At 59.0% G+C, this 57,671-nt stretch carries 41 protein-coding genes (1 of these 41 running past the window's edge); 18 read left to right on the top strand and 23 right to left on the bottom strand.

All coding sequences use genetic code 11. From position 1 onward, the window contains the following. Positions 1-274: the 5' portion of a P-II family nitrogen regulator gene (locus tag CKO25_RS17665; RefSeq protein WP_200389271.1), read on the bottom strand. Its footprint begins 50 nt before the window's first position; 274 of the gene's 324 nt are visible here — the first part of the coding sequence; the start codon lies at positions 272-274; its stop codon lies beyond the left edge, outside the window. Positions 275-350: 76 nt separating this feature from the next. Further along, complete coding sequence (locus CKO25_RS17660; RefSeq protein ID WP_200389270.1) at positions 351-1,361, bottom strand: sodium-dependent bicarbonate transport family permease; 1,011 nt, start codon at positions 1,359-1,361, stop codon at positions 351-353. Positions 1,362-2,065: 704 nt separating this feature from the next. On the opposite strand from CKO25_RS17660, the gene CKO25_RS17655 reads away from it, so the two are divergent. Together CKO25_RS17655 and CKO25_RS17650 are read left to right on the top strand one after the other, a co-directional pair. Then, positions 2,066-2,635 (top strand): Uma2 family endonuclease, encoded by a 570-nt coding sequence (locus tag CKO25_RS17655; RefSeq protein ID WP_338115167.1) that lies wholly within the window; start codon positions 2,066-2,068, stop codon positions 2,633-2,635. 102 nt (positions 2,636-2,737) lie between these two features. Beyond that, on the top strand, positions 2,738-5,188 hold the full coding sequence (locus tag CKO25_RS17650) for a thioredoxin domain-containing protein (RefSeq protein WP_200389269.1): 2,451 nt from the start codon (positions 2,738-2,740) through the stop codon (positions 5,186-5,188). A gap of 269 nt (positions 5,189-5,457) precedes the next feature. Here CKO25_RS17650 and CKO25_RS17645 read toward each other — a convergent pair whose 3' ends face one another. Together CKO25_RS17645 and CKO25_RS17640 are read right to left on the bottom strand one after the other, a co-directional pair. Then, on the bottom strand, positions 5,458-8,154 hold the full coding sequence (locus CKO25_RS17645) for a type IA DNA topoisomerase (protein ID WP_200389268.1): 2,697 nt from the start codon (positions 8,152-8,154) through the stop codon (positions 5,458-5,460). Positions 8,155-8,391: 237 nt separating this feature from the next. Beyond that, complete coding sequence (locus CKO25_RS17640; protein ID WP_200389267.1) at positions 8,392-8,961, bottom strand: lipocalin family protein; 570 nt, start codon at positions 8,959-8,961, stop codon at positions 8,392-8,394. Positions 8,962-9,291: 330 nt separating this feature from the next. Here CKO25_RS17640 and CKO25_RS17635 point away from each other — a divergent pair, with 330 nt between their 5' ends. Both CKO25_RS17635 and CKO25_RS17630 read left to right on the top strand, forming a co-directional pair. Beyond that, positions 9,292-11,475, top strand: a complete 2,184-nt coding sequence (locus CKO25_RS17635) for a dihydrolipoyl dehydrogenase family protein (protein WP_200389266.1) — start codon at positions 9,292-9,294, stop codon at positions 11,473-11,475. Between the two features lie 203 nt (positions 11,476-11,678). Beyond that, the gene (locus tag CKO25_RS17630) at positions 11,679-12,194 is read left to right on the top strand and encodes an MOSC domain-containing protein (RefSeq protein ID WP_338115166.1); all 516 of its coding nucleotides are present in this window, start codon (positions 11,679-11,681) and stop codon (positions 12,192-12,194) included. Between the two features lie 217 nt (positions 12,195-12,411). Here the strand turns inward: CKO25_RS17630 and CKO25_RS17625 are convergent, their stop codons facing one another. From CKO25_RS17625 to CKO25_RS17540, 18 genes are all read right to left on the bottom strand, one after another. Further along, positions 12,412-13,350, bottom strand: coding sequence for an NAD(P)/FAD-dependent oxidoreductase (locus CKO25_RS17625; protein ID WP_200389265.1), 939 nt, complete (start codon positions 13,348-13,350; stop codon positions 12,412-12,414). Positions 13,351-13,475: 125 nt separating this feature from the next. Then, positions 13,476-16,106 carry an MGH1-like glycoside hydrolase domain-containing protein gene (locus CKO25_RS17620; protein ID WP_200389264.1) on the bottom strand — a complete coding sequence of 877 codons (2,631 nt, stop codon included), beginning with the start codon at positions 16,104-16,106 and terminating at the stop codon, positions 13,476-13,478. A gap of 55 nt (positions 16,107-16,161) precedes the next feature. Continuing rightward, the gene (locus tag CKO25_RS17615) at positions 16,162-16,650 is read right to left on the bottom strand and encodes a DUF1269 domain-containing protein (RefSeq protein ID WP_200389263.1); all 489 of its coding nucleotides are present in this window, start codon (positions 16,648-16,650) and stop codon (positions 16,162-16,164) included. Positions 16,651-17,001: 351 nt separating this feature from the next. Beyond that, positions 17,002-18,633: a benzoylformate decarboxylase gene (gene mdlC, locus CKO25_RS17610; RefSeq protein WP_200389262.1), complete on the bottom strand. Its 1,632-nt coding sequence runs from the start codon at positions 18,631-18,633 to the stop codon at positions 17,002-17,004. A 24-nt stretch (positions 18,634-18,657) separates the two neighbouring features. Beyond that, complete coding sequence (gene poxB, locus CKO25_RS17605; RefSeq protein ID WP_338115165.1) at positions 18,658-20,376, bottom strand: ubiquinone-dependent pyruvate dehydrogenase; 1,719 nt, start codon at positions 20,374-20,376, stop codon at positions 18,658-18,660. A 168-nt stretch (positions 20,377-20,544) separates the two neighbouring features. Next, positions 20,545-21,141: a LutC/YkgG family protein gene (locus CKO25_RS17600; RefSeq protein WP_200389260.1), complete on the bottom strand. Its 597-nt coding sequence runs from the start codon at positions 21,139-21,141 to the stop codon at positions 20,545-20,547. After that, positions 21,138-22,733: a lactate utilization protein B gene (locus CKO25_RS17595; RefSeq protein ID WP_200389259.1), complete on the bottom strand. Its 1,596-nt coding sequence runs from the start codon at positions 22,731-22,733 to the stop codon at positions 21,138-21,140. Before CKO25_RS17595 ends, CKO25_RS17600 begins: the two co-directional genes overlap by 4 nt. Then, positions 22,730-23,473, bottom strand: a complete 744-nt coding sequence (locus CKO25_RS17590) for a heterodisulfide reductase-related iron-sulfur binding cluster (RefSeq protein WP_200389258.1) — start codon at positions 23,471-23,473, stop codon at positions 22,730-22,732. Before CKO25_RS17590 ends, CKO25_RS17595 begins: the two co-directional genes overlap by 4 nt. A gap of 121 nt (positions 23,474-23,594) precedes the next feature. Next, entirely contained in the window at positions 23,595-25,388 is a 1,794-nt protein-coding gene (locus CKO25_RS17585) for an NAD-dependent malic enzyme (RefSeq protein WP_242467707.1), read from the bottom strand. Between the two features lie 116 nt (positions 25,389-25,504). Next, complete coding sequence (fumC, locus tag CKO25_RS17580; RefSeq protein WP_242467706.1) at positions 25,505-26,962, bottom strand: class II fumarate hydratase; 1,458 nt, start codon at positions 26,960-26,962, stop codon at positions 25,505-25,507. 284 nt (positions 26,963-27,246) lie between these two features. Continuing rightward, positions 27,247-28,632, bottom strand: a complete 1,386-nt coding sequence (zwf, locus tag CKO25_RS17575; protein WP_200389257.1) for a glucose-6-phosphate dehydrogenase — start codon at positions 28,630-28,632, stop codon at positions 27,247-27,249. Next, the gene (gene gnd / locus CKO25_RS17570) at positions 28,629-29,633 is read right to left on the bottom strand and encodes a phosphogluconate dehydrogenase (NAD(+)-dependent, decarboxylating) (protein WP_338115168.1); all 1,005 of its coding nucleotides are present in this window, start codon (positions 29,631-29,633) and stop codon (positions 28,629-28,631) included. The genes zwf and gnd overlap by 4 nt, the downstream gene beginning before the upstream one ends. A 186-nt stretch (positions 29,634-29,819) precedes the next feature. Further along, entirely contained in the window at positions 29,820-30,725 is a 906-nt protein-coding gene (locus CKO25_RS17565; protein ID WP_200389255.1) for a fructose bisphosphate aldolase, read from the bottom strand. Further along, a complete protein-coding gene (gene pgi, locus CKO25_RS17560) occupies positions 30,722-32,362 on the bottom strand; it encodes a glucose-6-phosphate isomerase (protein WP_200389254.1) in 1,641 nt (546 codons plus the stop codon). Before pgi ends, CKO25_RS17565 begins: the two co-directional genes overlap by 4 nt. A 54-nt stretch (positions 32,363-32,416) precedes the next feature. Next, a complete protein-coding gene (locus CKO25_RS17555; protein ID WP_200389253.1) occupies positions 32,417-33,103 on the bottom strand; it encodes an ROK family protein in 687 nt (228 codons plus the stop codon). A 54-nt stretch (positions 33,104-33,157) separates the two neighbouring features. Beyond that, a complete protein-coding gene (gene tal / locus CKO25_RS17550; RefSeq protein ID WP_200389252.1) occupies positions 33,158-34,240 on the bottom strand; it encodes a transaldolase in 1,083 nt (360 codons plus the stop codon). A 44-nt stretch (positions 34,241-34,284) separates the two neighbouring features. After that, positions 34,285-34,899 (bottom strand): histidine phosphatase family protein, encoded by a 615-nt coding sequence (locus tag CKO25_RS17545; RefSeq protein WP_200389251.1) that lies wholly within the window; start codon positions 34,897-34,899, stop codon positions 34,285-34,287. Between the two features lie 430 nt (positions 34,900-35,329). Continuing rightward, complete coding sequence (locus CKO25_RS17540; protein ID WP_242467705.1) at positions 35,330-36,673, bottom strand: alanine/glycine:cation symporter family protein; 1,344 nt, start codon at positions 36,671-36,673, stop codon at positions 35,330-35,332. 1,739 nt (positions 36,674-38,412) lie between these two features. Here CKO25_RS17540 and CKO25_RS17535 point away from each other — a divergent pair. The 4 genes from CKO25_RS17535 to CKO25_RS17520 all read left to right on the top strand — a co-directional run bounded on the left by CKO25_RS17535 (position 38,413) and on the right by CKO25_RS17520 (position 43,399). Further along, positions 38,413-38,649, top strand: a complete 237-nt coding sequence (locus CKO25_RS17535) for a WGR domain-containing protein (protein WP_338115164.1) — start codon at positions 38,413-38,415, stop codon at positions 38,647-38,649. Positions 38,650-39,046: 397 nt separating this feature from the next. Further along, positions 39,047-40,453 (top strand): replication initiation protein, encoded by a 1,407-nt coding sequence (locus CKO25_RS17530; RefSeq protein WP_200389248.1) that lies wholly within the window; start codon positions 39,047-39,049, stop codon positions 40,451-40,453. A 1,339-nt stretch (positions 40,454-41,792) separates the two neighbouring features. Then, entirely contained in the window at positions 41,793-42,596 is an 804-nt protein-coding gene (locus CKO25_RS17525; RefSeq protein ID WP_200389247.1) for a transglutaminase-like domain-containing protein, read from the top strand. A gap of 23 nt (positions 42,597-42,619) precedes the next feature. After that, entirely contained in the window at positions 42,620-43,399 is a 780-nt protein-coding gene (locus tag CKO25_RS17520; RefSeq protein ID WP_200389246.1) for an N-formylglutamate amidohydrolase, read from the top strand. A gap of 131 nt (positions 43,400-43,530) precedes the next feature. On the opposite strand, the gene CKO25_RS17515 is transcribed toward CKO25_RS17520, so the two are convergent. After that, the gene (locus tag CKO25_RS17515; protein WP_242467704.1) at positions 43,531-44,001 is read right to left on the bottom strand and encodes a P-II family nitrogen regulator; all 471 of its coding nucleotides are present in this window, start codon (positions 43,999-44,001) and stop codon (positions 43,531-43,533) included. Between the two features lie 223 nt (positions 44,002-44,224). Here CKO25_RS17515 and CKO25_RS17510 point away from each other — a divergent pair, with 223 nt between their 5' ends. From CKO25_RS17510 to CKO25_RS17465, 10 genes are all read left to right on the top strand, one after another. Further along, the gene (locus CKO25_RS17510) at positions 44,225-45,976 is read left to right on the top strand and encodes a potassium/proton antiporter (RefSeq protein ID WP_200389245.1); all 1,752 of its coding nucleotides are present in this window, start codon (positions 44,225-44,227) and stop codon (positions 45,974-45,976) included. A gap of 335 nt (positions 45,977-46,311) precedes the next feature. After that, positions 46,312-47,361 (top strand): diguanylate cyclase, encoded by a 1,050-nt coding sequence (locus CKO25_RS17505; protein WP_338115163.1) that lies wholly within the window; start codon positions 46,312-46,314, stop codon positions 47,359-47,361. Positions 47,362-47,849: 488 nt separating this feature from the next. Then, positions 47,850-49,043 (top strand): glycoside hydrolase family 16 protein, encoded by a 1,194-nt coding sequence (locus CKO25_RS17500; RefSeq protein WP_200389244.1) that lies wholly within the window; start codon positions 47,850-47,852, stop codon positions 49,041-49,043. Positions 49,044-49,342: 299 nt separating this feature from the next. Then, a complete protein-coding gene (locus CKO25_RS17495) occupies positions 49,343-50,227 on the top strand; it encodes a PilZ domain-containing protein (protein ID WP_200389243.1) in 885 nt (294 codons plus the stop codon). Beyond that, complete coding sequence (locus CKO25_RS17490) at positions 50,217-50,558, top strand: STAS domain-containing protein (protein WP_200389242.1); 342 nt, start codon at positions 50,217-50,219, stop codon at positions 50,556-50,558. Before CKO25_RS17495 ends, CKO25_RS17490 begins: the two co-directional genes overlap by 11 nt. A gap of 44 nt (positions 50,559-50,602) precedes the next feature. Further along, positions 50,603-51,325 (top strand): tetratricopeptide repeat protein, encoded by a 723-nt coding sequence (locus CKO25_RS17485; protein ID WP_200389241.1) that lies wholly within the window; start codon positions 50,603-50,605, stop codon positions 51,323-51,325. 71 nt (positions 51,326-51,396) lie between these two features. Beyond that, positions 51,397-52,068 carry a tetratricopeptide repeat protein gene (locus tag CKO25_RS17480; RefSeq protein ID WP_200389240.1) on the top strand — a complete coding sequence of 224 codons (672 nt, stop codon included), beginning with the start codon at positions 51,397-51,399 and terminating at the stop codon, positions 52,066-52,068. A gap of 18 nt (positions 52,069-52,086) precedes the next feature. Next, a complete protein-coding gene (locus tag CKO25_RS17475; protein ID WP_200389239.1) occupies positions 52,087-54,813 on the top strand; it encodes a tetratricopeptide repeat protein in 2,727 nt (908 codons plus the stop codon). Between the two features lie 18 nt (positions 54,814-54,831). Further along, the gene (locus CKO25_RS17470; protein WP_200389238.1) at positions 54,832-56,475 is read left to right on the top strand and encodes a glycosyltransferase family 2 protein; all 1,644 of its coding nucleotides are present in this window, start codon (positions 54,832-54,834) and stop codon (positions 56,473-56,475) included. Next, positions 56,475-57,278, top strand: coding sequence for a glycoside hydrolase family 26 protein (locus CKO25_RS17465; RefSeq protein ID WP_200389237.1), 804 nt, complete (start codon positions 56,475-56,477; stop codon positions 57,276-57,278). The genes CKO25_RS17470 and CKO25_RS17465 overlap by 1 nt, the downstream gene beginning before the upstream one ends. Positions 57,279-57,671: the final 393 nt, after the last annotated feature.

Genomic DNA, 57,671 nt, shown 5'->3' with positions numbered 1-57,671 from the left:
CGGTCACATACACGGTTAGGTGGTAACCCTTTCGATTCAGTATCTCGAGATCATCCAGCAACCCGGATACCCGCTCCGGAGGGAGGATGAGCTTCAGCATCAGGTTGGTGTCGGCATCCAGGTTGCCGGACTGGAGTCCATCCGAACCGGCACCACGGGCGCGCACCAGAGTGTAGCCGCTCGCGCCGCGGTTGCGCACCGTGGCGATCAAGCGATCCTCGAGCACATCGGAGGCGATGACGGTGACGAGCTTTTGCGGAACGAGTTGGTGCATCTAGTTTCAGCTCCTCGAGCGCGCGCTTTGAAAGGATGATCGGCCGCACGGCGGTGGTCGAGCCCCTCGCCGTCGCTTAGGTCCAGCCGGCCAACAGCACGGCGAGATGGTGATAGATTGGGATCCCAAAGACGACATTGAAGGGAAAAGTCACACCCAGCGACAGCGTGAGATAGAGAGAGGGATTGGCCTCGGGGATCGCAAGGCGCATCGCCGGCGGGACCGCGATGTAGGAGGCGCTCGCACCGAGCACGGCGACCAAGGTCGTACCGCCCACGCTGAAGCCGAGCATGAAGTGGCCGACGAGCAGCCCGATCACGCCCCCAATGAGTGGCATCACCACCCCGAACCCACCCAGGATCAGACCGACCCGGCGGAAGTCACCGAACCGGCGTCCAGCCTCCAGGCCCATCTCAAGCAGGAACAGGCAGAGCATCCCCATGAAGATGTCGGCGGTGAAGGGATCAAGCGCCTCCAGCGCGTTCGGGTTGGCGATCGCACCGATCAGCATCGAGCCAACCAGGAGTACGACGCTTCCATTCGTGAAGGCCTCGCGCAAGATCTCGCCGAGCCCCCCATTTCCTGGTTCACCTTCATCGGCAGGCCGTAACGAGCCACCTGCAACGGCCCGACGCCGGGTCCAACTGGCAAGCAAGAGACCAACCACGATCGCTGGCGACTCCATGACCGCGAGCATGATCAGTGGGTAACGCTCATATTCAACGCCCTGGGTACCCAGAAAGGCAATGGCGGTCAGAAAGGTGCCGGCACTGACTGATCCGTAATGCGCAGCGATGGCGGCGGCATCGAGAGGCGCGACGCGCCGGGTCGCGATCAGCAATGCATAACCGATGACCGGGAGCAGGAGCCCGAGCACGAGTGCCCAGATGACCGCAACGAGAGCCTCCCCAAGGTTCGCATTCGCGAGTTCCATGCCGCCGTGCAATCCGATCGAGACCAGCAGGTAGATCGAGAGGATCTTTGCAAGGTCAGGCGGAAAGCGCAGATCGGACTTGATCAGACGAGCGAAGAACCCGAGTGCAAAGAAGAGTACTGCCGGGATCAACAGATTGGAGAACGCTGACATCGGACCTCCAGGTCCTCAACGATGGCTTGAGCAAGCGGGTTCGGAACGGCAGGATTTCGCTCGCCTATCAGCGTTGTAAACCGATGTGCCGCAAATTCATACCGCCGGACTGCCCGGGAACCGATCGTCCCGTCCCGCCAAGTCTGGGCGGCAGTTTAACACCTCATTTCTAACGCCTCATATTTCATTGCCCGAAACTGAAGTCGGGCGGTTGCTCCAGCAGCCGGGTCCGTGTCGGCGCCGGCATTGCGCACTCGCAGACGCCCGAGAGCTGCATGCCGTCCTTCAACTCCAGCAGCAGATGAAACAGCTTCAGGCCGAGGAGCAGGGTCTCGTCGCCGCCATCCGGTTAGCGGTAGGCAGGTTGCAGCCGAAGTTGGAGTTGGTCTCGTCGTCCTCGATCGAGTGATGCACTCGGTCTGTGCCGAGCCGCAGGGCCCGGCCTTTGAACCGCTGCGTGCTAAGCTGGATACTGTTTCTAAACCGGGCCCACAATGAAATGCGTCCTTTTTATTTTGTGTCGGGATCAAGGATTGCATCAACCTTGTTTGGAGACGCGGTTTAAAATTTATTATTTTTTAATACTTTATACTGCGCCAACTCCGACGGTTGTCGGAGCTGGCACGGCCCATTTCATCCAACAAACGACGCATACCGCAACGGGCGCGGCTTAAAACCATCACCCACTGACTTGCGAGCAAGAGATGATGGAAGCACAACGATTTTTCACCATCGACGACCTGCTGACCTGGCCCGGCGACGAGCGCGTCGAGCTAATTGATGGCGAGATCGTGCAGCGGCCGATGAGTCGTTTCGAGCATGGCCAGGCACAGACCGCGCTGATCGGCCAGGCATTCCCGCTTGTCATGCAACGGCAGCCCGGCGGTTGGTGGATCGTCCCCGAGATCAGTGTCCGTTACAACGAACACCACTGTCCCAGCCACGACCTGGCCGGCTGGCGCAAGGAGCGGCTGCCGGAGCGCCCATCCGGCGTCATGACCCTGCTTCCGGACTGGGTCTGCGAGATCCTCTCCCCGGGCCACGAGCGCAAGGACACGGTCACGCACTTCCTGCGCCTGCAGCGCGCCGGGGTTCTCTTCTATTGGATTGTCTCACCCGAGGACCGGGCGCTGATCGCCTATGCCCTGGATGCCGGCGGATACCGTACCGTGTTCACGGCCGAAGGCCCGGACGAGACGTCGGCCAAGGTACGCATCCCACCGTTCGAAGCGATCGAGATCGACTTAAACCTCCTGTTCGGCGACCTGGAATGAAGAGCAGCGACCAGGATCCGTCGGAATCCATCCCGTTGCGCGTCGTCGAGGCCGAGCTGTCGCTGGCCGAGGTCTACGATAAGATGGAGCTGTCGAGGTAGTATGAACCGCCGACGCGTCGCTCTTTGCCTGCTGCTCTGTCTGACCATCGCGCAGGGCGGCGGCGTCGGTGCCGAGGACCGCGACGACGCGCAGGCGGCAGCTGACGTCTCGCCAACCGACCCGCCCGAGCTGCAATACCGTCTGGCGGCGGCGCTCGCGGCCATGGGACCGGATTACCGCCCGCGCACCGAGCACCTGCTCCCCGATGGCCGGCCTCGCTACACCAACCGCCTGATCCTGGAAGAGTCGCCCTACCTGCTCCAGCATGCGCACAATCCGGTCGACTGGTATGCCTGGGGGCCGGAGGCGTTCGAGCACGCCCGCCGCGAGAACAAGCCGGTGTTCCTCTCCATCGGTTACTCGACCTGCCACTGGTGTCATGTGATGGAGCGCGAGAGCTTCGAGGACAGCGCCATCGCGGAGCTGCTGAACACCCATTTCGTGGCGATCAAGGTCGATCGGGAAGTCCGCCCCGATATCGATCATCTGTATCAGAATGCGGTGCGGCTGCTCACCGGCAGCGGCGGTTGGCCCCTGTCGAACATCCTCACGCCACAGGGCGAAACCATCGTCGCCGGAACCTACTTTCCCCCAGACGATTTCAGCGCGCTGCTGGAACAGGTCAAGACCCTGTGGCAAGAGCAGCCAGAACAGCTCCGCATCCGGGTCTCCGAGATCGCCGCGGCCCTCGCCGACAAGCTTGCCATTGACGCACAAGCCGCTGAGCTCGGAGATGGGATCGTCGATCAGGCCGTCACAAATCTGCTCGAGCAGCATGACGAGCTGCAGGGCGGGTTCGGCAACGCCCCGAAGTTTCCGCATCAGCCGCGGCTCGCGCTGTTGCTCGATCACGCGCTGCGCCGCGACGATCACGCCGCGCTGACGGCGGCCGTCTTCACCTTGCAGAGCATGGCGCGCGGCGGAATTCATGATCAAGTTGGCGGCGGCTTTCATCGCTACGCGATCGATAACGACTGGCTGGTGCCCCACTTCGAGAAGATGCTCTACGACCAGGCGCAGCTCGCGCGCCTGTACCTGGCCGGCTGGCGTCTGACTGGCGACCCCGAACTGGCACGCGTAGCCCGGCGCACGCTGGATTTCGTGCTGCGTGATCTGACCTCCCCGGCGGGCGGCTTCTACTCCGCCACCGATGCCGACAGCGAGGGCGAGGAAGGTCTGTTCTTCCTCTGGACACCGGACGAGCTGAGGTCCGTGCTCTCGCCCGTGGACGCGGAACTCGTCATCGCCCTCTACGGGGTGACCGAAGCGGGTAACTTCGAGGGGCGAAACATCCTGCATCTACCGATTGCGCCGGAGTCGTTTGCCGCCGCCCACGGCCTGTCCCCGATCGAGCTGTGGCAGCGCCTAGACGCCATCAATGAGCGCCTCTATCGGCACCGCGAGGGGCGCCCGCATCCGCATCGCGACGAGAAGATCCTCACCGCCTGGAACGGCATGATGATCATCGCACTCGCCGAGGCCACCGAGACCTTGCACGAGCCCCGTTACCTGAGCGCTGCTGAACGCGCCGCGGAGCTACTCTGGACAGAGCAGCGTCCGGCACCGGGTCGGATCAACCGCGTTTATCTCAACGGACGCACGGCACAACCGGGACTGCTCGAAGACTACGCCTTTCTCGGGCAGGCCATGATTGCGCTCTATGACGTCACCGGTGAGCAACGCTGGTTAACGCGGGCCCGCGAGATGGCCGATGCGCTGTGGGAGCGCTTTACCGATGAGAACACCGGCGCTCTGTTCATGGGCGAGGCTACCGCAGAGATACCACTGATTGCACGCCCGCAGGACATCACCGATGGGGTCATGCCGTCCGCCACCTCAGCGACCCTGCAACTGCTCGCGACGCTGACCCGGCGCACCGATGAGTTGGAGTACGAGCGGCGCGCGAACTCCCTGTTGGCGAGCACATCAAGCCGGGTCGCACAGGTGCCGAGCACGTTCCCATCGTTGCTGACGGCGCTGAATCTGATGCGCCACGGCGATACCGGACAGGTGCAATACGCGGCACGAGGGGCCGTGCGCGCCGTTACCCGCATCAGCGCCCGAAACAGCGACCAGAGCAGCCCCGGTGACGACGCTGGCGCGAACCTGGTGATCGATCTGACCCTGCGATCGGGCTGGCACATCAATGCCCATCGACCGCTGCAGGATGCACTCATTGGAACGACCCTGCGCATGCCCGGAGACCGCATGGACTGGCGGATGGCCGCACCCACCTATCCGCCCCCGGAGCTCCTCCGACTCGGCTTCCAACGTGAGCCGCTCGCGGTCTATCAGGGCCGGGTTCGGATCGACGCGACGCTTCAGCCAACCTCAAAGCACCGGGCTGCGGGCGCCTGGCTACCCTTCGAGCTGCGTCTGCAGGCCTGCAGCGACGCCATCTGCCTCGCCCCGGAGACGCTGGTCCTACAGGTTCCGATGCCTACCCGATGAGATTGCTGCTGTTCAACAGGTCGCCGATCGGATGATCGGTCACCGCGATGCGTTCTGCTCGCAAGCTACCTCAAACAGCGCGATGCACTGGAGCCGATCCCGACGGACGAGCTGGTAACGGTCATCGACGTTTGTCCGCCGCAGGAGTTTGCCCAAGGGCATCTGGTGGGTACACTGAACGTCCCGCTTGATCAGTTGGAGAGCCGACTGGCGACGGGCCGGATGACCAGTTGACCGGGGCTGAGAGCCCATCGGCGTCATGGCAATGCTCAAGGCGCGTCAGAAGCATCCTCGGTCGAATCGACCACGACCAGATACCCGCTATCGAGCCACAGTCGCAAGGGACCCTTCGCACCCCCATAAGTGGCAATCAGCCGAGTCCTCCCGTGCTCAATCAGCTCGCGGATGTCGGCCTCCTCCAGTTCCAGACCCTTGTAGGTTTTCCAGACCACGAAGTCGCAGCCCTCACGAAATCGGTTGCAACCGAAACCGCGTCGGCCTTCGATGATCTTGCCTTGGCCGCATTTCGGGCAAACGGGGGGTTGGTCGCGAATGGAGGGGGGCGGCGCACGGCGGCCTTTCGCTTGCTCCGGTGTGACCGAGGCCATCGATCTGCCACGACGAGATCCAGTAGCCTTGCGAGCCCCCTGCCCGCCCTCACTGGTTGACTCCGCCGACCCGGCATCGGTTGGCGTGGCCTCGAAATCGAAGACCACTTTCCCGGCTGCATCCAGTCGCAGCCCGGCGGCGAAGGGCTTACCCGCCTTCGAGGTGAAGCCCTCCAGACGCGGCAGGTGACCCTGCGCAATCAGTCGGCTGACCTGATCTTGCGTCAGCGTCAAACCGGCGACCCGCTTCCAGATGGTAAAGCCGCAGCCCTCGCGATAGCGGCTGCATCCGTAGGCGCGAGCGTTCTCGGTCACCTCACCCTCGTGACAGATCGGACAGGCGCCGAGACTGGCTGCCTGGGATGCGTTCGATTCTGCCGCGTCGCTGACCCGGCTCGTCCGCCTGGCCTTGCGCGTGCCCCCTGCCCTCCCGGTTGTCCCGCCCTTTCGCACCGGGCGCTCGGCGCGCTCGACCACCACCTGCTCGGGCGACATCGCCGGGCCTTGAGCGATCCGCGGCACCAGCTCGCGCAGGAAGGCGACGATCTCGCGATCGAAGACCTCGACCGGCAGCTCGCCATGCTCGATGTCTTTCAGCCTTTGCTCCCACCCGGCCGTCAGCTCCGGGCTGCGCAGCGCCGGGGCGACCAGACCGATCAGGGCGATCCCTTTCGTGGTCGCGAGCAACTGCTTGCGCCGGCGTTCGACATAACGGGTGCGGATCAGTTTTTCGATGATCTCGGCGCGCGTGGCCGGTGTGCCCAGACCAGATTGCTTCATCGCGGCCGCGAGGGCATCATCCTCAATCTCGCGACCGGCGTTCTTCATAGCAGCCAGGAGGGTCGAATCATCATAGTGACGTGGCGGTTGTGTCTCCTTTTCCTGCACCTCCAGGCTGTCGACGGCCAGCTCCTGTCCCTGCACTAGGGGCGGCAGGACGCCTGAATCGCTGGTCGCATCGGCGGTATCGCCCTGATCGGGCTCGGGAGCTGCGGCGGTTTCCGGCTCGCCTTGGCGCTGCGCACGTCCCGCGGCTTCCGCCCGCTTCCAGCCGGGCTCAAGCACCACCGCGCCACGCGCGAGGAAGGTCGCATCCCCAATCGTGATCTCCACGCGCGTCTCCTCGATGCGCTGGTCGGGCAGAAATACGGCGACGAAGCGCGTGACCACCAAGTCGTAGATCTTCCTTAGCGCTGGCGGCAGATCGAGAGAGGGGGTCTTGCCGGTCGGCAGGATGGCATGATGGTCCGTCAGCTTCGTGCGGTCCACGTACGCCTTGCCCAGCCGGTGACCGCCCTGGAGCCGGTCCAACGCCTCGGCGGCGAGCGGATGTTGCAGACCCTTCAAGATACCCGGCAGCTCGGGCAGCATGTCCTCGGCGATGTGGCGGCTCTCGGTGCGCGGATAGCTGATGAGCTTGTGGGTCTCGTAGAGCGCCTGGGCGTGCTCCAACACCTGCGCTGCGGTAAAACCAAACCGCCGATTGGCATCGCGCTGCAGATTGGTGAGGTCGTAGAGTGGCGGTGGGCGGACGGTGCGGATCTTCTTCTCGACCTTCGCGACCCGCCCCGTGCGATGGGAGCTCAGCTCGCGGTGCAGCCGTTCGGCCTCCTCCTTCTTCTCGATGCGGGTCTCGCCGTCGTGGAGATAACGGGCGTCGAAGCGCGCCGCATCCGATGTGCGCAGATGCGCGACCAACTCGTAGAACAATGCTTTGGTGAAGCTCGCGATCGCCTGATCGCGAGCAACGATCATCGCCAGGGTTGGGGTCTGCACCCGTCCGATCGTGCACAGCACCCGATTGTGTAGCGTGTAGGCACGGGTCAGGTTCATACCGATCAGCCAATCGGCCTGGGCACGGGCACGCGCCGCATCGGCGAGATGATCGTAGGCGCGGCCCGGGCGCAGCGCGCGAAAGCCCTCGCGAATCGCCTCGTCGGTCAGGCTGGAGATCCAGAGTCGGTCGAACGGCTTGTTGCAACGGGCGTGTTGGTAGATGAGTCGAAAGATGTGCTCACCCTCACGGCCAGCGTCCGTCGCGCAGACCACACGTTCGGTATCGGGCGCCGTGATCAGCGCCTTGACGACCTTAAACTGACTGGCGGTCTGCTGCGTCGTTTTGAGCTTCCAGGCGTCCGGAATCATCGGTAGTTGACCGAGGACCCACCGCCCTGCCCAATTCACGCCCGCAACCGCGCCGTACTCATCGGGCTCGGCATAATGGACCAGGTGCCCAATCGCCCACGTCACCCGATAGCCATTGCCTTCCAAGAACCCGTCAGCCTTACGACGCGCTCCCAGTACCCGAGCCAAGTCGCGCGCGACACTCGGTTTCTCTGCAACGACGGTAATGGCCATCCGAGTGTCGGTATCCTGATGCCCTGTCTCGATCGGGGTTCACACGACTTTAGCAGAATCCCAACGCATTGCTCCGATGTCCCTTCAGCACACCGCCGTGATCAACAGGGCAACGTTCGAGAGACGAGCCGGGAACCACTCGCACACCCTCGTGTTTGGAGCTCATGAGTGTCCGAAAGGACTGTTGCAGGTTCCCAGACACGACAGCGTTCCAAACATGTCTCCTCGGATCCACCGTCATGTCTCATCCCGAGTTGCTATAGACTGCTCCGGTGCAACGCTCGGTGGCGGAAAGATGAGATCATCCGTCGCGAAGCCGGCTGCCCGTGCTTGCTCGATCAGATCCCCTAAAAGTTCAGAAGGCAATTGCGGTTGCCGGGCCAGAATCCAGAAATAGTTTCGGGTCGGCCCCGAGATCATCGCCCAACGGTATTCGGGATCCAGCGCAAAGATGTGGTAGCCACCGTAGAAGGGACCAAAAAAACTCACCTTGAGGCTCGCGATGTCCGGTGAGGAGCGAAAGTAGGCACGCCCCTCGGCGCTCTTCCAAACCTCTTGAGCAGGATCAAAACCCCGGTTGAGAACCGTGATTCCAGCATCTTCACGCGGGCTGTAGGTCGCGGTCACCTGCTCCAGTCCACGTTCGAAGCGGTGATCCAGACGAGCGATCTCGTGCCAGGTTCCGAGGTAGCGCTCCACATCGAAGCCCCGCACCGGCTCGATGCTCTCCGGCACCCCAGTGCAGCCGCTGCTCAGGAGCAGCAGGAGCAACGTCCATAGGAGGGGCAGTGATGGGGGATGCCTCATCGCTGAGATCGGCTCCATTGTAGGCAGGAGTCGTTCGCCGCTGTGCATGATATCAACCTCGATCTCCCCGGTTTCGCAACACAAACTCACGATCATCGTGATCACTATTCGGCAGGGTATGATCCTGAGTCAAGTGGTCCCGCCCCGGTCAGCTCAGTCGAGCCGCATGACCAAACTGGCGTCGCCAACGCCTGCTGACCCACTCAATATGCAGCTGCGGCAAACCCCTGGTTCCGAGCGGGGCTGGGCAATCGGGTCACCATGTCCGCGCGAAGCCAGCCTCAGCACGACTCACGTCCCCACACCGCAACCTCCATTCAAGGAACAACCATGAAACAACTCGCCCTGCTTGTCCTGATCCTGGTTGCCGTCGGGGCTTTTTTTGCCTTTGATCTAGATCAGTCCTTGACACTCGATGCACTGAAGGCAAGCCAGGCGACGTTTGACGCCTGGTACGCCGCGCGTCCCGCACTGGTGATCGGCGTCTTCTTCGTCGGCTATGTCGCGGTCACTGCATTGTCGCTGCCCGGGGCCACCATCATGACGCTTGCCGCCGGCGCCCTCTTCGGGTTGGGCGTCGGCACCCTGGTCGTGTCATTTGCCTCCAGCATCGGCGCGACCCTAGCGTTTCTGGTCTCGCGCTTTTTGCTACGCGATGCGGTGCAACGACGCTTCAGCGCACGTCTGGCCACGCTCAACCAGGGCATCGAGAAGGACGGAGCCTTCTACCTCTTCACCCTGCGACTGGTGCCGATCTTTCCCTTTTTCGTGATTAACCTGTTGATGGGTTTGACCCCGATCAAGACGTTCACCTTTTACTGGGTGAGCCAGATCGGTATGCTCGCCGCCACTCTCGTGTTCGTGAACGCGGGCACCCAATTGGCAAGGCTCGATAGCCTATCGAGCATTCTCTCCCCCGCCCTGCTCGGTTCGTTTGCCCTGCTTGGCGTCTTTCCGCTATTGGCCAAATGGGTGGTCAACCGGATCAAGGCGCGCCGGGTTTATGCCGACTGGCCGAGACCCCGTCGCTTCGATCGCAACCTGGTGGTGATCGGTGCCGGCTCGGGTGGTCTGGTGAGTGCCTATCTCGCCGCGGCGGTGAAGGCGAAAGTCACGCTGATCGAGGGCCAGCGGATGGGCGGGGACTGTCTCAACACCGGCTGCGTCCCCTCCAAGGCGCTGATCCGCAGCGCGCGCTTCCTCCGCCAAGTCCGTCGGGCCGAGCGCCTGGGCGTCGTCGGTGCGAGCGCCGAGGTCGACTTCGCGCGGATCATGGGGCGGGTGCATCGGGTCATCGCCGAGGTGGAGCCCCACGATTCGGTGGAGCGCTACACCGCACTGGGCGTCGAGGTCATCCAGGGTCAGGCCCGGCTCGTCTCGCCCTGGAGCGTCGCGATCGATACGCCGACGGGTGCGCGGACGCTGACCAGTCGCGCCATCGTGATCGCTACCGGTGCCGCGCCGATTGTCCCCGACATCCCCGGGCTCGATCGGGTGCGCCACGTCACCTCCGAGGATCTCTGGTCGATCACCGAGAAGCCGGAGCGGCTCCTCGTCCTCGGTGGCGGGCCGATCGGTTGCGAGCTCGCTCAGGCGTTCGCCGGGATCGGCTGCCGGGTGACCCAGGTCGCGCGCTCCGGCATCCTGCCCAAGGAAGACGCCGACACCATCGCGCTGATCGAGGCGGCCTTGCGCGAGGAGGGCGTGCGCCTGCTGACCCATACCCGGACCCTGCGCTGCGAGGTCGTGGACGGGGAGCAGCGCCTGGTGGTCACCTCCTGGCCGAGCGTGCATCCGTTGGGCGCGCAGCTGGATGAGCGCACCAACGGCGCCGAGGACGCGCTCCCCTTCGATCTGCTGCTCTGCGCGATCGGGCGACGCGCGCGGGTGACCGGCTTCGGGCTGGAGGCGCTGGGCATCCCGCTGACCGCCGCCGGCACGATCGAGACCAACGCCTATTTGCAGACCCGCTATCCCAACATCCTGGCCTGCGGCGACGTGGTCGGCCCTCATCAGTTCACTCATGTGGCCGCGCATCAAGCCTGGTCCGCCGCTGTCAATGGCCTGTTCCTTGGGATCAAGCGCTTCAAGGTCGACAATCGCGTGATCCCGCGTGTCACCTTCACCGACCCGGAGGTCGCTCAGGTCGGCTTGACCGAGCGTCAGGCCCAGGCCCGAGGCATCGCCTACGAGGTCACTCGTTACGAGCTTCACGACCTCGACCGCGCCATCACCGAGAGTGCTGGCCACGGCTTCGTGAAGGTGCTCACTCCACCCGGCAAGGACCGCATCCTTGGTGCCTGCATCGTCGGCGAGCATGCCGGCGAGCTGCTGGCCGAGTTCACCCTGGCCATGAAGCACGGACTCGGACTCGAACGCATCCTCGGCACCGTCCATCCCTACCCGACCTGGAGCGAAGCGGCCAAATACGCCGCCGGGAACTGGAAACGCGCCCATGCGCCGCAAACTGCCTTGGTCTGGCTGGGACGTTTTCATGCCTGGCGACGCGGATGAATGAACCGAATTCAGCGCCTGGCACACGCCAGGAACCGACACACGCACCGGAGGGTGCTTTAGCGAAGCGACAAGGCCGACGCTCGCATTGCTAGCCTGCCTGCCCCAACATTGCTTCGCCTGGCATCCAGTCTGCGACTGGCAACCTCGTCGACGAGAAAATGTTCCCCATGGTCGCGAACAAAACACTATTGATGTTCAATTTGTTGAGAAACAGATGGCGGCAGTTCAGCGCGCGTCTGCGCCACGAGCGTGATCCGGAACGGACAGGCCGACTCACCGGGATCTTCGTCGCGACGGCAGCAGGCGCACCAATGCACTCACTTGAATGCACCCAGGCACTCGTCGATCAGGGGTTGGCCGATGATCGATATGCTCTGGGCCGTGGCTTCTGGCGACTCACCGACGGGTGTCAGGTCACCCTGATCCTAGCGGAGAACCTACAAGCTATCGAACGTCAGCATGGTCTGCCGCTCGGTGCAGGTCAGCATCGGCGAAACCTGGTGATCTCCGGACTGGTCGGCGTCGAGCTGCGACATCGACAATTGCGCATTGGCGAGGCGCTATTGGCTTGGCATCGGTTACGGCCGCCCTGCGGGTATCTGGATCGGGTCTCTGGTTCGGGCATGGCCAAGGCATTAGGCCGTCATGGCGGACACTGCCTGCGTGTTCGTGAGGGCGGTTTGATCCAAGTCGGGGACCGGGTGACCCTGGTCTGAAACCGGACCGATCATCCAGGCATCCCCACCACCGTCGCTGACATCCCCACCGGGATCCCCGTCAGTTGGGCGTCCAACTTTGATTTCAGTGCATCCAATCCGCTGGTGCAAGACAGGTTCGGATCCCTTCTGCGCTTTATCGTGTACGGGCCACGCCGCGGTCAAACTGTCCGACATGGAATGTTGGCAGAGAAAGGACCAACTCAGTCTACGGAATTCAGCCCTCGATGATCGAACGTGCGATGGCCTCTCCGCTAGTCCAGGCGGCCTCGACCCGGGCTCCAAGACACCAATCGCCGCCGGCGTAAAGCGTTCCGGAAGGGTCGCGCACGAAGGGGCGCCCGAGCGGCACGGTGACTCGCGCGTAACGCCAGCGATGCGCGGCGGCATGGCGGACAGCATCCATTCCTGTGCTAAGACGCGCGCACAGCAGGGGCAGCATGCGCGCGACAATGGCATCCGGGTCGCACTCCAGATGCGCGGCGCTCCAAGACGCACTTGCCTGTGCAACCCAGCAGTTGAGTTCCGCTCGCCCTGGTTTGCTGCTGTCATGCGCGATCCAGGCTAACGGGGCCTCTGAATCCACTTCGCTGATGAAGGGCGATTTGAAGTCGGGAGCCAAGACGGCCATGAGAGTCAGACAAGGGACGAGCCGCACCTCAGCGACCGCTTGAGTGATCGGGTGAGTAGGGCCGAGCAAGCCCGAGAGCTGAGGCGCAGGCACCGTGACCACGACACGATCGAACAGCGTTGCACCCTCAGGTAGACTCAAAGCCCAACCCCGCGCCGTGGCCTGCAGCGCGGCGACTTCGACTCCTTGGCGAATCTCGATCCCACGGCTCAGATAGGACGCCAGCCCCGACATACCCGGAACGCCAACGATATGCTGCCGATCTCCCCCGTCTGCCCATTCGGCGGCAGCCCCATCGCTCATAGCCTGTTCCAGCAGGGTCTGAAAGACTGGGGACGAGGCGGTCATGTATTGCGCGCCATGATCAAACTGCCAGCCATCACGGGTCCGCCGCGTCGACAGGCGCCCGCCGACCCCGCGACCCTTGTCGATGACGACCGTCTTATAGCCTGCGTCAGTCAGTTTCCGCGCACAGGCGAGCCCGGTCATCCCGGAACCAATGATCGCGATTCGCTCTGTGTTCATCCTCTCTGCACCCATCGAGCCTCACCTTCCAAGGGAAGATCCGACGCTTGTATCCCGCATGGCGTCCCCATGGCCTTGTCGATCTCCGCAACCCCAGTCAGTTGGCCATGATCTCGGGGCCCGGATCAAGAGCGTGCTTTGCGACCCACAATATTGGCTGCGATCAATGACGTCCAACCGCACTGATGCGACGCGCCAAGCCCTGCTCCGGTTTCGCCATGAAAATATTCGTAGAACAAGATCCGGTCACTCCAGTTGGGGTCACCGAGAAACGGTTTCCGTGCTCCGAATACCGGTCGCTCGCCATTGGCATCGCGTAGAAAAATGCTCAGTAGGCGGCGTTCGATCTCGTCTGCCACCTCACCGAGATGGGCCATCCGGCCTGAACCGGTTGGCAGCTCGACCCGGAAACGTTCCCCGAGGCTTTGATGCAGATGTCGCAGTGATTCAATCGCAAGAAAATTCAGCGGGAACCAAATGGGACCGCGCCAATTGGAATTGCCTCCAAACAGCGTCGTTTGGGATTCACCAGGCTCATAGTCGAGGCGGAGCTCCGACCCATCCATCTGTAGGATAAGCGGGTGTTCATGGTGGAAGCGCGACAGTGAGCGCAACCCATAGGGTGAAAGAAACTCGGTCTCGTCAAGCATGCGCGCCAGGACCCGCTGCAGTCTCGTTTCGTCGACCAAACAGATGACTTCGGGAAAGCGACCGGTCTTGTAAAAATGCAAAAAAGCGGTCAGCTCGGGATGGTGATCGATGAACCAACGTGCGCGCTTGCGAAAATTCGGGAGGCGTTGCCACAGCGCGGCAGGCAGTTCGACTGCTGCAAAGATCGGCAGCAAGCCCACCATCGAGCGTGAGCGGATCGTTTTAATCGTGCCGTCAGGATGACGGAGGCGGTCGTAGAAAAACCCATCCTGCTCATCCCAGAGCCGCCCCATCGCCTCTGCGATCGCCGCGAAATGCTCGAAAAACTTCAGCGCGATATCCTCATAGGATGCATCGTGATTGGCGAGGCGCAGTGCCATCTCGAGCATGTTAAGGCAATATTTCGCCATCCAGGCCGTGCCGTCCGATTGTTCCAGCAGAGCGCCATCCGACAAGGTCGCGGAGCGGTCGAATGGCTCGATGTTATCGAGGCCGAGGAATCCACCCTCGAACACGTTATCCCCGCTCGCATCCTTGCGATTGACCCACCAGGTGAAGTTCAACAGAAGCTTGTGGAACATACGCCCGAGGAAGTTGAAATCCTGGCTGCCATCGATGCGAAACACCGCCAGCGCCGCCCAGGCCTGAACTGGGGGGTTTACGTCGCCAAAGGCCCACTCATAGGCTGGGAGTTGGCCATTGGGATGCATGTACCAAGCACGCCCGAGCAGCAACAATTGGTGCTTGGACGCTGCCGGATCGATATGCGCAAGCACGACGCAATGAAACGCCAAATCCCAGGCCGCAAACCAGGGGTATTCCCATTTGTCCGGCATCGCGATGACATCATGGGCGTCGAGGTGCTGCCAACCCGCATTACGACCACTGTGTCGTGTCGCCGGCGGCGGCGGTTGCGAAGGATCACCCGCGAGCCAGCGCGCCACATCGAAGTGGTAGAACTGCTGACTCCAGACCATCCCTGCGAAGGCCTCGCGCATCACGGCGGCCTCCTCCGCGCTCGCGTCCTCAGGCCTGAGTGTCTCGTAGAATTCATCGGCCTCGCGCCGACGCGCCGCCATCGTGCCCGTGAACCCAGTTCCGAGATCGACAGACCCTTCTGCTGAGTCGCGAGAGAGTCGTAATCGCAGTTCAACCGACTCCCCAGCGCCGATCTGCAGCCGGTAGCGAAAGGCCATTTTGCTCCCGCGTTGCTCCGGGTTGACGGTCGCTGCGCCCGCAACGATATGATCGTTGATGCCGTCCTTGGGATAGAGCGGACTATTGGTGCTGCCGAAGAGTCGAGCGGTATTGGTTTCGTTCTCGCAAAAGAGCGGCTCGGGTAGCGTGCCATCGGGGCTCGCGCCTGCCGTCAGAATCCATCGCCCGCCGTGTGGGTCATCCGCCATCACCTGTAGAGAAGCGTCCGCGACAGGTCCGGCGACGATGACGGGGCGCTGCTCATTTTCACCCCAGGACCAACGGTTGCGGAACCAGAGCGTTGGTAGAACCTCCAGCGTAGCCGCATCAGGTCCGGCATTGTGAACCTCGATGCGCACACAGAGATCGAACGGGCTTGCTTTTGCGTATTCAGCGATGATCTGCCAGTAACGCCCTTCATCGAAGATTCCCGTATCACCCAACTCAAACTCGGGATCATGGCGACCGCGGCACGCGGCTTCGTCCCGTAGGCGCTGATACGGAAACGCTGCTTGCGGATAATGATAGCGCCAGGCGAGCCAGGACGCCGTCGGGGTCCCATCCGTGTACCACCAATACTCCTTCACGTCCTCACCATGATTCCCCTCGGGCCCACTCAAGCCGAACAATCGCTCCTTGAGAAACGCGTCTTGATGGTTCCAGAAGGCCAACGCGAAGCACAGGTACTGATCTCGATCACAGATTCCAGCGAGTCCGTCCTCACTCCAGCGATAGGCTCGGGAGCGGGCCTGGTCGTGGGGAAAATAAGCCCAGGCATTGCCGCCGGCGCTGTAGTCCTCGCGCACCGTCCCCCAAGCGCGTTCGCTGAGGTACGGACCGATGATCTTCCAGTCACTCGGATGGTCCGGGGTCTCGTCGGCGAGTCGAGCGTGCTCCGCGTTGTTCATTTTTAGCTCCAAATGAGCGGTCTACGGTCCAAGGTCCGTATGCGCAGGACTGCACCTAATCCTCACCAAATCCCTCTCGCAACTTGGCCTCTTGCTCGTTGGTCAGGTTCGATTTGATCAGCGTGCCGATGTGGCCCTTGAGCTCGTCCTCGACCTTGTCCAGGGTCACTTGTCCGGTGAGCAAAAACAGGCCCGATGTGCCTTCCGTGATCTGATCACGAACGGACTTGATGAAATCATCGTCGATGCCGTAATCGCTGAAATGGCCAGCCAAAGCCCCCATCGCCGCACCGACCGCTAAACCAAAGAACGGAACGAAGAACAGCAACCCGAACAGCATGCCCCAGAAGGCGCCGTTGAGTGCTCCTGCCCCGGTCAGGTTCATCACTTGCCTCGTCTTGGGCTTTTTCTTGCCTTGCGGCCATTCAACAATTGCGGCATCGGAGACCTCAATCAGATGCTGCTTTTGCAGGCTCTGCAGCTTGACTAACGCATCATTCGCACCAGTAACGGAATCAAATTTCCAAACGGTCAGAGTTGCCATAAAGTTTCCTCGCTAAAATGGATCGTCATGAGTGGTTTGCGGCGCCAAGGAATGGCCCAGCCTTGACCTATCCGCTATCGTCGGCAGACCTGAGGTGGTATCGCTCAACCCCGTAGTCACGCTGAGTGGGCCGCTTAAGTCTTGCAGGTCAATACTTCACATATGGCTATTGCATTTTCTCTTTACCCAAGTGATAAATGAAAGGTATTGCTTGGAGATTCCCTCCTCAAACCACGTATTCACAGCCTCCTGCAGCCACAAGTAGAGATAATGGATACGGATAGGTCACCACAATCTGTTATGGCCACTGCCAAGGATGATGGCCGTGTGCATGGAAAATCCAAGTTCGGCTCAAATCAGCGGCGGGATCGAAGGCTGAATCGGGACCTCCAGCACCGTCGGTCCCTGCCGTCGCCAGGCTTCGGCGCAGGCGGCCTGAATCTCCTCGCGGTTCGACGCGCGCACACCGTGCGCGCCGTACCCCTGCGCCAGCGCGACGACATCTAAGCCGGGGATATCCAGCCCCGGCACGCCAGGCGTGTCCTCGAGCTGGGCGAACGATTTTAGGATTCCGTACTGGCCGTTGCGCGGCACCACGAACAGGATCGGCAGCGCCTGCTGCACCGCGCTCCACAGGCCCTGGATCGAATACTGGAACGAACCGTCGCCGATCACCGCTAGCACCGGACGATGCCGGCCGCTGTCGCGCTCGGCCAGCGCCAGGCCCACGCTGGCGGGCAGGTTCCAGCCCAGGCTGCCGCTGGCGAAGGTATAGAACGAATCCGGCTGCTCGACCGGCCAGGCGGTATGTAGGTCGCCGAGATTCGAGGGCGACTCCTCGACCAGCACCGTATCGGCGGGCGCGGCCGCGCGCAGCGTCTGGAACAGGGCCAGCGCCGACAACGGCTGGTCGTCGGTGGCGTCGCTGCTGGCCGGATGCGGCGCCATCCCGTGCGCCGGACGCGTCACCGGCTGTACCGGCGCCGAACGCGGCCGCACCCGCACGGCCAGCGCCTCGAGGCTCAGCACCGCATCGCCCAGCAGGCTGTCGCCGACCGGTGCGCGTCCGGCCTCGGACGGGTCGTCGGTGATGTGCAGCAGTGCCAGGCCGTCCGGCAGATAGGGGCCGGCGACATAGGGGTAGTAGCGGAACACCGGCGCGCCGATGACGATAGCAACATCGTGGCCGGCCAGCTTCTCCGCCAGCGGCCCCATTGCGAAGGGCAAGCCGCCGGCATACAGCGGATGCGTTTCGGGAAACGGCGGGCGCTCCGAGGCCGGCGCGGCGAACACTGGCGCCTGCAGCGCCTCGGCCAGCGCGATCGCCTGGGGCCAGCCCTGGCCGCGCGCGATCGCCGCGCCATAAATCAGCGCTGGATGACGGGCGGCCGACAGCCGCTCGGCGAACTCACCGATGCGAGCCGGGTCCGGCGCGATCCGCGTCGCCACCGAACGCACGCAGGTGTTTACGCCGACGGCGGGCTGATCCCAATCGTCCAATGGGATCGACAGAAACACCGGACCGGCCGGGGGCTGCATCGCCATCGCCCAGGCGCGCATCAACGCGGCCGGAACATCGGTGGCCCGCACCGGCTCGTAACTCCATTTGACCCAAGGGCGCGGCAGCATCGACGGCTCGACATTCGTCAGCCAGGGCTCCAGCAGCAGCATGTCGCGCGTCTGATTACCAGCGGTGATGATCAGTGGCGTGCGGTTCTGATGAGCGGTGAGGATGTTGCTCATCGCGTTAGCGAGTCCTGCTGAAGTGTGTACGTTGACGATCGCCGGCCGGCGGGTGGCCTGCGCATAGCCGTCGGCCGCGCCGACGGCGGTGGCTTCATGCAGCGTCAGCACGTAGCGGAAGTCCGCCGGAAAATCCTTAAGGAAGGTTTCCTCGGTCGAGCCCGGATTGCCGAAGATCGTGGTCAGGCCCAACTCGCGCAGCAGCTGGTACGTCACATCGCGGATCGTTAGTGTGAGCATGCGTGAACCTGAAGATCTTTGCTCTCAGCGGAAGAGGTTGGATCGGCTGAGTGCAATCAATTCGTCGCCCCGGCCGTTCAGGATCGCGTCGAGGCTGTAGAGGGCGAAGCCCTTCGCCTGCTCGATCCCGATCGCGGGCGGCATCGACAGCTCCTGGCGGTTTGAGACGACGTCCACCAGTGCCGGGCCGTCATGGGCGAAGGCCTGTCGCAGCGCGCCTTCCAGGTCCTCGGAGCTGTCGACCCGGATTCCCATCAGGCCGATGGCCGTGGCAACTCGGGCGAAGTCCGGGTTCTCGAGGCTGACATTTTCGGGCAGATAGCCCGCGGCCTTCTGCTCCATCTCCACGAAACCCAACGTGCCATTGTTCAGCAACACGATCTTGATCGGCAGTTTCAGCTGCACCGCCGTGATGAGATCACCGAACAGCATCGACAGCCCGCCGTCACCGGACATGGAAATCACCTGCCGGCCGGGATAGGCCGCCTGGGCGCCGAGGGCCTGGGGCATGGCATTGGCCATGGAGCCGTGGTTGAACGACCCCAGCAGCCGCCGCTTGCCGTTGGTCTTCAGATAGCGTGCGGCCCAGATCGTGGGGGTGCCCACATCGACGGTGAAGATGGTATCGTCGTCGGCGATCGCGTCGACCATGCGCGAGACGAACTGCGGGTGCAGCGGCTCGCCGGGTTTGCGCGCCGTGGCCAGCTCATCCAGATCGCGGCGGGTATGGGTGTAGTGCTTGCGCGCCTTCTCGAGAAACGCGGCGTCTCGCCCGGAACGCAGCAGCGGCGGGATGGCGTCGGCGAACTCGGCCACATCGGCCTGGATGCCCAGCGTCAGGCTGATCCGCTTGCCGAGCTGCCCGCCGATCCGGTCCACCTGGATGACCTGCGCATGCTCGGGGTAGAAATGCCGATAGGGGAAATCGGTTCCCAGCATCAGCAGCGTGTCGCAGTCCCTGATCGCGTGATAGCCCGAGGAGAACCCGATCAGCCCGGTCATGCCGACATCGAAAGGATTGTCCCATTCCATGTGTTCCTTGCCGCGCAGCGCATGCACGATGGGCGCCTTGAGCACATCGGCGAGCGCGACGACCGCATCATGCGCCCCGGCCGTGCCGGAGCCGGCCAGGATCGTGATCCGGTCGGACGCATTGAGGAGACGGGCGGCCTGGTCCAGCTGGTCCTGCGCGGGCACAATCCGCGGCTGGACCGGCGGCGCGAACGGCGGGGTCGCTCCTCCGAAGGGCAGAAGCGACACGTCACCCGGCAACACGACCACGGACACGGTGTTGCCGCTGATGGCCGTCCGCAGCGCGCGGTGCAGAACGCCCGGCATCTGTTCGGGCTTGGTGACAAGCTCGCAGAACTCGCTGCACTCGGCGAAGAGCTGGGTGGGATGGGTTTCCTGGAAATAGCCCAGCCCGATCTCGGTCGAGGGGATGTGCGAGGCAATCGCCAGCACCGGCACGCGGTTGCGGTAGCAGTCATAAAGACCGTTGATCAGGTGCAGGTTGCCCGGCCCGCAACTGCCGGCACAGACCGCGAGCCGCCCGGTGACGGCGGCGTCCGCTCCCGCGGCAAAGGCGCCCGCTTCTTCGTGCCGGACATGCATGAAGGCGATCTTTCCGTTGTGGCGCAGCGCATCGCCGAAACTGTTCAGGCTGTCGCCCGTCACCCCCCAGATCCGCTCGACTCCGGCCGCCGCCAGCGTCTCCACGATCAGCCTTGAGATAGTCGTCACAACGCGTCTCCTCTCCAAACACTGTCGATGCGCAGGCCAGACGACCGGACGCATCCCACCACCACACCCGTTTCCGACCGATCCACGGAGGACTCAACGCCTGTTCCCGGTTTGGACTCCGCCTCGGTTCCACTCCTCGCGGGTCGGCCCCGCGTTTCTCCCTGCGCCCTATCGACTTGCCAGAACGACTGTCAGCGAGCGCACGCCCTGCGCACCGTGGATCAGCACACCTTCGATGTCGGCCGTGGCCGAGGGGCCGGTGTGAAACGCCAGGTAGGCGTGGGCGGCCATCTCGGGGCGGCGATAGGCGTCCTGCACCGTCAGCAGGATCTCGGCGGGGTCGACCAGGACGACGAGATGCTGTGCCAGATAGGCCACCGCATTCACGCCGAGCACCGCATCGGGTAGCGCCACCGTGCCGGTCTCGGCAATCGCAAACCGGGCGCGGGTGACGGCGACATCGATATCGGCGAGGTCGCGCGGATGGGCGACCGCAGTCAGATCGCGATTGCCCGCCACCTCGGGCACGGTGGAGGCGATCTGCTTTGCATCGGGAAACCGCGCGCCCAGCACCTCATCGGGCCGCCCGTCGAAGACCTTCCCGCCCATGGATTTCAGCGCCGCCAGGAAATAGCCGGTGCGGTCGCCCCCGTCGTCGAGCGGGAAATGTGGTAGTTCGGGCAGGGGATGCGCGCCCACGGGTCGGTTGCTGCGCAACGCGCCCAGGATGCGCTCTCGCGCCGACATCGCCGCGTCTGTCATCATTCCGCCCCCGTCCTGCCATGAGTCCGCTGATACCAGCTGTGGAAGGTTTCGGGCGGGGCATCCGGCAGATCGCGACCCTCTTTCGTCCAGACCCCGGCGAATTCGCCCGCCACGAAATGCGGCAGCACGCGCAGGGCACTGTCGGTCGTGCGGATCGCGGCACGATACATCGCCGGGTGCGACAGGAGCGCCCCGGCCGCCTTCATCATCGCCCGTTTTCCGCCAGCCATCTCGTCTTCCTCGGCCAACTCCTTACGCCAGGCGAAGATTTGTTCATGGATGTTGATCTTCACCGGGCAGACATTCGTACAGGAGCCGTTGAGCGTGGAGGCGAAGGGCAGCGCCGAGTATTTCCGCCGATCGAAGGTGGGATTGAGGATCAGGCCGATGGGGCCGGAATAGGTGGCCCCGTAGCTCAGCCCACCGGATCGCCTGTAGACCGGGCAAGTGTTCATGCAGGCGCCGCAGCGGATGCATTTCAGGCTGGTCCAGAACGGCTCCATCCCAAGGCGCGCGGACCGGCCGTTGTCGACCAGCACGATGTGCATCCGCCCGCCTTGACGCGGCCCGCGGAAATGCGAGGTGTATTGGGTGATCGGCGAGCCGAGTGCCGAGCGCGACAGCAGTCGGATGAAGACCCCCAGATCGGCCATGCGGGGGATGACCTTCTCGACCCCGATCGAGGCGATGTGCAGCGGTGGCACATTGGCCGACAGATCGGCATTGCCCTCGTTGGTACAAACGACGAAGGAGCCGGTTTCCGCCACGGCGAAGTTTGCCCCGGTCATGCCGGCATCGGCGTTCAGGATCAACGGCCGCGTCTTCTGCCGCTGTTGTTCGGCGAGGTAGTTCGCGTCCCGGTTGTCGGGATCGGTGCCCAGCTTCTCGGCAAAGAGATGGGCCACGTCCGAGCGCAGCTTGTGCGTGGCGGGTACGACGATGTGGCTGGGGGCTTCGTCGTCCAACTGCTGGATGCGCTCGCCCAGGTCGGTCTCGATGATCTCGATGCCCTTGCCCTGGAGGTAGTGCCTGAGACCGGTTTCCTCGGTCAGCATGGACTTCGACTTGATCAGGCTCTTCGCGCCGTGATCGGCCAGCAGCCCGTGGACGATCTCGTTGTGCTGCGCACCGGTCTCGGCCCAGTGCACCTCGATGCCGTTGGCCTTCGCCCGGGTCTCGAACTGTTCCAGATATTCCGGCAGATTGGCCAGCGCATGCAGCTTGATCGCCGAGGCCAGTTCGCGCAGTTCCTCCCACTCGGGGATCGCGTGCATCTGCCGGTCGCGCTTCTGGCGCAGATCCCACAGACGCTCGTCATGCATTTTCTCATGCTCGGTGGCCGCGATGAATCGGCGCGCCGCCTCGTCATGGTCGATCGGATGATGTCCGTGTTCGGTTGCCCCGCGCGGCTGCGGTTCCGCGGGCGTGGCCGGCTGAGCGGATCCCAGCGGGCGCGAGGATGCCTCGGCATGGACGAGCCGGCTGCCATCCTCGTGCCGCGCGCTCTGACCATCCGCGCCCTGCAGATCAGGGTGCGGGAGATCGTGCAGTCCGTGACGACGTCCGGAGGGCTGGTCGGGCGAGAGGCTCATGCGCGGGCTCCGTTCAGGACTTCGGCGATGTGGCGGAACTTCAGCGGCAGGCCGAGGCGGGTTGCGCACCCCTTCTGGTGCAGCATGCACGAACTGTCGGCCGAGACGACATACTCGGCCCCGCTCTGCGCATGATCGCGCACCTTGTCATGCCCCATCTTGACCGAGACCGCGGGCTCGAACACCGAAAAGGTGCCGCCGAAGCCGCAGCACTCGTCGGGACGCGCCTGTTCGACGATCTCGATTCCCTTCACCTTGCGCAGGAGGTCGAGCGGCTTGGAAAAGGGCGCCTCGCGTAACTCGGAAGCCGTGCCGTGACCGATGCCCCGCAGGGCGTTGCAGTTATTGTGATAGCTGACCTTGTGGGGGAATTCGGCCCAGGGGAAGGCCTCGACCTTGAGGATATCGTGCAGGAACTCCACCAGCTCATAGGTGCGCGCGCGAACCGCGCGGACCTCCTCGGTCTGTTCCACCGAGGTCATGTGATAGCGCACCTGATGCACGCAGGAGCCCGAGGGGACGACGATATAGTCGCAATCCGCGAAGGTGCGGGCAAAATGCGCCTCGGTCGCGACGGCCTCGGCATGGCAGCCGGCGTTGACCATGGGCTGACCACAACAGGTCTGGTCGAGCGGATAGGTGGGGTCGATGCCGAAGCGGCGCAGCAACTCCAGCGTGGCGATGCCGACCCGCGGCTCGAAGACGTCAATATAGCAGGGGACGAAGAGAGAGACGCGCACCGCAGAGGTCTCCTGGTTCTGGCGGGGGCCGTTGATGGCGCCGTAGCGGTAAGACGCAGCGGAGTGCGCAGGCCTTCAAGGCCTGCGCATTTGGGCTCCGTGCCGGACGCCTTGCTTTGGGTCAGATGGCTTCAACAGGGCAGTAAACCGGCCACCATTGTGCGGTTCGCACCGCTTCGGTGATGTCGTCGATGTCGACGCTCGAGAGCCCCTGCTCGACGGCTGTGCGTGCGACATTGATGGCGACCACGCTCGACGTCACCCGCAGATCGGCGTTCGAGGGCAACAGCGAGGCACCGGGCGAGACGTCGGTGGCCTGACCGGCCACTGCCTCGGCCGCCGCGAGCAGCATCTCGTCGCTCACCATCGAGGCCCGCGAGACGATCACGCCGAATCCCAGCCCGGGATATAGGGCTGCGTTGTTGGCCTGCCCGATCTTGTAGGTCACGCCGCCCTGAACCACGTCATCGAAGGGCGCGCCGGTGGCGACCAAGACCTTTCCGTCCGTCCATTCCAACAACTGCGCGGGCGTCGCCTCGTGCAGCACGGTGGGGTTCGACAGCGGAAAGATGATCGGCCGCGCGACATGGGAGGCCATGTCGCGCACGATCGACTCGGTGAACATCTGTGGCTGGGTCGAGGTGCCGATCAGGATCGTCGGCTTCACCGCCGCCACCACCGTCGCGAGATCGATGATGCCGCCCTTCGCGGCTTCGGCCCTGCGCAGAGCCGCCATTTCCGGCCAGCGCGCCGCGGCACTGGCCGAGACCTCGCAGGGCGTGCGGGCCAGGCCTGCGACCTCGTCCATCGGCCGTGCATAGGGGCGCTGAAAATCCAGCAGGCCGTCGGTCATCTCGGCGGTCAACAGGCCCGGCAGATCGACCAGCCAGACCCGGCGCGTGGCCTCGTCCTGCGACAGGCCCTTGCGCACCATCTGGTCACGGATCTGATCGGCGATCCCGACCCCGGCCGTGCCCGCGCCCAGCACCACCACGCGCTGCTCCGTCCAGGGAGTGCCCGCGCGCGCCACGGCATTCAGGGCCGCCGACATCACGATGGCCCCGGTGCCCTGCATGTCGTCGTTGAAGGTGGGCAGGTGGGTGCGATGCCGATTCAGGATGCGCCGCGCATTCGTCGAGCCGAAATCCTCCCAATGCAGCATGGCCTTCGGAAAGAGCTTCCGTGCCGCTGCCACATAGGCATCGACGAAATCGTCATAGGCCTGGCCGCGGACGCGGCCGTGACGATAACCCACGTAAAGTGGGTCGTTCAGCAGTTTTTCGTTGTCCGTGCCGACATCGAGAATGACTGGGACCACCCGATGCGGGTCCACCCCGGCCGCGGCGGTGTAGACCGCAAGCTTGCCGATCGAGATGTCAATCCCGTTCGAGCCCCAGTCGCCGATGCCCAGGATCGCCTCGGCATCGCTGGCGACCAGCAGATCGATGTCGTCGGGCCCCGCGCCGAAGGCCGCCAGCCGCGCCTCGATCTCTTCAGGGGCGTCGATGCTGAGGAACACGCCACGCGGGCGGGTCATCACCTCGCTGTACTTCTCGATTGACTCGCCCACCACGGGGTCGTAGACGACGGGCAGCATCTCGATCATGTGCCGCTGCAGCAGCGCGTAGAAGAGCGTCGCGTTGTTGTCGTGCAGCCGCCACATGTAGATGTGCTTGTCCAGATCCGTGGGCTCGGCGCGATAGGCCATCAGCGCGCGCTCCAACTGCGGCTCCATGTCGGTCGTCACGACCGGGGGCAATAGCCCGTGCAGGCCCAGCGCCTGTCGTTCCGCCGCCGTGAAGGCCGTGCCCTTGTTGAGCGCGGGGTCACGAAGAACCTCATAGCCGCGGGCCTTGGTGCGGATCCGACGCCCACCGGAATCCTGGACCACTTCCGCCAGTCTGCTGAACATCATGCTGTCCTCATTCTGTTTGCTGCTGCACAGGCTGATTGCCGCACAAGCGACCTGCCAGGTGATAGGTGTTCTTATGGCCCGTCCGGGCTTTCTTTCGGGGCCCCCTTCGAGCCCGCTCAGGCGCCGCCCAGTCCGGCGCCCACCATGTTGTCCGGATTTACGATCTCGTCGAATTTCGCCCCGTCGATGAAGCCGGATTTGATCGCGGCCTCGCGCAGGGTGGTCCCCTCATCGTTGGCCATGTGTGCGATCTTTGACGCCTTGTCATAGCCGATCACCGGCGACAGCGCCGTGACCAGCATCAGCGACTGGCTGACCATCGCATCGATCTTCGCCCGGTTCAGCTCGGTGCCCTCGACCGAGAAGGTGCGGAACTTCTCGCAGGCGTCACCGAGAATGCGCATCGAATGCAGCATGTTGTTGATGAGGATCGGGCGCATGGCGTTGAGCTCGAAATTGCCCTGGCTGCCGGCGATGGCCACGGCCGTGTCCTCGGCAATCACCTGGATGCAGACCATCACCATGGCCTCGCATTGGGTTGGGTTGACCTTGCCGGGCATGATCGAGGAGCCGGGCTCGTTGGCCGGCAGGATCAACTCGCCCAGCCCGCAGCGCGGCCCCGAGGCCAGCCAGCGCATGTCATTGGCGATCTTCATCAGCGCCACCGCCAGCAGCCGGACCGCACCCATGGCGGCCACGATCGCATCGAGCGAGCCCTGGGCGGCAAACTTGTTGGGGGCGGTCACGAAGGGCAGACCGGTGAGCTGGGCGATCTCGGCCGCGATGTCGGCGCTGAAACCCTTCGGTGCGTTCAGCCCCGTCCCCACCGCCGTGCCTCCGGCCGCGAGCCGGTAGAGCCCCCCCTTCGAGGCCTCCAGCCCCGCCAGGGCATCCTCTAGCTGCACCACGTATCCCGACCACTCCTGACCAACGGTCAGGGGCGTGGCGTCCTGCAGATGCGTGCGCCCGGTCTTGACCACATCCATCCAGGACTGCGCCTTGGCGTCCAGCGCGTCCTTCAGCGCCGCCACCCGCGGGATCAGCACCCGATTCATCTCCAGCACCGCGGCGATATGCATGGCGGTGGGGAAGGTGTCGTTGGACGACTGGCCCATGTTGACGTCGTCATTGGGGTGCACGGGCGTCTTGCTGCCCAGCTCGCCGCCCAGCAACTGGATCGCCCGGTTCGAGATCACCTCGTTGACGTTCATGTTCGACTGCGTGCCCGATCCGGTCTGCCAGACATAGAGCGGGAAGTGATCGTCCAGATCGCCGCCGATGACCTCGTCGGCGGCGGCGACGATGGCCTCGCGCTTCCACTCCGGCAGCCGGCCCGCCGACGCATTCACTTGCGCCGCCGCCTTCTTCACATAGCCATAGGCGTGATAGACCGGCTTGGGCATCCGATCCTCGCCGATCGAGAAATGGATTAGCGACCGCTGGGTCTGTGCGCCCCAGTAACGATCCGCGGGCACGTCGATTCCGCCCATCGAGTCGGTTTCATGGCGCACCCCGCTGGCGGCGATGCCGATTGGGACGGGCCTCATCTGTGGGGTGTTGTCTCGATCTGACATGGCGCAAATCCGATTTTGAATCGTTTGGGCGAGGAACTGACGAGTCGCTCGGTGTTAAAGTCCAAAATGATCAAAAAGACGGAGTCGAGTGTCAATGTCCCATATTGGACAAAAATTGAACCGGAGCCCGAGTGAAAATCCCTTGAAATCTCAAAGGTTTTAACTCTCGCCCAAGTGCCGAAGACCATGGCTAGAGACGCTACGCAGAGGTCATCCAAACCATCCTGAGTCAGGGTCAGGCATGTCGTAGCGGTGGACCGGTATCAGAATCGAGCACGTCGCGCCTACGTGGTCATGTTTGGGTTAACCCAGCCTTCCGGAGGCGTGATCCGTTCAGCCTCTGCGGGTCCCCAAGAGCCAGGCTCATACTGGTGTACCGGCGTTCCGGCCTTGAGCACGGGATCGACGATGCGCCAGGCTTCTTCCACATAGTCCTCTCGTGCGAACAGGGTTCGATCACCTGTTATCGCATCGGTCAGCACACGCTCATAGGCCTCCATTTCATTCGCCTCTGGGTGGTGGCTCACCATCAGTTCCGTGGCTTGTCCCAGCCCCTTCTCCTCAGCGTCCATGACCGTGACTCCAACTGCCAATTCGTTGGCCGGAGAAATCCGGAAACGGAAGTAGTTACGGTGGGGCTGGCAATCCGGGAAAACCCGTGGCGCTCGCTTTAAATGGACAACGACTTCGGTGCAGGTCACGGGAAGCGACTTACCGGCACGGATGAAGAAGGGCACACCCTCCCAGCGCCAGTTGTCGATACCGAGCTGCAGCGCGACATAGGTTTCGGTCGTGGAACCGGGCGCAACTCCGGGCTCATCTTGGTAACCTCGAAACTGTCCTCGCACAACATCCGCTGCTGCAAGGGGTGTGATCGCCTTTAGCACCTTGACCTTTTCATCACGCATCGACTCGCTATCCGTGCGAGCGGGTGGCTCCATAGCTATATTCGCAAGCACTTGGAACAAATGATTTTGGACCACGTCGCGGATGGTTCCGGTCTGATCATAGAAGGCGCCACGTCCCTGGACGCCAAAATCTTCCGCCATGGTGATCTGAACACTTTTCACGTGCTCACGACTCCACAGGGTCTCCAGCAACGGATTCGTGAACCGGAAAAACACCATGTTGTGAACAGGGCGCTTTCCGAGATAATGATCGATGCGAAAAATGTGCGATTCATCAAAACTGGCTAAGAGGACGCCATTGAGTGCTCGAGCTGAATCCAGATCATTGCCAAATGGTTTTTCGACCACCACCCGCGTGCCCGATTCCGTACAGCCGGTTTTGGCCAATTGCTCCACAACGGAGCCGAACAACACTGGAGGAATTGCTAGGTAGTGCGCGGGACGCTGTGCAACACCGAGCGCTTGGCGTAACGCTTGAAAGGTCGCGGTGTCCGCGTAATCCCCATCCACGTACCCGAGGAGGTCCATCAGCTTGGGGAAGGCCTGCGGATCAGTGCCGCCACCATGCTCCTCAATACTAGACCGCGCTCGCTCCTTGAGCTGCTCCAGACCCCATCCGGCTTTTGCCACACCGATCACAGGTACATTCAAAACACCACGCTTCACCATGGACTGCAGCGCCGGAAAAATCTTCTTATAGGCGAGATCGCCTGTCGCGCCGAAGAAGACCAATGCATCAGATTGCAGCGGACTCAGGCTCATGTTGATGGCTTCTCCTCGTGGCCGCCAAACTGGTAGCGCATGGCCGACAGCAGCTTGTTTTGTAATTCAGCATTGCCCCGTGAGCTAAAACGCTCAAAGAGTGCTGCGGAGAGAACCGGTGTCGGGACTCCTTCATCAATGCCTGCCTTGATCGTCCAGCGCCCTTCGCCAGAGTCGGAGACCCGCCCCTCAAATTTACTGAGTGTAGGGTCCGCGCTGAGTGCTCCGGCGGTCAGGTCCAACAACCAGGACGCAATGACGCTGCCGCGGCGCCACACCTCAGCGATATCGGCGAGGTCAAGATCATATTGGTAATGCTCGGGATCACGCAGTGGTGTCGTCTCGGCATCGATCTCGTGCGTCTGTTTCCCAACATTCGCGGCGGCGAGCACGTTGAGTCCCTCGGCATACGCGGCCATGATCCCGTACTCGATCCCGTTGTGGACCATCTTGACGAAATGTCCCGCACCGTTCGGACCACAGTGCAGATACCCCTGCTCGGCGGTGCCTTTGCTCGGATCACGATGCGGTGTGCGGTCGATGGTGCCGATACCCGGGGCAAGCCGGGCAAAAATCGGGTCGAGGTGCTTCACTACGGCATCCTCCCCCCCAATCATCATGCAATAGCCGCGATCGAGGCCCCAGACGCCGCCACTCGTGCCCACATCGACATAGTGAATCTTCCGCTCCGACAGCGCTTTGGCACGGCGGATGTCGTCCACATAATAGGAATTTCCGCCGTCGATCAAAATGTCGTCCGATTCAAGGTGCGGCAGCAGCGCATCAATCGTCTCATCCACCACCGCTGCCGGAACCATGAGCCACACGGCCCGTGGTTGTTCCAGTTTCTGGACCAGATCCTCGAGTGAAGTCGCTCCCGTTGCCCGCTCGGACACCAACTGATTCACCGCATCCACAGAGCGGTCGAACACCACACAGTCGTGCCCTCCAGCAATGAGCCGACGCACCATATTGGCTCCCATTCGCCCGAGACCGATCATTCCAAGCTGCATTGTTTTACCCCTGTGTTGAGCATTGATAGCACGGCTTCGTCGGGTCACCGACCTAGCCACCTGAACGTACGGACATCGTCAGTGCGAATCCAAAAAGCCGTCACTAAGACCCATGAATGGCAGCCACGGGTTCCTTCGCTCTAGCGGTCTTGTCATTCCCACCGGACCCAAGCGCTATGAGGTCATGGACGCCTCAAAGATGGCCTGAATCGAAGCATCTAGGATGCTGTCGAACTCCGCATCGGTTTGTTGAGCTGAAAGACCCTCGATCAAGGCGCGTGAGAAGCTCGCCACGACGCCTTGATTTAGGCGCAAACGCCGATCACCTTCCGCGCGAGAATAGCCTCCAGACAAGGCGACCACCTTCAGAACCCGTGGATGCGCAACCAAATCCGCGTAGAGGTTTTCCTGCTCAGGCAGTGTCAGTTTGAAGATCACCTGCTGGGTGCTCGGTAACCCTTCGAGCGCGCTGAGTAGGTTCTCTCGAAGCAGCGTTTCGGCCACAGCCTTATCCGGGCAGTGGATATCGACTTCAGGCTCGACGATCGGCATCAAGTCCGCTTCAAGAATCTGGCTCGCCAATACGAACTGCTGACTGACGATCGCCGTAATCCCGGCGGGATCAGCCTGGTTGATCACCGAACGCATCTTGGTCCCATAGATGCCCTTCTGATTGGCCTTCTTGAGAAGTCGCTCCAGCCCAGGCATCGGCTTCATCAAGCGAACGCCGTCCGCTTCTTCGGCAAGTCCCTGGTCAACTTTCAGAAACGGCACCACTCGCTTCTGTCCCCAGAGATAGTCCGCTGCAGGCAGATCGTTGATCTCTCGATCCATGGTGCCCTCGAACAGGATGGCACCAAAGACCCGGTCGCCACTAAAACTGGGGCTCGTCACGATGCGGGTGCGCATCTGATGCACCAGGTTGAACATCTCCTCCTCGGTAGACCAAGCCTCGTCTTTGATTCCATAGGATCGCAATGCGGTGGGGGTGCTGCCACCGCTCTGATCCAACGCAGCGATGAAGCCGCACTGGGTTGCAATCTTTCGGTGTTGCTGCTCTCTGACGCTTAGGGCACTCATTGTGGGCCTCGCAACTGTCGATAGCGTTGGATCAAGGCGTTGGTGGAACGATCATGGCTCAGTTCTGGCTCGCTGTGCCCTAACTCCGGGAGGATGCGTTTCGCCAGCACCTTGCCCAGTTCCACTCCCCATTGGTCGAAGGAGTCGATGTCCCAGATGGCCCCTTGCGTAAAAACACTGTGTTCGTAGAGCGCGACCAACTTACCCAGGGCTGCCGGTGTCAGCCGTTCCAGCAAGAGGGTATTGGATGGGCGGTTGCCCTCGAATGTTCGGTGCGGCACCAGCCAGTCTGGCGATCCCTCGGCGGCGACCTCTTCAGGGGTTTTCCCGAACGCCAAGGCTTCACCCTGAGCAAAGACATTAGCCAGCAACATGTCGTGATGATGGCCGAGGGGATTGAGCGGCTGACCAAATGCAATGAAATCGCACGGGATGAGTCTGGTGCCTTGGTGAATGAGTTGGTAGAAGGAATGTTGACCGTTCGTTCCCGGCTCTCCCCAATAGACCGGTCCTGTATCCACTCCGACCGGCGCCCCCTTCAGCGTCACATGTTTACCATTACTCTCCATGGTGAGTTGCTGAAGATAGGCCGGGAATCGCTTTAGGTATTGCTCATAGGGCAACACCGCGATGGTCTGAGCACCAAAGAAGTTGTTATACCAGACCGCGAGCAGACCCATCAGGACTGGCATGTTCTGAGTAAATGGCGCCGTTCGGAAATGCTCATCCATCGCATGGAAGCCGTCGAGCATGGCACGAAAATTTTCCGGACCGATCGCCAGCATGGTCGAGAGCCCGATGGCGGAGTCCATCGAGTATCGTCCACCGACCCAGTCCCAAAAGCCATACATGTTGGTCGTGTCGATCCCGAACTGTGACACCGCCTCCGCATTGGTCGAGACCGCAACAAAATGCCGCGCAACCGCAGCCTGATCCCCGCCTAAGCCCTGTAACAGCCAGTCGCGTGCCGCATGGGCGTTGGTCATGGTCTCTAACGTTGTAAACGTCTTTGAGGCGACCACGAAGAGGGTTTCGGCTGGATTGAGATCACGGGTCGCCTCGACAAAATCCGTGCCGTCGATATTCGATACAAACCGGAAGGTCATGGAACGGTCACTGTAAAAGCGCAGTGCTTCATAGGCCATCACGGGACCGAGATCGGAGCCGCCGATGCCGATGTTCACCACGTTCAGGATCCGCTGACCGGTATGACCTTTCCATGTCCCATCACGCACGTGCTCAGCAAACGCCGCCATGCGATCCAGGACGGCGTGCACGTCATCGACGACATTGACGCCATCAACGAGGATTGACGTACCACGTGGCGCGCGCAGTGCAATGTGCAGCACCGATCGGTTTTCCGAGACATTGATACGCTCACCACGAAACATCGCATCAATGCGTTCACGCAATCCTGAGGTTTCAGCAAGCTGTACCAATAGCCTGACGGTCTCGTCCGTGATCCGGTTTTTAGCGTAATTGAGATAGAGGCCCACAGCATCGAGTGAGAGACGCTCCCCTCTCTCAGGATCATCGGCGAACAGGTGGCGCAGCGTCAGCGGTGCGATCGCCTCCCGATGATCTTGTAACGCGGCCCACGCGGGACACTCTCGGAGTGATGGTTGGTTGGTGTTCATGTCTTTACCTCCTCACGGGTCATGGGGTTTGAGGTCTTTCGGCTACAAACGGTTCTATGAGGTATCGAGACATTCACTGCCATGAGGTCGATCGTTTGACCTCCAGACCCGGAACCCGCCGACAAACGCGTTCGCATTGTCCCCCAACCGACATCCGGTAGGCAGTTCTGTCAAACGTTTTGCATTACCACCACCAAGCACCACGTCGTCAGGTTCGAGCGCGGCCACTAACCGTGCGACCACATCCGCCACGTAGACGCGCCACTTTTTCTTACCATGTGCCTTGAGGCCACGCAGACCGACATAATCCTCGTAAGTCCCTTTTCGGTAAGGAAGATGACCGAGCTCCATCGGCTCGAGATACCCTTCAACGATCATTGTGGATCCGAGTCCGGTGCCGAATCCGAGAAACAGCATCTTCCCTCCCTGGTAGCTCCCGAGGGCCTGCATGGCCGCATCGTTCATGATCTTCACCGGTTTGGCAAAAGCGTCTTCATAATTGAAGGCGACCCAACCCGAAGATAGGTTATGGGGTTCCGCTACTGGGCGGTTGTGTAACACCGGGCCTGGGTATCCAATCGTCACCCGCTCATAAGTCCAATCCTGCGCCAGCGCCCTCACCTTCTCGACCATCATGGTCGCGGTCAAGGCCGGACCAGACTCGAACTCTCGGTGCTCACTCTGCTCACTTGCGAGGATCTTGACATGGGTCCCACCCACGTCGATCGCTAGAATGTTCAATTCCGACGCCTCCGCATCATCTTCGCGATCCTCAAGGGCTGCCTTCCAGCTCGCTCAGTCTGACGTCATCTGGTTTCTCTTCGCGGCGATGACGGCCATCAACTCATTCCAGGACGTGACGAATGAGGCCGCGCCCTCATCCTGGAGTCGTTGCGCTAAGGAGTCGATGTCGACTCCAGCTGCTGCAAACTCTGCCAGTATCGTTTCATGATCGTGCGGCACGGCTTCCTGACCAGCACGTAGCGAGCCATGGTCCGCAAAGGCTTTGAGTGTCGCCTCGGGCATGGTGTTCACCGTCAGGGGCGCAGCCAGCCCTTCAACGTACAGTACATCTGACGCATTGGGATCCTTGGTCCCGGTGCTCGCAAACAGCAGTCTCTGTGGTCGTGCCCCAGCATTGAAGGCACATTGCCAACGGGGTGACGCAAGCAGATCACGATAGGCTTGTTCGGTGCGCCGGCCAATGGCGAGACCGAGTGTGTTCGCAAGGTTGTTTGGAACCTGATGGGCTACGGCAACATCCCATCGACTGATAAAGAGTGATGCCACCGAACCCACCTCTGGGCAGAGACCGTCGGCAATCCGCCGCTCGATCCCGCGAAGATAGGCCTCTGCTGCCGCGAGGTATTGCTCGCGTGAAAACAGTAGGGTCACATTCACCGGAATCCCGGCATAGATCGCCTCTTCAATCGCAGGCAATCCCTCCGGCGTCCCCGGAATCTTAATCAAGAGATTCCGCCGGTCGGCACGATGATGAAGGTCACGGGCGACCGTCAGGGTGGTCGCGGTGTCGTGTGCCAGTGTTGGCGAAACCTCCAGTGAGACCCAACCATCCACTCCACACGTGCGCACATGAATCGGAAGAAAGAGATCGGCGGCCTGTGTGATGTCTTCTAAAGCGATCTCGAAGAAAACCTCCTCATCGGAAAGCCCCGTTACTTGACGCTGACGAATGGCATCATCATAGGCGTCACTGCGTTTGATCGCTTGGTCGAAGATGGTTGGATTGGAGGTGAGTCCGCTGATCGACAGGGTATCGATGTATTGTTGGAGCGTTCCCTGCTTCAGCAGATCGCGAGTGATGTTATCGAGCCATAGGCTCTGACCGGCGTCGTGCAGTTGCTGTGTCGAGTTCATTGGTCCTCCCTTGATGTTATAAATAGTGAACCATTGCGGTCACATCATCTTGCTCTCGATGGCTGTTCAGCGACATGATCAGCCTTGTCCCAAAACCGAATCACTGGTTCGGTACGGTCGTGCTCGTAGCCTAAAGCGCTGAGCCCTGTGGTTCCGAGCATGAAAAACCTGCCAGCATCAGGTTTTAAGTCTAGCCAGCGGGCCGCGAATACGCGCAAAAAGTGACCACTGGAAAACAAGAGTACATGACCGTCCGCTGCTTTGACCTTAGCAATGACCCGATCTGCTCGCAACCCGATCTGGTCGAGTGTTTCACCTCCTGGACAACCGTCATAAAAGATGCGCCAGTCTGGATGATTGACACGAATTTCTCTTGTTGTCAGTCCTTCATAATCCCCGTAATCCCACTCGACCAGATCAGGGTCGACCTGAGCCACCGCCTCGAAGCCGGCTAGTTCACAGGTTCGCCGTGCTCGGATGAGAGGACTCACCAGAACCGTGGAAAATTTGATGTGCTGCAGCCGGGCAGCAAGCGACTCGGCCTCACGCTCTCCCTGCGCTGTTAATGGAATATCCGTCAGCCCGGTATGTTGTCCAGCTCGGCTCCATTCCGTTTCGCCATGTCGTACCAGATACACCAAGGGAAACTCTGTGTTCATCAGTTCTCCTGAACGTTTCGCCAATACGAGCATGAGCGATCTGGGTCGTTAGACTTGCGGTGGGCGCACATCCTGTTTCCCCGTTAATCTGTCCCTACAGAAAAGTTTAGCATGATGAAGTCCTCGAGTGCCAACTGTCCCCCTGGTTGCCGACAAGAAATATTGAACAGAGTCAAGATTTTAGAACTGGATTCTTGCTTAGAGCTCACGACATTCGGTTCCAACTGCACGAGCCTGGTTGCGTTCTGCATTGCGCCTTTGCAGTTCCCATACAGTCGGACACCAAGGGAGTCGAGTGTTTTGCCACAGCTGATCTGAGTGGATCCAATTCTTTCAAACCAAGGAAGTGGTGATACCCGATTCCTGTACACCAGAAGCGAACGGTTCGCAGCTCACCGTGATGCTGAATTGCGAACCATGTTTGGAGTTGCTAGCGATTCTGTGTAAAAGCACGGTCTGCATCAAAATGCTCACGGCTGAGCTTAAACACCACTGGGCTCAGCAACAACAAGGCGACGAGATTGGGAATCGCCATGAGTGCGTTCAGGGTATCCGCCACGAGCCAGATGAAATCCAGTTCAACGATGGCACCGATTGGAACGACAAGAACCCACAAGAACCGAAACGGAATGATCGAGTGAACTCCGAATAGGTACTCAACGCAGCGCTCTCCATACACAGCCCAACCGAGAATCGTCGTAAATGCGAACAACGCAAGGCCTAAGGACACCACATATCCGCCAAAACCTGGTAATTCTGAACTGAAGGCTAATGCCGACAATCCGGCGCCAGTCTCACCCGACGACCAAGCACCGGACATGACAATGACCAGACCTGTGATCGTGCAGACGATAATGGTATCGATGAACGTTCCCAGCATCGCCACAGTGCCCTGCTCTACGGGACTGTTGCTCGATGCGGCGGCATGAGCAATGGGTGCGCTACCGAGACCCGCCTCGTTAGAGAAGATCCCCCGGGCAACCCCCATCTGAATGGCCAGCATGATTGATGCGCCAGCAAATCCACCAACCCCTGCAGTTGGCGTAAACGCCTCAGTGACGATCAGTGACAAGGCAGCTGGTACTTCAGTGATATTGAGCGCGATCACAACGAGACCACCGAAAACATAGGCAATAGCCATGAACGGGACTAGTTTTCCAGCGACCTCAGCGATCCATCGAATCCCACCGATTAAGACCAGACCGACTAGCGCCGCAATCACAAGACCGGTCGTCAGTTCAGGAATCCCAAATTCACTGTTCAGTGCATGGGCCACGGAATTGGCTTGAACAGTGTTCCCGATACCAAACCCAGCCAGTCCACCGAAGATCGCAAATGCCGTTCCGAGCCAAATCCAGTTCTTTCCGAGACCATTTTTGATGTAGTACATAGGCCCACCGACATGATCGCCTCGCTCGTCTACTTCACGATAGCGCATGGCCAAGAGTGCTTCGGCGTATTTCGTGGCCATGCCGACCAATGCAGTGATCCACATCCAGAATAATGCTCCTGGTCCTCCGATCGCGATTGCCGTTGCCACTCCAGCGATGTTTCCGGTCCCAATGGTTGCAGCCAGAGAAGTCATCAGCGCATTGAATGGGGTGATATCGCCTTCCCCCTGGTTTCTGCGGCCCTGCCACATCATGCGGAAGGCGTACCCAATCCGAACAATAGAGATCCCGCGAAGTCCGATCGACAGGTAGAGTCCGGTCCCGATGATCAAGATAATCATCGGCGGACCCCAGACCCAACCGTTGATGACATTGACGTACATTTCGATACTATCCACTGTAACCCCCGAGTTGATTTTTAAACTTGAAAAGTTGTAACCGTGCAGACTCTGGCGCGAGGAACCCTGTTCGCTGACGACGCCCTGTATGCCTCTTCGCGTTCAGGCAAGCCCGGGCAGTCTTTCTAACAGCTTCTTGATTCCAAGTCCCTCAACATGGCTGTCGATACTGACAACCTCGAATGCTGTTGCCCTGATCTCAACGTTCACCCTTAATTAGCTCCTCAGGTTATGTGGCGACATGCCAGACCACTTGCGCAGGTCTGTGGTCTGCCCGTGCTCATTCACACTGTGCCACATCGACGATCCAGATCAGGCTCACCACCTCAGCTGACTGTGGCGATCGCCACAGTTTTGACCATTTTCGCGATGACTGAGCAAGCAGAGCATGCACTTCGATGGTTCTGCAGGCGCTTCGTGTTGCGGTGAAACCTCTTCTTCACAGTCGCATGATGTTCGAGCCCCTCGAGACCTGTTCAGCCAGTTCAGCTCGTTGCTTTCACTGTCTCAATGTGAGCCATCCAACCGATATCCCAGGGCTGTTGACGGGTAAATCGTCAGTCACAAACCCAGCAATCCAATAGCAATAACCGCGCCGAACTCTTCTATGATGATTGATAATGAGATGTATGTTGTGTGAGCTAACTGAAGAATGTCGTGGAACATCTTCAACTGGTTCGCACGAGTGCTGATGAACGTCTGGTCTCTTTGCAAGCTCAGAATGATGCTAAACGCAACTGTGTCACGATCTGATGGTCGTGTGTGTGGCCAAGGCCGCCACATTCCCCCCAAACACATCTTGCTCCGCTCATTGGTTTCCGAAGTCACTATCCCCGGTTTTTCTGTTTAAACGGCTGTTTGCCCCCTGGCCATGACACCCTCACCCAAGCCACGACGATGATCGTCAGCACATTCCCACGACCTCATCACGATGAGGTCGTGGTTTAAACGTCGCCATGAGTGCATGTCTATCGAGTGTCGTGACCATTTTGCACGATCGGACATGATATGTTCTCTTGAGATACCTTTTGATCTTCTGTTTTCACGTGCGGTTTGAACCACCTAGCTCTTCACTTTCCACGAGAAGACGGTGATCTCCTCGTTGTACTTCTCGACTGTGGCGATCGCCACAGTGATAACTGACTGATCTGTCAATCTTCCATTCCATCCGCGAGTCATGGAGATCGGAGCGAGGCAGGGAGTTCCCCAGAAGGCATTGACGCGTCCATGTTGTCGTGGTGAAGGTGAACGATCCTGATCTAGCAGCCTTGCAGTTGGTCTGTCGAATGCATCCAACACGCCGCCAAGCCTGACGTCAAAGGGCTGAGCACAACCTCTCCGTGACCCTCAGGTCTACGTCGTAGCGGATCTTGACCCAGACGAGACCTATCGGGGTAAATTCAGGTGTTCGCTAAGGAACGGACCCGCGTCGCTGCAGGACGCCCCGGACGAATTCATGATCGATACCATCCTTCGATCACCTGCTCAAATACCACCTGAATCTCGACCACCCCATGAGAAATCACATCAAGGCTAACTCAGGGTTAATCTGTTTTCTCGTCAGGTCAATGTGTTTGGCAGGTGTGCACACGTTTCTCGATGTTCAGACCAGCAACGATACGTTATTGTCGGCTCTGATCTGGTCACTGTGGCGATCGCCACAGTCCATGATTTCGGGTATTGATCAACCACTTTAAGGAAGGGAGGGGAACATGAGGCGCTGGGTGAATGCCGAGACCTTTCGGTACTACCAAGCAGATCTGATCCAGGACCTCTTCGGGGAATGGTCGGTCATCACGGCTTGGGGAGGGCTGGGAACATGTAGAGGTCAACTCCGCAAGGTCTGGGTCGCAAATCGTGAAGAAGGAGAGAAGCAACTGCTGGCGATTGATAAACGCAGACGCCAGAGAGGCTATTGTTCCATTCCACATGAACATGATGGCGACGACATGGATGCATGAATGGCCCGAGCATGTTTGCCACGAACAATCCAGTTCCACAAATCCTTTGAACGTGATCCCGCCAAAGCAACGTATCGCCTCGATCGCCGCTTCGCTTTAACCTCACGAGTCGGGCGACTCCTCTATGTCCGCATCCGTATCTAGCCTAACCTGCAATATGGCAACGCTCGGACTCCGGTCGCTCAGCGAATCATGATCTCGCTAAAGTAACGAGACGAATCACCTCATGGATTTTGGTTAAACTGCGTCAACAATGGATTGACTGATACAAGTTAATCGACACCAATGCAGCCGTTGTCGGCATGCTGTGATTCCACTCTAGCGCGAGCAAAACAGACAACAAAAGAGGAGGTTGCGCAAAGGTAAAGCAGATCGTAAAGTGACTATTGACAATCTCATGGAGTCACTTTTCAAAAAGTTCGCACATCACCCTATGACTAAGAAAAAAACGGAAAATCAAGAATCCGTTCCTAATTCACTGAGCGAACGAAGCGAAACCAGTGAACCTGTCCTTAAAAAATACGTTGGAGCCGTCCACATCGGCGCCGATTTGACCCTGTATCAGCGGCGCGCATTTAACGTTCTGTTGTTTTGGGCAATGCCACATATGTTGCGAACCACGCGACATGAGATCAATGTCAACGATCTGGCCTGGGGTATGGGACTCGAACGCGCGACACAAAGGATGTCTCGCTTGATCGAGAATCTTGAAAAAATGATGGCCGCACGGGTTGTCTGGAACTTACTCGACGAGAAAGGTGACCTTGAGGAATGGGAAAGTACGACGTTACTTCCCTATGTGAAGTTCAATCGGCGCTCACAAATTGTCACTTACGAGTTTACTCGAGCTTTCCAGGAACGGGTTTATAGCCCAACCGAGTTCGCGGAGATCGCACTTCGAATGCAGCGCGCATTTCGGTCTGAACACGCATTAGCTCTCTATGAAAACGCAAGACGATTTCTCCCTGAAGGAGAAACGCCATGGATTCCTATTGATACCTTTCGCAAGCTCATGGGGGTAGACACTAAAACCTATTATGATGAGTACAAATATCTCAACTCCCGTCTCATCAAGCCTTCCATGAAACAAGTCAACGAGTGTTCGGACATCCGAGTCCAGTTAAAAACCAAGCGTGCCAATCGCATTGTTGTGGAACTCAAGTTTGTCGTCGAACGTAACCCTCAGATGACCTTGTTTGCTGAGTCGTTATCTCGCCAAGACATCAGTCTGATCATGGCCGAAGACCAGAAACGTCTCATTCTGCGTCTTTCCGGTTACCGCATCACTGGTAAACGTGCATCAGACCTGATCGAACAATATTGCGCAGGTGATATTATCGCGGCGCTTGATGCTGCGGATGCCTGGATGGAAGCGAAGGAACAGCGGAGAGAAGCTATCGCAAACCCTGCAGGGGTTGTTTACAAGGCCATTACTGAGGGATGGCGTCTGTCAATCGAAACGCCTCAAATTCCAGGTGGAGACCATCCTTCGGGGGGTGATATTGAACAGTTGGACGAACAGGGATTGGAAAGTATCGAGCGGAAACGCGAACGGATGATGAGTGAATTCAGACGGCGTTGGTATCACAGCTATATCAGTAGTCGCAGCACGGAGCAAATCGATGCCCATACTCAAGCATTTCGAGAATCACTAGAATCTCAAGAAGATTCTCAGATGATCCTCGAACGACTCGATAAGCAAGGCTTGACTGGAATTGTTTTTGGTGTGTTTCAACATTACCTCGCGTCACTCGATATCGGACCCACTCAGCAAGAAATTGACCAGCATCTTCGCACTCTCTAGCGATTTGAAATGAGCCTGTTTCGGATCTCATCCACAACCGTTCGGGCATCATCATGTTTGCGATCATAACCATCGAGTGAGCCAACTGCCCCGAGTCCTCATACTTGCGTATTTTTGGCGCGAGGTGTGACTTATTGATTCGTTTCAAGGGCGTTTCACGAAGACAAATGGGCCACATTGCGAGTTTGTGCCGCATCCTCTCAGACCAAAACATCTCACGACTCAATTGAAAGGTGCCAATTTTGGGCGGCATCGTCTCGATGCTCAATCATCCTTCTGCAAATGTGACTCAAGACGGACTTAGACATGCCGGATGGGGAGTGAACCGATGACGTCAGAATTTGTGTCAGAAGTCTGGAAGTGCTTCTTTTCAGACAATTTACAGGACGGTGTCACCGCCCAAAATTAGCACTTTTCGATGGCAACCACAGTCTTCTCGTGCTTTAACGACCAAGATTCGAGTCGCTAGGCATATGTGATGTGGACGACGATGCATCATTCCGAGGCCTGGAAAATCTCGTACATCCTCCTGATGGTCACGAGACCGTTGCTTGGGTGTTGAGTTTGCGTGCTTGGTTTCATAAACCATATATCTATGATAATGAACGATTTAAGATCTGTTCAGTCGGGCATCGAGCAAACAGAGATGCCCAAAATTGGCACCTTTCCGCAGTGTGTTGAATGTCATGTCTAGGTCGGCTGAGGCGGAGCCTGAAATTTTACCTTTGGTTTGCCACTTAATTTTACGAGTTAATCGGATGTTTTTTTCATAAATAACAATTACTTGATTAATTTACGTGTTGAATTTGTGTTTTTTTGATAGGGCGGTTTTGAAGCGTTGAAGACAGCTGGAAAACTTTCGCTCACCAAAAGCGCCCAAACTTAGCACCTATCGTGATGGAAATCGGTCCTTGCTGTTGCTCAACAGACTGGAGCCAGTCTGTATCCTGGTAGTTGTAGTAAACATAACTATAACTACTACTAGAGAGGGAGATTAGATCTTATACTACAATGGGTTATGTTCCATAAGTGCTCAATTTGGGCGCAAAAGTGCTAAGAAATGGCGCCCGAAATAAGCACCTCAGCGCCCAAACTTGCAACCTAAACGCCCAAACTGAGCACCTGTGCCGCCCAAACTTGGCACTTGAGAGCCCAAATTGAGCACCTCAGCGCCCAAACTGAGCACCTGTGCCGCCCAAACTGAGCACTTCTGCCGCCGCTAAGAAAAGCTCACAGCAAAGTCAGCATGCAGCGCAGAGCATGGCCCGACAGTGTTACCCTGTGATCCACGACGCTCGCCGGTTACTGTGCGAGGGCGATGACAACGAGGAGGTTTGGCATGCGTATCCGCATTGGTTATGAGATGGTGTTCACCTGTCCCAAGCCGACTCCAATGATCCTGACTTTGAACGTGCACTTTAGCCGCGTTTCAGATCTGATTCAGGCAGACCACATCATCACGCGGCCGGCGGTTCCCATGACGCCCTACCGTGACGGCTTCGGCAACTGGTGTAGCCGAATCGTCGCACCCGCTGGCGAGATCAGCATCTTCACCGATGCGCTCATCATGGACTCAGGCCTGCCGGATCAGATGCCAACGGACGCTGTGCAGCACCCGGTAGAGGAGTTGCCGGCCGAGACATTGGTCTATTTGCTCGGAAGCCGTTACTGCGAGACGGATCGGCTCTCTGAGATGGCCTGGGAGCGGTTCGCACAGATCCCATCAGGGTGGCCGCGGGTCCAGGCCATCAGCGACTTCGTTCACCATCACATCTTATTTGGTTACCAGTACGCACGCGCCACCAAGACCGCGCTTGAGGCCTATCATGAGCGCCGCGGTGTTTGTCGTGATTACACCCACTTAGCCATCGCCTTGTGCCGCTGCATGAATATCCCGGCGCGCTATTGCACAGGCTACCTCGGCGATATCGGGGTCCCCGTCTCACCCGATCCGATGGATTTTTCCGCCTGGATGGAGGTGTATCTCGGCGGACGCTGGCATGTCCTGGATCCCCGCAATCGGGTTCCACGAATTGGTCGCGTCTTGATCGCGCAGGGCCGCGACGCCGCGGATGTCGCCATCAGTAACGCCTTCGGACCGAATATCCTGAAGAGTTTCAGGGTGTGGACTGATGAGGCGTGAATCAGCTCTAACGTGACCAGGTGATGACTTCACTCTGTGATCCATCCGAACCTGAAGCCTTCCGGATCGTCAATGGGGCAGGGGCGGGGCGTGTTGTGCTGGTCTGCGATCATGCATCCAACCGCGTGCCGCGCCGCCTTGGCACACTCGGCCTCACACCCTCTCAGTTGGACGACCATATCGCCTGGGATCCAGGCGCGGAACAGGTCGCCCAAGGACTCGCCCAGCAGCTTGATGCGCCCTTGATCCTCAGCTCGTTCTCCCGCTTGGTCATCGACTGCAATCGTCCACTCGGTCACCCGAACTCCATCGCGATGATCAGTGACGGTGTGACGATTCCGGGAAATGTCAATCTAAGCTCTGACGAACGTCGGGTGCGAGCAACCACCCTGTTTCAACCTTACCACGACGCGATCGATGGACTGCTCTCACAACGCTCTGGCCACGCATGCTGCCTGCTTAGCATCCACAGTTTTACACCCATCCTCGACGGACAGGTCCGACCTTGGCCGGTGGGAGTTTCACACTGGGATGATCCGATCAGTGCACGACTCATGTGCAACGCGCTCGCGGACCGCGGGGTCGGTCCAGTTGGGAACAATGAACCCTACCCGATCACCGAGACCATCGATTACACCATTCCAGTCCACACGAGGAAGCACAAGATTCCGGCTCTCATGATCGAGATACGCAATGACGGTTTGTGCACACCCTTGGCAAGTACTGTTTGGGCTAACCACATCGCAGCCGCCTATCTCTCGCTCGAAGAATGGCTCCTGCAAGACGACATAGGTCACAGATGAGTGGGTTCGGTGCTCACGCATCTGAGCAACCGGCTCAATGTTTTGGGAAGACGTTGACATCGCAACGCAAGCCCTATTGTGAATGGCAAATCGCGGTCAGATCGATCTGACCGCGACACGGCTGAGGACACTCAGGGTTCAGATGGCTCTTGGTTGATCGGATGGTGCCGCGACAGCGCGGAAATATGCTCGCTCAAACCTAAAGCGCGCTCAACGTCCAACTGCAAAGCGATCCCGGTGCTCAGTGTTTCATCGAGTTGTCCGGCCTCGAGTACGGCATGCAACACCTTTTCCGCGCGTCGCTGCTCGACCAGGATCAGCACCACATCACGCGGTTCCAGAATCTCAAGTCCGAAGATCCCGGTGAGCTTGTGCAGGCCCTGACCACGTGCGTTGCCCACAATGGTTGCTCCAGTGGCACCTGCGGCACGTGAGGCGTCCAAGACTCGATCCGTTTTGGTATCATCGACAAAAACCATAATTAGCTTGAAATCCATAAGATTTCTCCGATTCGAAGGGTGCTTGACGAAACCCAAGCTAAGGGCTGTTTTCTTCACCAGGCCATCCATGCACAGCCCCTTACCGGGTTGTGAGTCTGGCATTGAGGTGTCCAAGACCGGTTCATCAGCGAGCAGGATCGCGTGAACGAAACGGCGGGAGTGTTGTGACTGCCTTAGGTCTGACAAATCGGATTTGTTTCAAGGTGACACCCCTGATCATACCAACCTGACTTGGTGAACATGATCGCCCAGTAAGTCAATGTCAAATCGATCCCCTTCAGATGGTGACATGAAGACCTAACAACGAAAGTCAGCGCGATCAATTATGAGCAATATCGACCAGTTGGTGCTGATCGGTGCCGCCCTGTTACTGGTGGCCATCCTCGCCAGTGCGCTCTCGTATCGAATCGGAATGCCGTTGCTCTTGGTCTTTTTAGCTGTCGGCATGCTGGCGGGCGAAGATGGGCCCGGCGGGATCGTGTTCAATGATTTAGACATTGCTTATGCGGTCGGTAGTGTCACCTTGGCCGTCATTCTCCTTAACGGCGGATTGAACACGCGGACCGAAAGCTTTCGAACTAGCCTGCGGCCGGCGTTCGTCCTGGCCACCTTGGGGGTGCTGATCACCTGTGTGATTCTTGGCTTTTTTGTCGCATGGCTGTTGGATCTCACCTTGCTAGAAGGCTTGCTGGTGGGGGCCGTGGTGGGATCCACCGATGCCGCCGCGGTGTTTGCATTACTTCGCGCCCGCGGTCTGCAGCTTAAGGACCGGGTCACGGCCACTCTCGAAATGGAATCCGGAAGTAATGATCCTATGGCCGTCTTCTTGACGATTGCCTTCATTGAACTGCTCATTGCTGAACAACAGATTCTAAGTCTGGGCATCTTACCGCTGTTCATGCAACAGATGGGGATCGGTCTATTCTTCGGTATTGGCGGTGGTTATTCACTCCAATGGCTCGTCAACCGATTGTCACTCGAACGCGGAATGTATCCAATGTTGGTCCTCGCTGGTGGACTCACGCTCTATGCTGCGACAACCGTGCTGGGGGGCAGCGGTTTCCTCGCGATCTATCTGATCGGGGTTGTACTCAGTCAACGTTCCCCGCGGGACGCACACCACATTCTGCAAGTTCACAATGGGTTTTCTTGGTTGGCGCAGATCGGGATGTTCTTGATGCTTGGCCTCCTGGCAACCCCCACAAATCTCTTGTCGGATGCGCCCGTCGCCTTCGCGATTGCATTGGTTTTGATGTTTATCGCGCGTCCCATCGCGGTTGCGATATGCCTCATTCCCTTTCGCTTTCCTTGGCGTGAACAACTGTTTATCTCCTGGGTTGGACTGCGCGGGGCAGTGCCAATCATTTTAGCCCTATTTCCGCTGCTGGCGGGAATAGGGCAAGCAGAGCTGATCCTGGATCTCGCGTTCATCGTTGTGCTCATTTCGCTGACGGTCCAAGGCTGGACGATTCCACGCCTTGCGCGGCAACTCAGGCTGGAGGTTCCGGCACAATCGGGACCAGACGAGTATCTGGAACTCACACCACGGCCGTCAGACGGTCATGCCATTCAAGGTTACCGGCTGGGTTTGAACAGCCGCGCCCTTGGGCGTCAAATCGGCAATCTGAAACAGCCCGACGGTGTTTGGCCGGTTGCGGTACTCCGTGACGGGCAGGCGCTTCAGCCGGACCATGCGGGGCCGCTGAGAACCGATGATTGGCTCTATCTGGTTGCTCGGGAGACCGACAGCGCGACACTCGGTGATCTGCTAGGATCTCGAGAATCTCCAGAGTTTCTTGCGGAACGGATCTTTTATGGTGATTTCATCTTAAACGGCAGCGCGCCTCTCCGTGCGGTCGCCATGCAATATGGTCAGCCCGTGATGCACGGGATGGAAGATAAGAGCTTAGAGCAATTCATCTGCGCCCAGCTCGACGAACTCCCCGTGGTTGGAGACCGGGTTCGTTTAGGACAGCTTGAACTCGTGATACGCAGTATGCAGGGTGGCAGGATCACTCAAGTTGGTCTCCGCATTCCCACCCACCTGGAGGCACCCCGCAGTCCAAGAGGTCGGTAAACCGGTGTGCGACCGGCCCCGTTCTCTCGAGTGTGATCGTATCGCGCGCCCATCACAACGGCTCGACATGTCCATCAAGGTGCAGTCTCCTTGGGTCGCTCGCACCAAGCAGGCATGGCGCAGGTTCGCCGGATCAGACCGCGTGATGCTTCTGCCAGTCCCGGTTCCATCTGCAACCGCGCGTCCCCGCAGTCGCGTCGCTCTCGATCGGGCAGAGCAACTGTGCTCACCAACAGCGACTTAGTCTGCACCATGATAGTCTTGATCCACTGTGCGGTCCGGTCAGGGAACACTGAAATGACTGTCCCGAAATGAGGTTTCTCCATGCGCTCACGTTGACGGCTAACCCGATTGCGATGCAACCATCATCCAAGCCCACGACTTTCGAGTCCCGCAGGCTTGTGCACTCGATTGACCATGCGATTGATAATGCTGAATCAAGGCAGTTCACAGGAGCCGGGTGTATGCGTATTCTCATCGTCGATGATGTCCCGGACAATATCCGGGTTTTGAGTCACATCCTGCGCGATGCAGGTTATCAAATCTCGGCGGCGACCAACGGCCGTAAAGCTTTGTCACTCGCGTCAACAAGCAAGCCAGATTTGATTCTCTTAGATGTCATGATGCCCGAGATGAATGGTTATGAGACTTGTGCGGCACTCAAAGCCGATCCCACACTCGCCGAGATCCCGGTCATCTTCGTCACAGCATTAGCCGATGTCGAGGACGAGACTCGCGGATTCGATCTCGGTGCTGTCGACTACATCACCAAGCCCTTCAATGATGTCATCGTCAGACGACGGGTCCAAACACACCTCGAACTCAAGCAGCAGCGTGATCGATTGGCGCGGTTGTCCTACTTCGACAGCTTGACCGCCCTACCTAACCGTCGCGCTTTCGACGAACGGCTTGACCAGGAATGGCATCGTGCGTTGCGCAACCAGACATCTCTGGCGATCGCCATGATCGACGTGGACCATTTCAAGGCCTATAACGACAGTCGTGGTCATCAAGCAGGTGATGAGGCCTTGCGCATGATCGCTGCCGTACTGCGACAACCGTCTCAACGAGCCGCTGATTTCATGGGGCGCTATGGTGGCGAAGAGTTCGTGGGTTTGGTCAATGGGGCGTCCCTCGATGGTTTGAGGGACGTCGTCGAGCAACTTCGCGCGCGAGTTGAGAGCCTTCACATTGTCCATGCGGCCCCTGTGGAGCCAAGGTGGATCACGGTCAGTATCGGTGCCGCTCTCTGCCAGCCCAGCTCGCTGTTTGTGCCGGCTCAGATCCTGCTCGACGCGGCCGATCGAGCGCTCTACTGTGCTAAGCAAGATGGACGCAACCGAGTCCATGTGACCGACACGATTCCTCAAAGGCGTCAGGGCTAACACCGTTTCGTGTTCTATCTCCACTCGCATCAGGCCCCTGTACGACTTAGCATGAAGCGACGATCAATGTGCCCAGAGTTCGTCCAGGACGCGCTGTCTGGTTAAGCTGTGGGGTCGCCGAATCAGGGCCAGCACAAGGGAGGGTCCATCGGCTCAACACAGCTTTGGTTATCCACGTCTGCTGTGGGTAACGCTGTGCGGAACACCCAGCTGGACACCCCAACTTACTCATTATCAAGATGATTGTGTTGGATCGAGCAAGAATTGACCGGTCGCCACAAAACTGCATGTGTCACAACTCGAAAGGTTGGAACCGTCTGGTTGCATCACTGACTGGATGCCTGGCAGGTCGGATTGGGAGGAGTGCGCAGGCCTGACTGAAAAAGCGTATCCTGTTAAACTCATCACATCCACTCGCAAACCGAACTGATAGAGTGCTTTCATGTGTTTTTGAATCCAGCGTCGTGATCCAACGCCTGAGGTGACAGATGTCAAAACGCACCGGACACCACACCATGAAGCGACTTGTATCGAGTCACAGCGCACTGGCACTGAGTCTTGTTGTGTGTTTGAGCATTGGAGCGGTCGCTGTTGCCTCACCTAGGAAACCGCCACCGCCACCGCCAGAGCAGTCATCCTTCACTGATGATTTAAGCCACCACGACACATCGCGATGGTCCAAGGCTGATGGTTGGACGAACGGGACACCCTTCGCCAACGCCTGGACGGCCGAGCATGTCACGTTTTCCAATGGTAAGATGGTTCTAACTCTGGATGCATCATCAAACCAAGGAATGGATTACTCATCCGGTGAATATCGCACGATGGGATTCTACGGCTATGGATGCTATGAGGTGAGTATGAAACCAGTCTCACATCCAGGCGTGGTGAGTTCCTTTTTTACCTTTGCGGGACCTTATGATAACGGCGGGAACGGTCAGCATAACGAAATCGACATTGAGTTTCTCGGCAAAGAGACAAGTATTGTCCAGTTTAATTTCTGGACGAACGATGATGATTACATCTCCGATAATTCCTACCTGTATCCACTGGGCTTCGATGCCTCGCATAATTTCCATCGCTATGGATTCAAATGGACGTCCTGGGGGATCGAGTGGTTCGTCGATGGCGTGCCTGTCTATGCAGTTTGGGATCACCCGTTGATTCCAACTCCTAAGACGTCCGATTCGCTGCAACGGATCATGGCGAATGTCTGGCCTGTCGATGCAACCGCATCAGACTGGGCCGGTGAGTTCCTATACCAAGGCGACCCGCTCACTGCGGATTATGAATGGACACGATTCATTCAGGGAGAGGCGTGCGATCTCAGCGATCCACCATCCTTCTCGCCAGAGCTCGCGCTGAGCGACCCTTCAGCGCTGTTGATCGATGATATTGCTCTGAGCCTCGAAGCGCGTGGGCGGCAGGTGAAGGCGCTGGTCAGGGTGGTCGACGGTCTGGGACGGCCGAGTTCTGGAGCAATCGTCAAAGCGGCATGGTCAGGTGCAGTCACCGGCGGTGATACCATTAAGCAAACTGATGCGACTGGTACGGCCATCTTTTACTCACAGCGGTCGAACAAGCCCGGCGATGTCCTCTTCTGCGTCGAGCGGAGTGACAAGTCCGATTCCTGGTTCGATGCAGCGGCCAGTCAGACGCTGTGTGAAGTGATTGTGAAATAAGGATCAGGCGTGATCGTGTAGAGCGTTACTAGAAGTGAACGGTTTGGTATGGTGTTTGATGCGTATGGTTGCTAAACGACGATCCTGATTCAGAATGAAGTAAGCTGCTTCGCAGAGAATACCTGAATCAGATCCTGCGCGGTGATTGAAAGCAGTCTTCAAGTATCCGGCATGTTGCGACGAGGGTCATGGATATGCTGGAAACTGATTTGATGGCAATCCGTTATCAACAACAGTCTCTTGTACAGAGAGATGGGTCGTTGAAGGCATCCGCTTTCGATGACTTCATAGGCTGAGCGATGGCGATCCTGGATCAGCAGGTAAAACCTGTCATGCCTGTTGACGCAGGCCGCAGAGAATTCAGATTAGATGTTGCGGGGTTACGTCTGCCTTTTCTCGGAACGCGGTTGGATACACGCGCCATTTTTCAATATATCCTGCTTGATATTAGTCAGAGCGGTGTGAGGATCATTATTCCGGACTGGGCGGTGCGGCGTGATCTATTGCATGCGGGCGATCACATCGACTTCCATTTGCCTTTTATGCTGGATGGTGCCATCTACAATCATGGCCAAGTGGCTTGGACGCAACGGGATGAGATTCTGTATGGCCAAGTGTGTGGAGTGCAGATCGAGTCGCACTCCGCGCTCTACTATCCGGTATACATGGAGTTACAAGGTGGCCAGATCGCCATCGATATGCAGGCGATGCAATCGAGTGAGCGATTGCTGTGCCGAATCCTCAAGGACACGATTCTCCTCAAGCGCGGCATCCTGATTTATTTTTCGCATTTCAAGCCGATTGTCCAACGGATGATTCGTAATGAACCAGAGCGCGCGACGGTGCTTCGGTCGTTCCTGTTCGATGACACAGAGGCATACGTCGAGCGCAATATCATGGCGCTTGAAGAGCAACGTCGAGTGATCGGTGACGCGGAGGATCTGTTCAGGGATTTGCCACTGCATCTCGACTTGGATGCACTGCGAATGCTGATGGAGCCAGAGCTCGAACCGATGGTCTGGATGCATGCCTTTTCGCAGGGTCTGATGCGTGAGTATTTGGCAGCGATCATCAGTTTGGAATCTAAGATATTTTATAATTTCAATACGATATCGATGATCTACGCAAGCGCTATCATGCGAACGGACAGTGATGTTCGCATCGAGGCAAATCTTGAACCTTGAATTGGAAGAGGTTGATGAGTTAGCGATTATCCGGCTGCCTGACTCGCAGTTGACCCGTTTGGAGCGTGATGGTTTCAAAACGGAGATGATCAACATCATCGGTCGTGGATACCGATTCTTTATCCTCGATCTATCCGCCGTTCGCTTTATCGATATCTCGGCCTTGGGCGCCATCCTCTCACTGCTCAACACCATCGGACCCAATGGTCGGATGGTGGTCTGTGGGCTCAATCACCTCCTTGAGGATGTCTTTCGTCTGACCAATCTGAATCGTGTCATTGAGATCCAACCAGATCTCGCTCATGCCCGGCAGGCCTTACAGGCTGACTGACGGCTGGTCCTGGACTTGCTTGGCCGTGTGCCACCGAGGTCTTCATGAGTTGGAGTAATGCGCGATCGCAGAAGTTTGGGTACGCCTTAATTCTGATTCTGAGCGGGGTCCTCGCGCTGGTCGCATATCCGTTCGTTTATCCTGATCGAGCCGTGTTCCGGCAGGGTGAACGTGCTTGGCTGGCAGGTCGTGAACTGGATGCGATGACACTGTACGCACGCGCCCTGGAACTCGGGCTCAACCGACCTCATGCGCTCTATCGCGTGGTGATCGATGCCGTGCAGATAGGGGATATGCCCTTGGCGGAGCAAGCACTGGCCCGTGTGACGGAGGGCGCCTCGCAGGGGCATCTATGGGCCTCCGATCTGCTGCCGGTCGCCGGCGCGCTCGACTCAGCCGGTCGGTCCGACTTGGCGAGTATCCTGCTCGAGCGTTATGCCGATCGCTTTGCTGATGATTGGAGCCTGATGCTCTATTACGCTGATCTGTTGCGCCGATCGCAACGTTATGATGATGCACAAGACATCTACAAAATCTTGCGGGATGCAGCGACAGCTGGGGTTGCCCGGGTCGCTGTCTTGCAATGGGCCGAGATGTTAGGTTGGCAGGAGCGGTTCGCCACCGCGGAGGAGTTATTACAAGAACGTCTTGATACGGACCCAGACGACCGTGATGCGCAGATCCTGTTGGGCCGCATCCTCTTTTGGAGCGGACAACTCGAGGCGGCAATCAGCGCGTATCAACAGGCTTTAGGGGAAACGAAATGACGAACATCTGCACGAGGATTGGCGTGGCTGTCTCTAGGAGCTGGAGCCAACGGTGGAGAGGGCTCGGCCCCGTGCTGTTGATTGGTTTGTTGGGTCCCTCTTCGCTTTTGTCCCAGGTGGATATGCCGGCATCGGCATCATCACGCTCTGCGGCCGAGCAAGCGGGTTCGACCGTCATCAGCCTCGGTCGAAACGAGCCCACTCGCCCGGCGCCACCACTGCAGCGCGAGGGTGACCTGATTCCGGATTGGCAGGCCTGGCTCGAGTTGGCTCGGTTGCTTAGCTATATCAGCGATTACGATGCCTCGCTGGAGGCCTATGACAAGGTGATCGAGCTTCGGCCCGATGATCCTCAAGCACGCCAGGAACGCGTGAAGGTCCTAGTCTGGGCCAATCGGCCAGAGGAGGCTTGGACGGCTCTGCGAGCTATTCCTGAAACGGATTGGGACGCCGAGTCGAAGCTGATCATGGCGGATCTCTATGCGTCACGACAGGAGTACGCGCAAGCATGGGCTCTCTATCGGACGCATCTGAGTGCGTCACCAAACGACGACGCTGTCAGGTTGAAGCTAGCTGAGGTGTTGTCCTGGGGTGAACGTTATGAGGAATCGCTGAAAGAGTATCGGTTCTTACTGGAACGACGTCCCGATGACCTGCAATTGCGCCGTCAATACGCATTCGTCCTATCCTGGGCCGGCCAACTCGAGGATGCCGCGCGCGAACTGAAACGGACATTGCCGTGAGCGGCTGGGATCTGTGTGATGGCTAAGTATCGCGCCCGCCAGGTCATGAGTGCGAGCAGGGCACTAGGAATGGAGTTTGACCAGCAACGTCGCGGCGTTGCAGTCGCGTTGGGCCTCATTCTTCTCCTCGCATTGGTGCAGCCCGCGGCGTTCGTCCAGCCGAGTCTCGGTTCGACCATTGTGCCTGAAGCGGCATGGATCGATGATCGCGAAGCGCGACTCGAACTTGCCCGCATCCTTGCAGCCTTGGGACAGGTGCGTGAAACAAGAGAACAGGTGATTGCGATGGCAGCAGCCGAGCCGCATGACCCTGCGCATCAACTGGCACTGGCGAACATCATGATGACCTGGGGCGACTTTCGCCGTGCCGAGGTGATTTTGAGGCCTTTACTCGCGCGCGATGACCTGGACGGGCCCACACGGCGTCGGGCCGCGCTTGAGCTGAGTCGTGTTCTATTGGCCGCGCAACGTTACGAGGAGGCCGAAGAGGAACTCCTGCTGGCGTTGCACGGCGATGAACGGGATCGTCAAGCCTGGCATGATCTGGTCGCGTTGCGCATCGCTGAGCAGGATGTTGACAATGCACTGATTTTGCTTGAGGCGCCCGCGCCGGTCCCCTCCGATGATCCGACCCGCCTGCGGCAGCAGTCACGGGCGCTCTCTGCGACTGGTGCCTACCATGCGGCACTCGATCTGCAAACCGCGTTGGTCGAGCAGGGTGCGGAACGGCGTGCTGATGCGGTGGCGCGGGCGCGTCTTCTGATACGACTCGAGCGTCAGGAGGAGGCGGATGCGCTATTGGCAGGATTATTGGCCGATGATCCAGATGATATCGACGCGCGTTATCTCTGGTTTCATCTGGACCCCCAGCGGGAAGAGGATCCATGGTGTGAGGCTCAGCCACCGCGGCTGACGCCGGAGCAACTGGTGCGTTGGGGCGAGCTCGATGCCCAGGCGGGTCAGCATGCGGCGGCCATTGTCTGTTTGGAAGCGGCTTTGGAACAAGATCCCGAGCAGTTCCAGGCGCGCTTGGCGCTGGCGGAAGCAACCGCGACAGTGCGTGATTATGACCGCTCGATCGCGCTCCTCGACGCCCTGCTTGAGGATTTTCCAGAAACCTCGAAGCTGCAATTCACGCGGGCCCGGGTCTTGTCATGGGCAGAACGTTACGAGGATGCGCAAGAGGCCTATGCCGCCCTTCGCGAGGCCCTCCCGGAGGATCCGGTGCCGACGCGTGAGGCCGCACGCGTGGCCTTATGGAGTAAGGATGCCGAGACGGCGACGCGACTCTATCGGGAACTGCAGGTCTCGGAACAGGCTGAGCGGTTTCAGTCTGAGGTCGAGTCGCTGCGGATGCGGACTCAACGTCCCGCAATCGACGCAGCCTTGAGCGATCTCGGCGAGGCGCTTGGTGACGGTCGGGTCTACCCGATGCTGGGCCCGCTCGAGGAGGCGTTGGCCGAGGAGGGCGATGCACTCTTACCAGAGCTCAGGGATCAGCTCGCGAGGCTGGTGATCGAACTGAGACCACTCGATCGCATCCAGGAGAGCGCCTTCCTTGAAGAGCAAGCGAAGCTGAGGGCGTGGCACCGTCGTTTTAGGACGGCCAACACGCGGTTCACGGAACTGATCGCGGTCCAACCCGGGAACCAGGAGGCCCGCTTCGATCTGGCACAAATGCAGTGCATCATCGGATTACACGATAAGTCGATTGACACCTATGAATCCCTTTTGAACATCGATCCGTTGCACACGCGTGCCAGCGAAGCGGTAGAGCGGATCACGATTCGCTCCCGACCGTCCCTGGGCTTGAACCTCAGTGCTTGGAGCGAAGAGAGTCCCGGCGGCACACGCCTGGCTGCCATCGATCGTCAGCATGCCGAGCTTGCTGCGGAGATCCCGCTGAAAAATGGACGTTATCTCGTGAATGTCGGACAACACCTGTGGCAGGAGCGACCGAAACCACTCGATGATGTCCGCGGCGGGGATCAATTGCTTGGGACCTATGAAGCGCAAGGACAGAGCCTCGGTTTCAGCGGCGTCTTGACGTCTTGGCTGAGCGCAGCGGCACAAATCACCTATAAGGATTACCGGTCATCGGCGCTGACGGATCCGACCCTGGGACGGGCCGCGATCACCGTGAATCTGCGGGACTGGGCTGACCTCAGCCTTGAATACGAGCGAACCGAGATGCTAGCTAACGGCTTCGCCCTTGAGCAGGGAATCCTTGCGAACCTGTGGCGACTGCGGTTGAGTGTGCCGGTGAGGCGTTGGTTAGATCTTGGTGTGTTGGCAGAGTATCAGGACTACAGTGATGATAACCAAGGGGTTGCGCTGCGAGCCGATCTCGGTGTGGTCCTCAAGGATCATCCACGTGAGCTCAAGGTCACCCTGACGGGTGAGTATCGAGATGTTCGAAATCAAAACATTTTTGAATACGAGGGAGCAAATCTCGTCAATATCCAGTATCCCTACTGGACGCCGCAGGATTACGTTGCCGGTGCATTGACCCTCCAGTGGCGGCATGATTTGGCAGAGTTTCTATTTTGTGGTGCCCGACAACATGTCTACCTGCTTAAGCTCGGCCTTGGTACTGATACCGAACACAATGCTGGAATCCGTTTTGAAGGCGAGTATCGCTACGATTTCGCACCGCGCTGGAGTTTCACCGCTCAGGGCATGATTCAGCGCTCCCGCGAGTGGGATGCCGAGGGGCTCTGGCTTGGCCTTAGCTACCGTTTCTGAACCGAGCGAGTCGATATCATGGACCAGGAGCGCGAGCGCAAGAGACCGTTTTTTTCAATCGTCTTAGCTGCGGCCGTTATTGCACTTTTTCTCTATCTCATCGTGCGGACGTCGCTATTTGTCCTAGCCGACTATGCTTGGTACGAGAAGAGTGTCGGGTTGCTCTTGTTGTGCGCCGAATTGTTTATTATGTTGCATGCGCTCGGCTATTTCATGAATCTCTATCATGTTAAGAACCGTCAGTCCGCACAGCGACAGATCTCTTTGGATCAGGTTCCGGAATTGAATGGCTACCCCCCGGTTGCCATCATCGTGTCGTCATTCAAAGAACCCTTAGATATCCTCGAGAACACGTTGATCTGCTTTTATAATCTCACTTATCCAAATAAATACGTCTATTTTTTGGATGACACGCGTTACGATCGACCGGGCGACGATCCCGAGCAGATGCGCTGCTATCGCGAACAGATCGATACACTCTGTGAACGAATCGGTGTTAATCTCTTCCGCCGCAGTTGGCGCGGCGCGAAAGCTGGCATGATCAATGATTTTCTTGATTTTATCGCTGGTCATCCGAAACCAGGATTTACCTTCCAAAGTTTTGATGAATCGTTTCTCAATAAACGTGAGCAGGAAAAATACATTATTGTCTTCGACGCCGACATGAATCCCTTGCCAGACTTTGTTGACCCCCTTGTTGCCTTTATGGAAGACAATCCCAAGCTTGCGTTTATTCAAACACCACAGTACTACACCAATTTCGAGACCAATCGGGTCGCGCGTGCTTCAGGACTCCAACAAGCGGTCTTCTACGAGTATATTTGTGAAGGTAAGAGTGAACAGGATGCCATGTTTTGCTGTGGTACAAATGTGATTTTTCGTCGAGCAGCCTTAATGGATGTTGGTGGTTTTGACGAATCCTCAGTGACCGAAGATTTTGCGACCTCATTGAAATTCCACGCTCGGGGTTGGAGTTCGGCTTATCTCAACAAGGTCTGCGCTTTTGGTATGGGCCCGGAGGATCTTGGCGCCTATTTCAAACAGCAGTTTCGCTGGGCACTTGGCACTGTTGGTCTCTTTCGAGCGATTGTAGGAGCCTTCATTCGTAATCCTCGGATGCTGAGCGCAGCGAAGTGGTGGGAATATTTTCTATCCAGCACGCATTACTTCATTGGCTGGGCCCTTCTCATCATGATTACGACGCCTGTCATCTATCTCTTCTTCGAGACTCCAAGCTATTTTGTCTATCCCGAGATTTATATCCTTTTCTTCTTGCCGTATTTCATCCTGACCATGACGCTGTTCATCTACTCCATGTCTCAGCGTGATTATGGATTCAAGGAGTTAGGGAGTGGAATCGTCTTGCAGGCGATCACACTTCCGGTCTATCTACGGGCATCTTTGCTCGCGATCATCGGAGTGAAGGGGACTTTTGGGATTACACCGAAAGGCGGGAGCACGAGCTTACCATTAATCAAGCTCTGGCCACAGATTTCTCTTGCCGCTCTTTGCGTGGGCGCGATTGGTTGGGGGATCAGTCGACTGTATTTTGAGCAGGATGCGATCTGGGCGGTAACGGTCAATATGGTGTGGTGCGTCTATCATGCCACGCTCTTGTCCGCGGTCATTTACTTTAATCATCCCGAGGAGGACCAGGTTTGATGTGGCGTCAACTGAGTTGCTTACTCCTGATGGTTGGGATATTGCTGTGCGCGACCCAGCACACCTTCAGTCAGGATCTCCAAGACACACTATTTTTCGGGGTTGCTCTGGATGGTGATCGGATCACCGAACAACGCTTGAGCTTGGTTCGTGATGCCACGGGACTGATGCCGTCTCTGGTGGTTGTCTTTCAACAATGGCCGGGTCCGGAGACACCGGATGCAGGACGCTTTCCGTTTACGAGTGTTCAATCGATTGCACAGGCCGATGCCCTGGCGTGCGTGACCTGGGAGCCCATGTTCGTCTCGGGGGGGGCCGAGCAGGCGGTCGCGGCTGATGCCATTCTGGGGGGGGATTATGATAAGTACCTGCGGACGTGGGCGCGCGCGGCTCGCGACTCTGGACAACCCGTTCTGGTGCGATTTGCACACGAGATGAACCTCGCACGCTATCACTGGGGCAGTGACGCGCAGGGTTACGGTCCTGAAACGCCTGCACGCTACCGGGCGATGTTCCGCTATGTGGTCGAGCGTTTCCGTGAGGAGGGCGCAGACAATGTCCTTTTTGTGTTCTGCCCCAATGCTGAATCCGTGCCGCACCCCCTATGGGACGGCGCAATATGGAATACAGCCAGCGCCTATTATCCCGGAGACGATGTCGTCGATCTTCTCGGGTTTGATGGATACAACTGGGGAACCACGCAAACGCTTGCCGAGCATGGACGTAGGGACAACCTCACGTTCAGATTTTCGGGGGTTAAAATCAGATCGGCGCGGGCTATTTCCAGATTTGCTGACGATTGAATGGCTATTCCTGGATTTGCAGACGGCGGGACCGGAACCCGCCGCCGGCTATTTCCAGATTAGTTTCAGAGCTGTCTCCTGACGGGGCCGATTCCAGGTCCTAGACCTGCTGCAACTGAACGGATGCATTGTCACCATCGATGCCATGGGCTGTCGGACCGCGATCGCCGAACAGATCGTGGCGCAGGGTGGACGCTATGTCCTGGCGCTCAAGGGCAACCAAAGTACTTGGCCACCGAGGTCGAGGAGGCATTCATCCAAGCCGATGCGCGGGAGTACACCGATGTCGCCTCCGAGGTCCTGGAGACGACCGAGCAGGGGCATGGGCGGCGTGAGACCCGCCGCTACCGCACCCTCGGCGACCTCTCGGGCGTCCCGCGCAGCGCCCTGTGG

This window comes from Thiocapsa imhoffii (genome assembly GCF_016583985.1).
Taxonomy (GTDB): Bacteria; Pseudomonadota; Gammaproteobacteria; order Chromatiales; family Chromatiaceae; genus Thiocapsa; species Thiocapsa imhoffii.
The sequence above is the reverse complement of the archived record's forward strand: the minus strand, read 5'-3'. Positions and strand labels throughout refer to the sequence as shown.

Coding starts and splice junctions, on each gene's coding strand:
- CKO25_RS17660 (WP_200389270.1), bottom strand. CDS start 1,361: ATGTCAGCGTTCTCCAATCTGTTGATCCCGGCAGTACTCTTCTTTGCA.
- CKO25_RS17655 (WP_338115167.1), top strand. CDS start 2,066: ATGATGGAAGCACAACGATTTTTCACCATCGACGACCTGCTGACCTGG.
- CKO25_RS17650 (WP_200389269.1), top strand. CDS start 2,738: ATGAACCGCCGACGCGTCGCTCTTTGCCTGCTGCTCTGTCTGACCATC.
- CKO25_RS17645 (WP_200389268.1), bottom strand. CDS start 8,154: ATGGCCATTACCGTCGTTGCAGAGAAACCGAGTGTCGCGCGCGACTTG.
- CKO25_RS17640 (WP_200389267.1), bottom strand. CDS start 8,961: ATGAGGCATCCCCCATCACTGCCCCTCCTATGGACGTTGCTCCTGCTG.
- CKO25_RS17635 (WP_200389266.1), top strand. CDS start 9,292: ATGAAACAACTCGCCCTGCTTGTCCTGATCCTGGTTGCCGTCGGGGCT.
- CKO25_RS17625 (WP_200389265.1), bottom strand. CDS start 13,350: ATGAACACAGAGCGAATCGCGATCATTGGTTCCGGGATGACCGGGCTC.
- CKO25_RS17620 (WP_200389264.1), bottom strand. CDS start 16,106: ATGAACAACGCGGAGCACGCTCGACTCGCCGACGAGACCCCGGACCAT.
- CKO25_RS17615 (WP_200389263.1), bottom strand. CDS start 16,650: ATGGCAACTCTGACCGTTTGGAAATTTGATTCCGTTACTGGTGCGAAT.
- mdlC (WP_200389262.1), bottom strand. CDS start 18,633: ATGCTCACACTAACGATCCGCGATGTGACGTACCAGCTGCTGCGCGAG.
- CKO25_RS17600 (WP_200389260.1), bottom strand. CDS start 21,141: ATGATGACAGACGCGGCGATGTCGGCGCGAGAGCGCATCCTGGGCGCG.
- CKO25_RS17595 (WP_200389259.1), bottom strand. CDS start 22,733: ATGAGCCTCTCGCCCGACCAGCCCTCCGGACGTCGTCACGGACTGCAC.
- CKO25_RS17585 (WP_242467707.1), bottom strand. CDS start 25,388: ATGATGTTCAGCAGACTGGCGGAAGTGGTCCAGGATTCCGGTGGGCGT.
- fumC (WP_242467706.1), bottom strand. CDS start 26,962: ATGTCAGATCGAGACAACACCCCACAGATGAGGCCCGTCCCAATCGGC.
- zwf (WP_200389257.1), bottom strand. CDS start 28,632: ATGAGCCTGAGTCCGCTGCAATCTGATGCATTGGTCTTCTTCGGCGCG.
- gnd (WP_338115168.1), bottom strand. CDS start 29,633: ATGATCGGTCTCGGGCGAATGGGAGCCAATATGGTGCGTCGGCTCATT.
- CKO25_RS17565 (WP_200389255.1), bottom strand. CDS start 30,725: ATGAGTGCCCTAAGCGTCAGAGAGCAGCAACACCGAAAGATTGCAACC.
- pgi (WP_200389254.1), bottom strand. CDS start 32,362: ATGAACACCAACCAACCATCACTCCGAGAGTGTCCCGCGTGGGCCGCG.
- tal (WP_200389252.1), bottom strand. CDS start 34,240: ATGAACTCGACACAGCAACTGCACGACGCCGGTCAGAGCCTATGGCTC.
- CKO25_RS17545 (WP_200389251.1), bottom strand. CDS start 34,899: ATGAACACAGAGTTTCCCTTGGTGTATCTGGTACGACATGGCGAAACG.
- CKO25_RS17540 (WP_242467705.1), bottom strand. CDS start 36,673: ATGTACGTCAATGTCATCAACGGTTGGGTCTGGGGTCCGCCGATGATT.
- CKO25_RS17530 (WP_200389248.1), top strand. CDS start 39,047: ATGGAGTCACTTTTCAAAAAGTTCGCACATCACCCTATGACTAAGAAA.
- CKO25_RS17525 (WP_200389247.1), top strand. CDS start 41,793: ATGCGTATCCGCATTGGTTATGAGATGGTGTTCACCTGTCCCAAGCCG.
- CKO25_RS17520 (WP_200389246.1), top strand. CDS start 42,620: ATGACTTCACTCTGTGATCCATCCGAACCTGAAGCCTTCCGGATCGTC.
- CKO25_RS17515 (WP_242467704.1), bottom strand. CDS start 44,001: ATGCCAGACTCACAACCCGGTAAGGGGCTGTGCATGGATGGCCTGGTG.
- CKO25_RS17510 (WP_200389245.1), top strand. CDS start 44,225: ATGAGCAATATCGACCAGTTGGTGCTGATCGGTGCCGCCCTGTTACTG.
- CKO25_RS17500 (WP_200389244.1), top strand. CDS start 47,850: ATGTCAAAACGCACCGGACACCACACCATGAAGCGACTTGTATCGAGT.
- CKO25_RS17495 (WP_200389243.1), top strand. CDS start 49,343: ATGGCGATCCTGGATCAGCAGGTAAAACCTGTCATGCCTGTTGACGCA.
- CKO25_RS17485 (WP_200389241.1), top strand. CDS start 50,603: ATGAGTTGGAGTAATGCGCGATCGCAGAAGTTTGGGTACGCCTTAATT.
- CKO25_RS17475 (WP_200389239.1), top strand. CDS start 52,087: ATGGCTAAGTATCGCGCCCGCCAGGTCATGAGTGCGAGCAGGGCACTA.
- CKO25_RS17470 (WP_200389238.1), top strand. CDS start 54,832: ATGGACCAGGAGCGCGAGCGCAAGAGACCGTTTTTTTCAATCGTCTTA.
- CKO25_RS17465 (WP_200389237.1), top strand. CDS start 56,475: ATGTGGCGTCAACTGAGTTGCTTACTCCTGATGGTTGGGATATTGCTG.